Annotated in this window: 59 protein-coding genes (2 of these 59 cut by a window edge); 23 read left to right on the top strand and 36 right to left on the bottom strand. The window is 59.6% G+C overall.

What is annotated here, in order from left to right:
- The 3 genes in view from GS612_RS05360 to GS612_RS05350 are tightly spaced (at most 24 nt apart) and all read left to right on the top strand, a layout consistent with a single transcriptional unit that may run on beyond the window.
- Positions 1-900: the 3' portion of a M48 family metalloprotease gene (locus GS612_RS05360; RefSeq protein ID WP_171639307.1), read on the top strand. Its footprint begins 483 nt before the window's first position; the window shows 900 of its 1,383 coding nt (coding positions 484-1,383); its start codon lies off the left edge, out of view; it ends in the stop codon at positions 898-900.
- A complete protein-coding gene (locus GS612_RS05355; RefSeq protein ID WP_171639306.1) occupies positions 897-1,655 on the top strand; it encodes a DsbA family protein in 759 nt (252 codons plus the stop codon). The genes GS612_RS05360 and GS612_RS05355 overlap by 4 nt, the downstream gene beginning before the upstream one ends.
- Before the next feature lie 24 nt (positions 1,656-1,679).
- The gene (locus GS612_RS05350; protein ID WP_171639305.1) at positions 1,680-2,750 is read left to right on the top strand and encodes an agmatine deiminase family protein; all 1,071 of its coding nucleotides are present in this window, start codon (positions 1,680-1,682) and stop codon (positions 2,748-2,750) included.
- An 18-nt stretch (positions 2,751-2,768) separates the two neighbouring features.
- Here the strand turns inward: GS612_RS05350 and ispG are convergent, their stop codons facing one another.
- The 3 genes from ispG to hemA form a co-directional block, all read right to left on the bottom strand.
- Positions 2,769-3,899, bottom strand: coding sequence for a flavodoxin-dependent (E)-4-hydroxy-3-methylbut-2-enyl-diphosphate synthase (gene ispG, locus GS612_RS05345; RefSeq protein WP_171639304.1), 1,131 nt, complete (start codon positions 3,897-3,899; stop codon positions 2,769-2,771).
- A gap of 71 nt (positions 3,900-3,970) precedes the next feature.
- Positions 3,971-5,176 carry a helix-turn-helix domain-containing protein gene (locus tag GS612_RS05340; protein ID WP_152458283.1) on the bottom strand — a complete coding sequence of 402 codons (1,206 nt, stop codon included), beginning with the start codon at positions 5,174-5,176 and terminating at the stop codon, positions 3,971-3,973.
- Positions 5,177-5,305: 129 nt separating this feature from the next.
- Entirely contained in the window at positions 5,306-6,529 is a 1,224-nt protein-coding gene (gene hemA / locus GS612_RS05335; RefSeq protein WP_171328057.1) for a 5-aminolevulinate synthase, read from the bottom strand.
- A gap of 325 nt (positions 6,530-6,854) precedes the next feature.
- Between hemA and GS612_RS05330 the strand changes: the two genes are divergently transcribed.
- On the top strand, positions 6,855-8,240 hold the full coding sequence (locus GS612_RS05330; RefSeq protein ID WP_171639303.1) for a dipeptidase: 1,386 nt from the start codon (positions 6,855-6,857) through the stop codon (positions 8,238-8,240).
- Between the two features lie 153 nt (positions 8,241-8,393).
- On the opposite strand, the gene lpdA is transcribed toward GS612_RS05330, so the two are convergent.
- Positions 8,394-9,788 (bottom strand): dihydrolipoyl dehydrogenase, encoded by a 1,395-nt coding sequence (lpdA, locus tag GS612_RS05325; RefSeq protein WP_171639302.1) that lies wholly within the window; start codon positions 9,786-9,788, stop codon positions 8,394-8,396.
- Positions 9,789-10,001: 213 nt separating this feature from the next.
- On the opposite strand from lpdA, the gene GS612_RS05320 reads away from it, so the two are divergent.
- Positions 10,002-10,436, top strand: a complete 435-nt coding sequence (locus tag GS612_RS05320; protein WP_171228116.1) for a hypothetical protein — start codon at positions 10,002-10,004, stop codon at positions 10,434-10,436.
- 43 nt (positions 10,437-10,479) lie between these two features.
- Here GS612_RS05320 and GS612_RS05315 read toward each other — a convergent pair whose 3' ends face one another.
- The 4 genes from GS612_RS05315 to GS612_RS05300 form a co-directional block, all read right to left on the bottom strand.
- On the bottom strand, positions 10,480-11,055 hold the full coding sequence (locus GS612_RS05315; protein ID WP_152458288.1) for a DUF924 family protein: 576 nt from the start codon (positions 11,053-11,055) through the stop codon (positions 10,480-10,482).
- Positions 11,056-11,164: 109 nt separating this feature from the next.
- Positions 11,165-12,436, bottom strand: a complete 1,272-nt coding sequence (locus tag GS612_RS05310) for an MFS transporter (protein WP_171639301.1) — start codon at positions 12,434-12,436, stop codon at positions 11,165-11,167.
- Between the two features lie 111 nt (positions 12,437-12,547).
- Positions 12,548-13,594 (bottom strand): tRNA preQ1(34) S-adenosylmethionine ribosyltransferase-isomerase QueA, encoded by a 1,047-nt coding sequence (gene queA / locus GS612_RS05305; protein ID WP_171639300.1) that lies wholly within the window; start codon positions 13,592-13,594, stop codon positions 12,548-12,550.
- A 42-nt stretch (positions 13,595-13,636) separates the two neighbouring features.
- Positions 13,637-17,023, bottom strand: a complete 3,387-nt coding sequence (locus GS612_RS05300) for a DUF3971 domain-containing protein (protein ID WP_371809298.1) — start codon at positions 17,021-17,023, stop codon at positions 13,637-13,639.
- Between the two features lie 68 nt (positions 17,024-17,091).
- Between GS612_RS05300 and GS612_RS05295 the strand changes: the two genes are divergently transcribed.
- From GS612_RS05295 to aqpZ, 6 genes are all read left to right on the top strand, one after another.
- On the top strand, positions 17,092-17,553 hold the full coding sequence (locus tag GS612_RS05295; RefSeq protein ID WP_171639299.1) for a peroxiredoxin: 462 nt from the start codon (positions 17,092-17,094) through the stop codon (positions 17,551-17,553).
- 84 nt (positions 17,554-17,637) lie between these two features.
- On the top strand, positions 17,638-18,456 hold the full coding sequence (locus GS612_RS05290) for a ferritin-like domain-containing protein (RefSeq protein WP_371809326.1): 819 nt from the start codon (positions 17,638-17,640) through the stop codon (positions 18,454-18,456).
- Between the two features lie 174 nt (positions 18,457-18,630).
- On the top strand, positions 18,631-19,962 hold the full coding sequence (locus tag GS612_RS05285; protein WP_171639297.1) for a DUF5930 domain-containing protein: 1,332 nt from the start codon (positions 18,631-18,633) through the stop codon (positions 19,960-19,962).
- A complete protein-coding gene (locus tag GS612_RS05280) occupies positions 19,952-20,452 on the top strand; it encodes a polymer-forming cytoskeletal protein (RefSeq protein WP_171639296.1) in 501 nt (166 codons plus the stop codon). Before GS612_RS05285 ends, GS612_RS05280 begins: the two co-directional genes overlap by 11 nt.
- A 121-nt stretch (positions 20,453-20,573) precedes the next feature.
- Entirely contained in the window at positions 20,574-21,383 is an 810-nt protein-coding gene (locus GS612_RS05275) for a zinc-dependent peptidase (protein WP_171639295.1), read from the top strand.
- A 113-nt stretch (positions 21,384-21,496) separates the two neighbouring features.
- Positions 21,497-22,186, top strand: a complete 690-nt coding sequence (gene aqpZ, locus GS612_RS05270) for an aquaporin Z (RefSeq protein WP_171639294.1) — start codon at positions 21,497-21,499, stop codon at positions 22,184-22,186.
- A gap of 62 nt (positions 22,187-22,248) precedes the next feature.
- Here the strand turns inward: aqpZ and GS612_RS05265 are convergent, their stop codons facing one another.
- Both GS612_RS05265 and GS612_RS05260 read right to left on the bottom strand, forming a co-directional pair.
- A complete protein-coding gene (locus GS612_RS05265; RefSeq protein ID WP_171639293.1) occupies positions 22,249-22,806 on the bottom strand; it encodes a peptidylprolyl isomerase in 558 nt (185 codons plus the stop codon).
- Entirely contained in the window at positions 22,799-23,305 is a 507-nt protein-coding gene (locus tag GS612_RS05260; RefSeq protein ID WP_152458298.1) for a peptidylprolyl isomerase, read from the bottom strand. Before GS612_RS05260 ends, GS612_RS05265 begins: the two co-directional genes overlap by 8 nt.
- 133 nt (positions 23,306-23,438) lie before the next feature.
- On the opposite strand from GS612_RS05260, the gene pgk reads away from it, so the two are divergent.
- From pgk to GS612_RS05225, 7 genes are all read left to right on the top strand, one after another.
- Entirely contained in the window at positions 23,439-24,629 is a 1,191-nt protein-coding gene (gene pgk / locus GS612_RS05255) for a phosphoglycerate kinase (protein ID WP_171639292.1), read from the top strand.
- A 71-nt stretch (positions 24,630-24,700) separates the two neighbouring features.
- Positions 24,701-25,045, top strand: coding sequence for a lysozyme inhibitor LprI family protein (locus tag GS612_RS05250; RefSeq protein ID WP_171639291.1), 345 nt, complete (start codon positions 24,701-24,703; stop codon positions 25,043-25,045).
- A gap of 140 nt (positions 25,046-25,185) precedes the next feature.
- Positions 25,186-25,485, top strand: coding sequence for a septum formation initiator family protein (locus GS612_RS05245; protein ID WP_171115419.1), 300 nt, complete (start codon positions 25,186-25,188; stop codon positions 25,483-25,485).
- Positions 25,486-25,655: 170 nt separating this feature from the next.
- Positions 25,656-26,645: a pyruvate dehydrogenase (acetyl-transferring) E1 component subunit alpha gene (pdhA, locus tag GS612_RS05240; RefSeq protein WP_171115415.1), complete on the top strand. Its 990-nt coding sequence runs from the start codon at positions 25,656-25,658 to the stop codon at positions 26,643-26,645.
- Between the two features lie 15 nt (positions 26,646-26,660).
- Entirely contained in the window at positions 26,661-28,034 is a 1,374-nt protein-coding gene (locus GS612_RS05235; RefSeq protein ID WP_171639290.1) for a pyruvate dehydrogenase complex E1 component subunit beta, read from the top strand.
- Between the two features lie 14 nt (positions 28,035-28,048).
- Positions 28,049-29,362, top strand: a complete 1,314-nt coding sequence (locus tag GS612_RS05230; RefSeq protein WP_171639289.1) for a pyruvate dehydrogenase complex dihydrolipoamide acetyltransferase — start codon at positions 28,049-28,051, stop codon at positions 29,360-29,362.
- Between the two features lie 226 nt (positions 29,363-29,588).
- The gene (locus tag GS612_RS05225; RefSeq protein ID WP_171639288.1) at positions 29,589-29,759 is read left to right on the top strand and encodes a hypothetical protein; all 171 of its coding nucleotides are present in this window, start codon (positions 29,589-29,591) and stop codon (positions 29,757-29,759) included.
- Between the two features lie 4 nt (positions 29,760-29,763).
- On the opposite strand, the gene cysE is transcribed toward GS612_RS05225, so the two are convergent.
- Positions 29,764-30,573: a serine O-acetyltransferase gene (cysE, locus tag GS612_RS05220; RefSeq protein ID WP_171639287.1), complete on the bottom strand. Its 810-nt coding sequence runs from the start codon at positions 30,571-30,573 to the stop codon at positions 29,764-29,766.
- An 83-nt stretch (positions 30,574-30,656) separates the two neighbouring features.
- Between cysE and GS612_RS05215 the strand changes: the two genes are divergently transcribed.
- Positions 30,657-30,995: a TraR/DksA C4-type zinc finger protein gene (locus GS612_RS05215; RefSeq protein WP_171639959.1), complete on the top strand. Its 339-nt coding sequence runs from the start codon at positions 30,657-30,659 to the stop codon at positions 30,993-30,995.
- On the opposite strand, the gene GS612_RS05210 is transcribed toward GS612_RS05215, so the two are convergent.
- From GS612_RS05210 to GS612_RS05130, 16 genes are all read right to left on the bottom strand, one after another.
- On the bottom strand, positions 30,976-31,272 hold the full coding sequence (locus GS612_RS05210; RefSeq protein ID WP_171167653.1) for a hypothetical protein: 297 nt from the start codon (positions 31,270-31,272) through the stop codon (positions 30,976-30,978). The genes GS612_RS05215 and GS612_RS05210 overlap by 20 nt on opposite strands.
- Positions 31,272-35,387, bottom strand: coding sequence for a glycoside hydrolase/phage tail family protein (locus GS612_RS20500; protein WP_253286100.1), 4,116 nt, complete (start codon positions 35,385-35,387; stop codon positions 31,272-31,274). Before GS612_RS20500 ends, GS612_RS05210 begins: the two co-directional genes overlap by 1 nt.
- On the bottom strand, positions 35,387-35,833 hold the full coding sequence (locus GS612_RS05195; protein ID WP_171231437.1) for an NlpC/P60 family protein: 447 nt from the start codon (positions 35,831-35,833) through the stop codon (positions 35,387-35,389). The genes GS612_RS20500 and GS612_RS05195 overlap by 1 nt, the downstream gene beginning before the upstream one ends.
- On the bottom strand, positions 35,830-36,717 hold the full coding sequence (locus GS612_RS05190; RefSeq protein WP_171639286.1) for a DUF2163 domain-containing protein: 888 nt from the start codon (positions 36,715-36,717) through the stop codon (positions 35,830-35,832). Before GS612_RS05190 ends, GS612_RS05195 begins: the two co-directional genes overlap by 4 nt.
- Positions 36,717-37,349 carry a DUF2460 domain-containing protein gene (locus GS612_RS05185; protein WP_171639285.1) on the bottom strand — a complete coding sequence of 211 codons (633 nt, stop codon included), beginning with the start codon at positions 37,347-37,349 and terminating at the stop codon, positions 36,717-36,719. The genes GS612_RS05190 and GS612_RS05185 overlap by 1 nt, the downstream gene beginning before the upstream one ends.
- A gap of 15 nt (positions 37,350-37,364) precedes the next feature.
- The gene (locus tag GS612_RS05180; protein WP_171228103.1) at positions 37,365-38,027 is read right to left on the bottom strand and encodes a phage tail tape measure protein; all 663 of its coding nucleotides are present in this window, start codon (positions 38,025-38,027) and stop codon (positions 37,365-37,367) included.
- Complete coding sequence (locus GS612_RS05175) at positions 38,014-38,223, bottom strand: rcc01693 family protein (protein WP_152458311.1); 210 nt, start codon at positions 38,221-38,223, stop codon at positions 38,014-38,016. Before GS612_RS05175 ends, GS612_RS05180 begins: the two co-directional genes overlap by 14 nt.
- Positions 38,220-38,540, bottom strand: coding sequence for a gene transfer agent family protein (locus tag GS612_RS05170; protein ID WP_152458312.1), 321 nt, complete (start codon positions 38,538-38,540; stop codon positions 38,220-38,222). Before GS612_RS05170 ends, GS612_RS05175 begins: the two co-directional genes overlap by 4 nt.
- A gap of 4 nt (positions 38,541-38,544) precedes the next feature.
- On the bottom strand, positions 38,545-38,958 hold the full coding sequence (locus tag GS612_RS05165) for a phage major tail protein, TP901-1 family (RefSeq protein ID WP_170343937.1): 414 nt from the start codon (positions 38,956-38,958) through the stop codon (positions 38,545-38,547).
- Between the two features lie 20 nt (positions 38,959-38,978).
- The gene (locus tag GS612_RS05160) at positions 38,979-39,392 is read right to left on the bottom strand and encodes a DUF3168 domain-containing protein (protein WP_171639284.1); all 414 of its coding nucleotides are present in this window, start codon (positions 39,390-39,392) and stop codon (positions 38,979-38,981) included.
- Positions 39,389-39,727 (bottom strand): phage head closure protein, encoded by a 339-nt coding sequence (locus GS612_RS05155; protein ID WP_171639283.1) that lies wholly within the window; start codon positions 39,725-39,727, stop codon positions 39,389-39,391. The genes GS612_RS05160 and GS612_RS05155 overlap by 4 nt, the downstream gene beginning before the upstream one ends.
- Positions 39,724-40,323: a head-tail connector protein gene (locus GS612_RS05150; RefSeq protein ID WP_171639282.1), complete on the bottom strand. Its 600-nt coding sequence runs from the start codon at positions 40,321-40,323 to the stop codon at positions 39,724-39,726. Before GS612_RS05150 ends, GS612_RS05155 begins: the two co-directional genes overlap by 4 nt.
- Positions 40,324-40,494: 171 nt before the next feature.
- On the bottom strand, positions 40,495-41,673 hold the full coding sequence (locus tag GS612_RS05145) for a phage major capsid protein (RefSeq protein WP_171639281.1): 1,179 nt from the start codon (positions 41,671-41,673) through the stop codon (positions 40,495-40,497).
- A gap of 34 nt (positions 41,674-41,707) precedes the next feature.
- Positions 41,708-42,253, bottom strand: coding sequence for an HK97 family phage prohead protease (locus tag GS612_RS05140; protein ID WP_171639280.1), 546 nt, complete (start codon positions 42,251-42,253; stop codon positions 41,708-41,710).
- A gap of 26 nt (positions 42,254-42,279) precedes the next feature.
- A complete protein-coding gene (locus GS612_RS05135) occupies positions 42,280-42,498 on the bottom strand; it encodes a hypothetical protein (RefSeq protein ID WP_152458319.1) in 219 nt (72 codons plus the stop codon).
- Positions 42,491-43,651 (bottom strand): phage portal protein, encoded by a 1,161-nt coding sequence (locus GS612_RS05130; RefSeq protein WP_171639279.1) that lies wholly within the window; start codon positions 43,649-43,651, stop codon positions 42,491-42,493. Before GS612_RS05130 ends, GS612_RS05135 begins: the two co-directional genes overlap by 8 nt.
- Positions 43,652-43,830: 179 nt before the next feature.
- On the opposite strand from GS612_RS05130, the gene GS612_RS05125 reads away from it, so the two are divergent.
- On the top strand, positions 43,831-44,799 hold the full coding sequence (locus GS612_RS05125; protein ID WP_171639278.1) for a cation transporter: 969 nt from the start codon (positions 43,831-43,833) through the stop codon (positions 44,797-44,799).
- 19 nt (positions 44,800-44,818) lie between these two features.
- On the opposite strand, the gene GS612_RS05120 is transcribed toward GS612_RS05125, so the two are convergent.
- Together GS612_RS05120 and GS612_RS05115 are read right to left on the bottom strand one after the other, a co-directional pair.
- The gene (locus GS612_RS05120; RefSeq protein WP_253286137.1) at positions 44,819-45,997 is read right to left on the bottom strand and encodes a DNA-packaging protein; all 1,179 of its coding nucleotides are present in this window, start codon (positions 45,995-45,997) and stop codon (positions 44,819-44,821) included.
- A 644-nt stretch (positions 45,998-46,641) separates the two neighbouring features.
- Positions 46,642-47,019, bottom strand: coding sequence for a VOC family protein (locus tag GS612_RS05115; RefSeq protein WP_171204959.1), 378 nt, complete (start codon positions 47,017-47,019; stop codon positions 46,642-46,644).
- Positions 47,020-47,058: 39 nt separating this feature from the next.
- On the opposite strand from GS612_RS05115, the gene GS612_RS05110 reads away from it, so the two are divergent.
- Complete coding sequence (locus GS612_RS05110; RefSeq protein ID WP_171362669.1) at positions 47,059-47,595, top strand: winged helix-turn-helix transcriptional regulator; 537 nt, start codon at positions 47,059-47,061, stop codon at positions 47,593-47,595.
- Positions 47,596-47,921: 326 nt separating this feature from the next.
- Positions 47,922-49,187, top strand: coding sequence for a DEAD/DEAH box helicase (locus tag GS612_RS05105; RefSeq protein WP_171639277.1), 1,266 nt, complete (start codon positions 47,922-47,924; stop codon positions 49,185-49,187).
- Between the two features lie 81 nt (positions 49,188-49,268).
- Here GS612_RS05105 and mltG read toward each other — a convergent pair whose 3' ends face one another.
- The 7 genes from mltG to fabD form a co-directional block, all read right to left on the bottom strand.
- Positions 49,269-50,426 (bottom strand): endolytic transglycosylase MltG, encoded by a 1,158-nt coding sequence (gene mltG / locus GS612_RS05100; RefSeq protein ID WP_171639276.1) that lies wholly within the window; start codon positions 50,424-50,426, stop codon positions 49,269-49,271.
- Positions 50,427-51,692, bottom strand: a complete 1,266-nt coding sequence (fabF, locus tag GS612_RS05095) for a beta-ketoacyl-ACP synthase II (protein ID WP_171639275.1) — start codon at positions 51,690-51,692, stop codon at positions 50,427-50,429.
- 183 nt (positions 51,693-51,875) lie between these two features.
- The gene (locus tag GS612_RS05090; protein WP_152458328.1) at positions 51,876-52,619 is read right to left on the bottom strand and encodes a HisA/HisF-related TIM barrel protein; all 744 of its coding nucleotides are present in this window, start codon (positions 52,617-52,619) and stop codon (positions 51,876-51,878) included.
- Positions 52,620-52,742: 123 nt separating this feature from the next.
- A complete protein-coding gene (locus GS612_RS05085) occupies positions 52,743-53,282 on the bottom strand; it encodes a GNAT family N-acetyltransferase (RefSeq protein ID WP_171639274.1) in 540 nt (179 codons plus the stop codon).
- 138 nt (positions 53,283-53,420) lie between these two features.
- Positions 53,421-53,654, bottom strand: coding sequence for an acyl carrier protein (locus GS612_RS05080; protein WP_008756330.1), 234 nt, complete (start codon positions 53,652-53,654; stop codon positions 53,421-53,423).
- A 206-nt stretch (positions 53,655-53,860) separates the two neighbouring features.
- Entirely contained in the window at positions 53,861-54,598 is a 738-nt protein-coding gene (gene fabG / locus GS612_RS05075) for a 3-oxoacyl-[acyl-carrier-protein] reductase (RefSeq protein WP_152458330.1), read from the bottom strand.
- Positions 54,599-54,640: 42 nt separating this feature from the next.
- On the bottom strand, positions 54,641-55,579 hold the full coding sequence (gene fabD / locus GS612_RS05070) for an ACP S-malonyltransferase (protein WP_171204964.1): 939 nt from the start codon (positions 55,577-55,579) through the stop codon (positions 54,641-54,643).
- A gap of 174 nt (positions 55,580-55,753) precedes the next feature.
- On the opposite strand from fabD, the gene GS612_RS05065 reads away from it, so the two are divergent.
- Positions 55,754-55,773 carry the 5' end (the start) of a cytochrome b/b6 domain-containing protein gene (locus GS612_RS05065; protein ID WP_171231423.1) on the top strand. Its footprint extends 1,207 nt past the window's final position, so 20 of the gene's 1,227 nt are visible here — the first part of the coding sequence; the start codon lies at positions 55,754-55,756; its stop codon lies beyond the right edge, outside the window.

The following is a 55,773-nucleotide window of genomic DNA, read 5'->3' as shown; positions in this document are numbered from 1 at the left end:
ACCCAAGGCGCCGCAATCCGCAGCTTTCTGGGCCATACCCGCGCCGAAGAGGCCTCGGCCGACCGAAGCGCCGCAAGCTATCTGCGATGGGCTCAGATTTCCCCCAGCGGCATGGTGGAGCTGCACAGAAAATTCGCGGGTCAGGAATTGCTGAGCGTCGCCAATCAGGACCCGTACATGCGGTCGCATCCCACCAGTCGTGAACGATTGCGCGCCGCCGAAGCGTTTCTGGATGAGTTCGGCGACAAGGCCGTTCCGAATGCCAATGCCGATTACTGGTTTGCCCGCGTCAAAGGCAAACTGTCGGCCTTTTTACGCTCACCCAGTTGGACATTACGGCGCGCCAAAGAAGAAACCGCTCAGGACATCCGCCTGATGCGCGAGGCTTCGGCCCATCATCAGAACCGTGATTTGGATCGCGCGCGCCGTGCCATCGACGAGGCCTTGGCGCTGCGCCCGAACGACCCCTACTATTTTGACCTGAAAGGGCAAATTCTTCTGGAAAACAGACAAATAGGCGCGGCTGTTGAAGCATATGGGAACGCTGTTGAAATGGCTCCGAACGATGCGCTTATCCTGGCTGGATACGGGCGGGCGCTGTTGGCGCAGGGTCAAACCAAACAGGCCCTGAGCGTGCTGGAAAAAGCCCGCGCCCGGGACTACCGGAACGCCAGGCTGTTGCAGGATCTGGGTGTGGCCTATGCTCAGGTTGGCAATGATGGTATGGCATCCACCGTGACGGCAGAGCGGTATGCGCTGCAAGGGCGGTTGAAAGATGCCGGAATTCACGCGAAACGCGCCGTGGCACGACTGCCCGAAGGTTCACCGGGTTGGCAAAGGGCACAAGACGTGTTGATTGCGGCAGAACGACTCGACAAAGACAAAAGGAAACGGAAATGATCCTCAGACATGCTGCACCCGCCCTTCTGGGGCTTTCCATGGCGGCGACCTCGGCGCAGGCGCTGGACTTGAATGCGATGAACGATGCTGAGAAGGCGGAATTTGGTGCCCAGGTGCGCGAATACCTGCTGGAAAACCCCGAAGTGATCATCGAAGCCATCAACATTCTGGAAGAGCGCAATGCCGTCGCCGAAGCCGCGGCGGACAAAGAACTGGTCGCCGCCAATGCGGATGAACTGTTCGATGATGGGTACAGCTGGGTTGGCGGCAACCCGGATGGCGACATCACGCTGGTCGAGTTCATGGACTACCGGTGTGGCTATTGCCGCCGTGCCGTTCCCGAAGTTACCAGCCTGCTGGCAGAAGACGGCAACATCCGCCTTGTGATCAAGGAATTCCCCATTCTGGGTGATGCGTCTGTGCTGTCCTCACGTTTTGCAGTGGCCACCAAACACGTGGCGGGCGACGACGCATACAAGCAGGTCCATGATGCCCTGCTGGAATTCACCGGCGAGCCAAGCGAAGTTGCCCTGCGCCGCATCTCGGACGGTTTGGGGCTGAACAGCGACGAGATCATCGCGGCGATGGACAGCGATCGCGTTACGGATGAGATTGCGCGCACCCGTGCTCTGGCCCAGCGGATGCAGATCTCGGGCACGCCTTCGTTCGTGTTGGGCACAGAGATGCTGCGTGGCTATTTGCCAGCCGATCAGATGCAGCAGATCGTTAACGGTATACGTGCCGAACGCGGCTAAGGCCGGATCTGTCGGCGACGTGCCATGAAGCGGCGGGAATTTCTGCTGGCCGGAGGAGCATTGGGTATGACGTGTTTCTCTGGCCAGTCTATTGCGCAGTCCGCGACAGGCTTCCACGTGCCGGCCGAAGACGCCCGGCATGAACGCACTTTCATGCAATGGCCGGTCAGCCGCACCGTATATCGCGATCCCGTTTTTCTGGAAATGGTACAGGGGACCATTGCGGAAATCGCAAACACGATCTCTGCTTTTGAACCCGTCACAATGCTCGCCGGATCGGAACATCACGCAGACATCAGCAAACGGCTTTCTGCGGCGGTCGAGATCTGGGATGTCCCGACCGAAGATCTGTGGTGCCGGGACGCAGGCCCGGTCTTTGCGATCAATACCCGTGGCGCGCTTGCGGTCCAACAGATCCAGTTCAATGGGTGGGGAAGAAAACAGGTTCACGCACATGATGCGAAAATTGCCGGCAGAGTGGCCGAAAGGCTGGGTCTGCCCCTGTTGCCGACCGGGCTGATCGGCGAAGCCGGTGGCGTCGAGCAGGATGGGCATGGGACGCTAATGGCGCATGAAAGCTCTTGGGTGAATGACAACCGCAATCCCGGCCTCACTCGGGACGAGATCGAAGCCCGGTTGTTGGCGGCCTATGGGGCCAAACGCATGATCTGGTCCGAAGGAGTCTGGGGCGAAGATATCACCGACTATCACATTGACAGTCTGGCCCGCTTTACCGGCCCCGGTCGCGGCATCATCAACTTGCCGGATGAACCGGACAAAGATGATCCTTTCCACATGGCCGCGCTGGACACCCATGATCGTCTCATTGCCGCGGGCATCAACATGGACGTGATACCCGAGCCGCATTTCCGCCGTGTCGAAGACCCGGATTTCGTGGCCTCTTATGCCAATTACTACGTCTGCAATGGCGGTGTGATTGCGGCCCGGTTCGGAGACTCGGAAACAGACAGGATCGCGTCGGAAACGCTTGCAAGGCACCACCCTGGGCGTGAAGTCGTGACGCTTGACGTGGATGTGCTGGGAGAGCTTGGCGGCGGCATCCATTGCGCTACACAACAGATGCCCGGTTTTTAAATGTCGCGAAGAAACATGCTATTCAGCCGCTTCAGCCGCTTCAGCCGCCGCATCCAGTTCAGCCGCCTTTTTCTCGACCTCTTCCACGATGTGATCGATCATCTGGTCGTTCGACATCTTGTGGCTGGCTTTGCCGGCCAGATAGACCATGCCGGACCCTGCCCCGCCGCCGGTGAAACCAACATCGGTCATGAGCGCTTCACCCGGCCCGTTGACCACGCATCCGATGATCGACAGGCTCATCGGCGTCTTGATGTGTTCAAGGCGATGTTCCAGCGCCTCGACGGTTTTGATGACATCAAAACCCTGTCGCGCGCAGGATGGGCACGAGATGATATTGACGCCCCGATGACGCAGGCCAAGGGATTTGAGGATTTCAAACCCGACCTTGACCTCTTCCACCGGATCAGCAGACAGGCTGACGCGGATCGTGTCGCCGATCCCCATCCACAGCAGGTTGCCCAACCCGATGGCCGATTTGATCGTGCCGCTGACCAGCCCTCCGGCCTCGGTAATGCCCAGATGGATGGGGGCATCCGTCGCCTCGGCAATGCCCTGATAGGCCGCGGCCGACAGGAACACGTCGCTGGCCTTTACGCTGATCTTGAACTCGTGAAAATCATTGTCCTGAAGGATGCGGATATGTTCCAGCCCGCTTTCGACCATCGCCTCGGGGCACGGCTCGCCATATTTTTCAAGCAGGTGCTTTTCCAGGCTGCCCGCGTTCACGCCGATGCGGATCGAACAGTTGTGGTCGCGCGCCGCCTGGATGACTTCTTTTACGCGGGTTTCGTCGCCTATATTGCCGGGGTTGATGCGCAGACAGGCAGCGCCCGCTTCGGCGGCCTCGATCCCGCGCCGATAGTGGAAATGAATATCCGCCACGATGGGCACCGGGCTTTCCCGAACGATCTGTTTCAGCGCCCTGGACGACGCTTCGTCAGGAACCGATACGCGAACGATATCCGCACCCGCCTCGGCCGCCGCCTGCACCTGCGCCACGGTCGCCGCCACATCGGTGGTCAGCGTATTGGTCATGGTTTGAACGGCAATGGGTGCATCGCCACCAACGGGGACGTTGCCGACCATGATTTGACGGGATTTACGACGATAGATGTCGCGCCATGGGCGCACGTGATTGAGGGACATAAGGACGGATCCGCGTCTGCCTGAGTTGCGACTGTAGATAGTTCGGCAACGGGGTTATCGCAATGGCTAGATCACTCGGCGGGCGTTTCTGTCGCCTCGGTTTGCAGTTCCGCCACCAGTTGCTTGAGCGCACTGTTCTGTTCCGCCTCCAGATCGGCGACGGCATAGGCCTCGGACACGGCGTCTTTCGACAGAACGACACCCTTGGCGACAGTTCCCGGAGCACCCGCCGGGCCGTAATGTTCACCGTTCATCGCGAAATATACCGATCCCGACGCGCCCGCACGCAATGTCGGCGGTTCTTCTGTCAGGGGCACTTCGAATACACTGCCTTGCTCGACGGTTCCCAGCGTACCTTCGAAAATGACGCTGCCATCCGCAGCCGTCACACGCATCCAGGCGGGGTCAACTGCCACGATCTTGAGCGTGGTATCGATCTGTTCGACCACTTGCGGCAGGGCCGGTTTTTCGACCGTGTGCAGTTCAGCCACTTCGAACTGCGGCAATTCGGGCGGGCGGAAGGTTCCAACCTCGCGCGGATCAAGCGTTGAGATCGGAGCATCCCGCGAGACCAGCACCGGAACATCCAGCGCCTGCGGACGATAGAGACGGTCCAGTGCTTCTGCGCTTGCTACTTCCGTAACATCATCTGACACGTTGCTGCGCGCCGCATCCAGCGGATCCAGATCAGACAGAACCACCGGTGCCTGTTCAACCGGGCTGACCTGTACTTGCTGAATCTTGTTCAAAACAGCCCAACCGCCATAGCCAATGCCACCGATCACCGCGAGCAAAACCAGCGACGAGCCGATTGCACGAGGTTCAATCTGACTGACCAGAGACTCCTTGCCCGGGATATAGGGCGTATTGGGCGAAATGAACGGATCCCGCCCCATCGGGCCGCGCGCAGGCAAAGCCCCTGAAGGTTTCCGCACCACCGAGGCCTCTGCGGACATGCCATGCGCAACCTCAAATCCGCTTTCCTCGCAGAAAGTCGCGAAGGTCTCATCGGGGTTCATACCCAGATAGCGCGCATAGGAACGCACATACCCGGCGATAAAGCCGGGTGTATCAAACGCATCGGGGTCGGCGTTTTCAATTGCAGCTATATAGTTGGCTTTGATCCGCAGCTCGCGCTGAACATCCAGAAGAGATTTGCCCATCGTTGCGCGTTCACCGCGCATCTTGTCGCCTAGGCGAACTTCGTAGTCGTCAAACCCTTTTGGTCTGACATCTACGTCCTCTTCGGATTCGCGCTGAGATCTGCGCCCAATCATCCCTGCTGCCCCATTCTGCCTGTCGCGTATTTCGCGTAAGTGGCGAATCATCCCCAGAATGATTCGTCTACTCGTTTTGTTAGCGTAAGCTTAACACGCGGCAAACTCGTTGCACACTTTGGCGTTAGGTTATCCGGCAAGTTCGGCGCGATTTAGCGCACAATGTGACCAAAGTTCGTCCATCGCCTGCACCAGACGGTTCATTTCGTCGGGTCCGTGCACCGGAGACGGGGTAAAACGCAGACGTTCGGTTCCGCGCGGGACGGTCGGGAAATTGATCGGTTGCACGTAAATGCCATAATCGTCCAGCAGCATATCGCTGAGCTTCTTGGTGTGCACCGGATTGCCGACGATCACAGGCACGATATGGCTGCCGTGGTCGATCAGCGGAAGGCCCATTCCCTTCAGCCGCAGCTTGAGGATCTTCGCCTGAGTCTGGTGCTGCTCGCGCAGCTCAGACGCGGTTTTCAGGTGCGCAACGGATGCTGCAGCCCCTGCGGCAACTGCCGGCGGCAACGATGTCGTAAAGATAAAGCCCGGCGCATAAGACCGCACGGCATCGCACATCTTTGCGCTTGCGGCGATATAGCCCCCCATGACGCCATATGCCTTGGCCAGAGTGCCATTGATGATGTCGATACGATGTGCCAGCCGGTCACGCTCGGTCACGCCGCCACCGCGCGGGCCATACATGCCCACCGCGTGCACTTCGTCGATATAGGTCAGCGCGCCGAATTCATCTGCCAGATCGCAGATTTCTTCGATTGGACCAAAATCGCCATCCATCGAGTAGACGGACTCGAACGCGATCAGCTTGGGTGCGGCGGGATCGTCCGCCTCAAGCAATTCGCGCAGATGCGCCAAGTCGTTATGACGGAAGATGCGCTTGGCCCCGCCGTTTCGGCGCACCCCCTCTATCATCGAAGCATGGTTCAGCGCGTCAGAATAGATGATCAGCCCCGGAAACAGCTTGGGCAGCGTGCTGAGCGTGGCGTCGTTGGCGATATAAGCACTGGTGAACAAAAGCGCGGCTTCCTTGCCATGCAGATCTGCCAGTTCGGCCTCGAGCCGTTTGTGATAGACCGTTGTTCCCGAGATGTTGCGCGTACCGCCCGATCCCGCACCTGCGGCTTCGACCGCCTCGTGCATTGCGTTCAGAACAACAGGGTGCTGGCCCATGCCCAGATAGTCATTGCCACACCATACGGTGATGTTCTGCTGCGAGCCGTCCGGGCGCGTGCGTACCGCGTGCGGAAAGTGTCCGTTGCGACGTTCGATATCGATAAAGGTCCGGTAACGTCCTTCGTCATGCAGCCTGGCAATCGCTGAATCGAGCTGAGCAGTATAGTCCAACGGACCCTCCTTGAATGCCCGTTTCCGGTTTCCCTTGGGCAATTAGTCTGCCACATCCAACAGCTTAACCTGTATCAGCAGCTTTGTGTTACTTTATTCAGCTGGTTACAGCCGAACAGGTGAACCCAACTTTGATTTGCATCAAATATAAGTTTGCAATGCTCACGGCAAGTATAGTTCCGGCTATCGGACGCGTGGAAACGACGCAGCCCGCGCAACGTCATTCGCGGGCTTGTGATTGCATGAACAATTCAGATCAACCGCTCTGGACGGCGCCGTCAACGCTGCTAGGGTTCGCGCGAACACAGACAAGCAGGAGATCCCCATGTCGCTAGACACCGTGCTGAACCGGATTGACGAAGATCTGCAAACCTCGATCGACCGCCTGATGGAGCTGCTGCGCATCCCTTCGATCTCAACCGATCCCGCGTACAAGGCCGACGTCAGCCGTGCGGCCGACTGGCTGGTTGCCGACCTCAACAGTATCGGAATTGCAGCAGAAAAACGGGAAACCCCGGGACACCCGATGGTCGTAGGCCATGTGGGCGAGGACTCGGATGCACCCCATATCCTGTTTTATGGCCATTATGATGTGCAACCCGTCGATCCGTTGAACCTTTGGACGCGCGACCCGTTTGACCCCGCCATCGAAGATACCGAGCACGGCCACGTCATCCGCGGGCGCGGGGCATCGGACGACAAAGGTCAATTGATGACATTCGTCGAAGCCTGCCGCGCATGGAAAGCGGTGCACGGATCCCTGCCCTGCCGCATCACCTTCTTCTTTGAAGGCGAAGAGGAATCCGGCTCACCCTCGCTGGTCCCCTTCCTCGAAGAAAACGCGGCCGAACTCAAAGCGGATCTGGCGCTGGTTTGCGATACATCCATGGTGTCGCGAGGTGTTCCGTCGATTGCCGCGCAGCTTCGCGGCATGCTGAAGGACGAGTTCACGATCATCGGGCCCCGCATCGATCTGCATTCCGGCCATTACGGTGGCCCGGGGCTGAACCCGCTGCGCGAGCTGTCGAAGATCGTTGCCTCATTCTATGATGACGAAACCGGGCGTGTCGCGGTCGATGGTTTCTATAAAGGCGTTCATGAAGTGCCCCAGGACCAGCTGCGCCAGTGGCAGAATTGCGGTTTCGACGAAGCGGATTATCTGAATTCGGTCGGCTATACCCAGCCGCACGGCGAAAAAGCCTATTCGACGCTCGAACAGCAATGGGCACGCCCGACACTTGAGGTGAACGGGCTGTGGGGCGGATACAATGGCGCAGGCTCGAAAACCGTTATCCCTTCGGAAGCGCATTGTAAAATCACGTGCCGACTGGTCGGCGACATGGACCCCGACGCGCTGCGCGGCAAGATCCGCAAACATGTCGAGGATCGCCTGTCCCCGGATGCAAAAGTTGTCTGGGACAATGACCTGGAAGGTTCGCCCGCTTCGGTCATGAATATCGATCGCCCGGAATTCGAAGCCGCGCGCAAGGCACTTTCGGACGAATGGGACCGCGAAGCGGTGTTTACCGGCATGGGCGGCTCGATCCCCGTCGTCGGGTATTTCAATACCGTTCTGGGGCTGGATTCGATGCTGGTCGGCTATGCCAACGAGGATGACGCCATCCATTCGCCGAATGAGAAATACGACGTCAAAAGCTTCCACAAGGGCATCCGTTCTTGGGCCCGCATTCTGGATGCTTTGAACAGGTAACGGATTTCAGCGAGGCTCTGCCTCGCGCTCCGGGATATTTGCCGCCAGATGAATAAAGGATCCCTTGTTCATCTGGCCCAAAATATCCCGGGGGAGCCGCGCGCAGCAAGGCGGGGGCAGAGCCCCCTGCCCGACCGCAACACGCGCATGACGTTACATGTGGATCACGCGACCATACGCATCCAACACGCTTTCATGCATCATTTCTGACAGAGTCGGGTGCGGGAAGACCGTGTTCATCAGGTCTTCTTCGGTCGTCTCCAGCTGCCGCCCAACCACATAGCCCTGAATCAGTTCCGTAACTTCCGCGCCGATCATATGGGCCCCCAGCAATTCGCCTGTCTTGGCGTCGAACACGGTTTTGATCAGACCTTCCGGTTCGCCCAGAGCAATGGCCTTGCCGTTGCCGATGAAGGGGAAGCGACCGACTTTGATGTCGTAACCCAGCTCTTTGGCCTTGGCTTCGGTATATCCCACCGAGGCCACTTGCGGCTGACAATAGGTACATCCGGCGATGCTTTCGGGCTTGACCGGATGCGCGTGCTGGCCCGCGATCAGATCAGCAACCATGACACCTTCGTGGCTGGCTTTATGTGCAAGCCAGGGCGCGCCCGCGATGTCACCGATCGCATAAAGGCCATCGACGCCGGTGCGGCAATATTCATCCGTCACCACATGCGTGCGGTCGATCTTGACGCCCAGCGCCTCGAGCCCGAGGTTTTCGACATTCCCAACAATCCCGACAGCCGAGATAACGGTGTCGAACTCGTGCTTTTCAACCTTGCCCTTGACCTCGATATGAGCGGTGACCTTGCCCTTGCCGCGATCCAACTTCTTGACCATGGCTTTTTCCATGATGGTCATGCCTTGTTTGGTGAAGGCTTTCTTAGCCAAGGCACTGATTTCCGCATCTTCCACGGGCAACACGCGGTCCATCACCTCGACCACCGTCGTGTCGGCCCCCAGCGTGTTGTAGAAACTGGCAAATTCGATTCCGATCGCGCCCGAGCCGATGACCAGCAGCTTCTTTGGCATCCGGGGCGGTTGCAGCGCGTGCTTGTACGTCCAGACCAGATCGCCGTCAGCCTCGAGACCGGGCAGTTCGCGGGCCCGTGCGCCGGTTGCAAGAATGATGTTCTTGGCCGACAGTTCTTCGATGCCTTTGTCGGTCTTGACGCTGACCTTGCCTTTTGCGGGGATCGTCGCCTCACCCATCACCACGGCGACCTTGTTCTTTTTCAGCAGGTGGCCGATGCCGCCCGAAAGCTGCCCGGCAACACCACGGGACCTCTTGACGACCGCGTCAAGATCGTAACCGATCTTGTCGGCCTTCAATCCGAAATCCTTGGCGCGTTCCATCAAATGGAACACTTCGGAGGACCGCAGCAATGCCTTGGTCGGAATGCACCCCCAGTTCAGGCAGATGCCACCAAGGTGCTCGCGCTCGACCACGACGGTTTTCAGACCAAGCTGGGCCGCACGGATGGCGGCGACATAGCCACCGGGGCCAGCCCCGATTACGATCAGATCATAGGATTGTGCAGCCATGTGTTCCTCTCGGCGCAGGTGGTGAAAATTTAGTTTACCATTAAACTATTTCCAGAAACGCATCAACACGCCTTCCCGCGACAAATGAGACGCAGGGTAAACCATGCCTGAATATGCGGATTTCAGCCTATACGCAGGCCCATGCTATGGCTAGAACAGAAACGCCGACGCCGCTCGGACATTTGTGAACACATTGAATTCAAGGGGTTTACCATGGCCAAAACACTAAAAGATCTGGCGCTTGCTCTGCTAAACGCAACTTTGATACTTGTGGCGCTGTGCTTGTTTTTAGGCTGGAAGCTGGCATCGAAAGTCGAAAGCGTCTCGGCGGAATTCTCAGAGACAGTGCAAGTTCTTGCCCCTATTCGGGATGAAGCGAAGGGCATTCGGGGCGAGCTTTCCGCGTTGCGCGGTGATTTAACGACGCTGATGAGGGAAAACCAAGTTACGGACAGTCAAACCGCTCAAAATATCCAGGCAACATTGCGCCGCCTGAACGCGGTTGAACAAAAGCTACAAACTGCGCAGGAGCGATTCACAGAACTTGCAGAGACACCAGAGGTTTTGATCGCCCAAGCCATACAGACCGGAGCAGACATCGCGTCCGAACGGGTCTTGTCGTTCAAAGGGTGCGAGCCGGGAGCCTGAGACCCCCGCACTAACAACAGAGGCTCAAAACCTTTGTACGGTCTCAGGCCATTGCTTGCAGCTCTCGCACAGTGCTGCCATAGCCGCCCATGTCGACGTAAGCCTCTTCATGGGGGGTCGAGCTGCGCGACAGTGCTTTGTTCCGGTAAGGGAAACGACCGAACTTGCGGATCACTTCGCGATGCGCACGGGCGTGCAGCAGATTGCTTGTATCGCCGCTCAGGTTCTGACAGATCAGACGCACGCAGCGTTCCTGATCGCACAGATTTTCCGAATGCATCATCGGCAGGTAAAAGAACTGCCGGGCCGGTTCATCGATCTTCTTGTCCCAACCTCTGTCCACCGCGCATTTTGCAGCTGCCAGGGCCGCTCGGTCCGTCGCGAAAGCACGCGCTTGCCCGCGGAACATGTTGCGTGGAAACTGGTCCGTCAAAATTATGTAAGCCAGTGACCCGCTGGGATAGGTCAGCCAGAGCGAAAACTTGCCCTCGGCCGCAGCCTCCCACGTTGATTGAAAACGTGCGCGGATTTCTGAATCCAGCGCTTCATCCTCTATGTACCAGCCCTTTGGACCCACCTCATCTAACCAAAAACTCAATACTTCTTCAGGCGTTACCATTGCCTTAAACTCCGTCTTGTGCCCGTAGTTTGGACGTAACGTCATTTAAGGCCGTTTTACAGAACTGTTACAGTAACATATTGCAACACTTGCGACATAATCCTGTGTCCTAGGCATCTTCCTGCTCAGCCTGTTCGGCCTCGGCGGCTTCGATGGCGACTTCCTGTGCCACTTCAAACGCAACTGGCGAGGCTGTTGGATACAGCGTCGACATTGTGCCGGTTTCGTCCACAGGAATCGATGCCCGCTGCGTCGTCCGATACAGAGCGTAAAGTGCCATTGCGAGTAACAGTGCCGCAATAAAGAGAAAAAAGCCCGGTGGCCCGAATACGGCATCCCCCATCAGCCAGCCGGTGATCACCGGCCCGGCAATCGCGCCCAGACCGTTGATGAATACCAGCCCACCGGATGCGGCCGCCATGTCCTCGTGATCCAGAAAGTCATTCGCATGCGCGATCAGCAGTGAATATAGCGGGTTGGACGTACCGCCGATCAGGAAAGCCGAGGCAAGCAGAATTGGAAACGATCCACCCATCATCATCGCGATCGTTGCGCCACCGGCACCGGCGAGCGCCACAAGCAGGATCAGAAAGCGGCGATCCATACGGTCCGAGAACCAGCCCAAAGGGTATTGCAGAACCACTGCGCCGATATAAAACGCCGCAACGAAGGTCGAAATTTCAACAAGCGACAGCCCTGCCCGGGCGCCATACACCGCCGCCATGCCGAACTGCGCCGAAAACACGCCCCCCAGAAGAAACATGCCCACGCAGCCCAGCGGAGAGGTCTTCAGCAATTCCTTCAGGGTCATCGGTTTGGTGGTGTCAAAGGCTGGTGTCGGCGAGATCGACAGCAAAATGGGTGCGAAGGATACCGAAACCAGGATCGAGGCGATCACAAACGTCTCATAACCAGCCGGGTCGCCGACCAGAACAAGCGCCTGCGCACTGATGATCCCCGTCATCTGGACGATCATATAGAGCGACAGCGCCTGCCCGCGATTTTCATTGCTGGCCGCATTGTTGAGCCAGCTTTCGGCAGTGACATAGACGCCAGAAAAACAGAACCCGATCACCACCCGGCCCAAAGCCCACGCGATCGGGTTGGTCAGCATGGGATACATGATCATCACGGCCGAAATAAATGACGCAAGGGCCGCAAAGACCCGCACGTGGCCAACGCGCCGGATCATCTCGGGCGCAAGGCGTGAGCCGCCCAGAAAGCCCAGAAAATAGGCCGACATGACAAAAGACATCTCAAGGGTCGAAAAGCCTTCGATCTCACCCCGCACACCCAGAATCGTGCCCTGAAGGCCGTTTCCGACCATCAGCAACCCCATGCCGAGCAGCAGCGCCCATGCGCTGGAAAGGACCTGAATCATTGGGGCCTCCGACTAATGCCAACCTGATTTTAGTGTCGTTCTGCGATCAAAGACCGCCTACGTCGCGCTTGTCTACGACATTCCCGATCCGCGATGCTGTTTCCGCGCCTCTCAAGGGATCAAAAGCGACGCGTCGCCATAGGAAAAGAACCGGTATTTCCGGGCGATGGCATGCGCGTAGACATCGCGCATCCGATCCTGCCCCATCAGTGCCGAAACCAGCATGAGCAACGTGGATTTCGGCAGGTGAAAATTGGTCATCAACGCGTCAGTGACATGGAATTCAAAACCGGGATAGATGAAGATATCCGTTTCGCCTTCCCAGGGTTCGATCTTTCCTGACCTTGCCGCACTTTCGATCAGTCGCAAAGCCGTTGTCCCCACTGGGATCACCCGCCCGCCGGCGACCTTGGTTGCCTGTATCTCAGCGGCGGCGTCGGGGCTTACCTGCCCCCATTCAGCATGCATCTTGTGTGTTGTGACATCCTCAACCTTGACCGGAAGAAAAGTCCCTGCCCCCACGTGAAGCGTCACATGCGTGAAGCTTACCCCCCGTTTTGCCAGCGCCTTCATCAGCGCCTCATCGAAATGCAATGATGCCGTCGGGGCGGCCACGGCACCGGAATGATTTGCCCAGATGGTCTGATAATCCGTCTTGTCCCGTTCATCAGCCGGACGTTTGGCTGCGATGTAGGGCGGCAGAGGCATTGCTCCGGCCTGATCCAGCGCCGCGTCGAAATCCTCGCCGCTGAGATTGAAGCGCAGATAAGCCTGGCCATCCGCAACCCTGTCCAGCGCGGCGCTGAGATCATCCGAGAAGACAATCTCTTCCCCAAGCTTCACCTTCTTGAGCGGCTTGATCAACGCAGACCACGTGCCATCGGCCTGTGGATCAAGCAAAGTGGCTTCGATCCCTGCGGAAACCGGCCCCTGCGCGCTGTCCCGGTGGCGTCGGCCGTTCAGTCGCGCCGGAATGACCCGTGTGTCATTCAACACCAGCCGGTCACCTGGCCGCAGAAAATCGGGCAGGTCGAAAACATGGCTGTCCGTGATTGCATCCCCCTGCGCCACCAGCAGACGTGCAGAGGAACGCGGGCTGGCCGGCCGCGTGGCGATCAGGTCTTCGGGCAGATGGAAATCAAAATCGCTAAGTTTCATGCCCGCGCCTTACAACCCTGCATTAGATTCGGCCATATCCTGTCAGCGGTCACTTGGGGATGAGCCGAATGTGCGTTTGGGTTCATCCGGTTTCTGCGGCACTGCGTTCGGACCATCCTGAACTTTGGGTGCCGGCGCGCGCATCAGGTCGCGCAGGAACAGAGGTGCAAGACCGGACAACGGATTTACCGACACTTTGGGCGAGGCAAGCGGGCCGGTCAGGGTGTAGTTGAAGCCAAAGACGCCCTCGCCCTTGCGCGTGAACACGCTGCCGACCGCGTTGAGCAAGTATATGGGCGAGATCGCACCGCGCAGGTTCAGCAATCCGTTCACCGTATCGATGGTGCCATCAAAAGACAGGCCCATCGACGGGCCGACAGCACTGCCGCTGAGCACCTTGATGTCCGTGGGGGTGACACGCATCCGGCTGTCGATTGCTGCAAAAAAGATACCCTGCCCCGCCATTTCATCCAACAGGCCCACAAGGCTGATGGCATTCAGCAAGGCCGCCATGGCCGGGGCGTCGGTAATCCGTGTGTTGGTGATTTTCAGCATCACGTCATAGCTGCCCGGTGCCGTCACGGGTTCGAGCTTGAGATTCATTTCTCCGCCCCGCGCCTGTGTCAGTACTCCGGCTGATCGCAGCACGGACCCCGCATCTTGCGACGTCAGGTCAACAGCACTTCGGTTCCCTCTGGGGCTGACCTGCCCCCTGACCGGCGCGCCGCCATTGACCTGCGCGGTGAAGTTCCCTTGTATTCCGCCGGTCGTCTGAAATGCGCCCCGGAACCCGGTCAGCGCGACGGTTTCCGTAACCTGAAGGCGATCCAGAGCCACGTCCAGTTTCGGCCCGGCGCCGCCCCCGCCGCCCGATCCGCCGCTTTCGCCGAAATTCGCGCGGCCCATATCAAGGACGCCGCCAAGCACACGGATGTCCGGCATGGCGTTTCCGCGCCCGATCAGCTCTGCCGGGACCGCCAGCCAGTCGCCGAGGTCGAAAGAGGTGAAGCGAACCCGGTCATATTCGCCGTTTTCACGAAACGTAATGGAGGCAGATGTACGCAATCCGGCTGCATTTATGCGCAGGCTATCCACCTTCAACTGCGATCCCAAAGTCGCTTCGGCCGTCAGAGAGCCGGTCGAATTGGCCCCCTTTCTCCAACCAAGTTCGGGTATGGCCAGCGCGACGCCCTGCAAATCGGACGTGACGGACAATTTCGGGGCAACCCCGGCGCCGAGCCCCAACGTGATATCTGCAATCCCTTTGCCGGTCAGCATACCCGGAGGTAGACCGGCGCCGATCTCATCCATCAATCGCGGCGACAGCTCGATCTGACCGGTCAGGGTGCTTCGCTGTTCCGACTTGCCGTCTATCGGCTGCTGCCAGAGCGCCGTCAGCGGTACGTCCCCGAACTGCCCCTGCCCCTGAATCTGAACGCCGGACTGATCACCAGAAAGGTCCAGAAGATCAGCACTAACGTCAAATCCGGGCACCAAGCGGTCACTGAACAGGTTGGCCAACCTTCCGTCGAAATGGAACTCGGTCTCGTCAAACTTGAGACCCTTTTTCAAAGGCAAGGAAAGAGTTCCCGCCAGCGACACCGTTCCTTTCGCTACGTCAACGGGCAACCCCGCCTTGCTGAGCAATTCCAGCGGAGGCCTGTCCAACAACGACAACGCGGCCGTCACGCTGCCTTTGGCCTGAATGCGCGCAATCGCAGGCGCGGATTTCTTGATATCCGTGTCGGGTATGATGAAGGACGTCCCCGACGCATCAACAGCACCGCCGTCATCCGCAATCACAACACCCTGCTGTGCAGTGACCGTGAACCTGCTGTTGATCAGGCTGGCCTGACCCTGCGCCTTTTCGATCGGCGGCAGCGTTTTGACAAACCGAATCTTCGCCTTTTCAAATCCGAAATCCAGATATAGATCCGGTTTCGATCCGGGCAGCAGGCGCAGGGCAAAGTCCATATCCGACAGAACCCCTTCGTACAGGTTTTCGGTCACCCACTCTCGCGGTTTCGGTGCCAGACGTTCGGGCCAGTATCCCAGAACCTTGTCCGACGTCATTTGGTCCAGATGTGCGTCCAGCTTGACGGCCCAGCCATCCGGCCGCCCGGTCAGGACGCCAAAGGCACGCACCGTGTGACCCGGATCTTCAATGGTCATCTGACCCAGATGCAGCTGGAACGGGTTGAGGACCATCTTGAAATCCAGGCTGGCCCGCGAAAGCTGAATAGGTTGCGGGAACAGGTTTGCCGGGTTCACGTTGATACCGGACAGCCGCAACTGTGCAGACAGGCTGTCCAGCACGCCATCTTCTGCACCTTCCAGATACGCCTTTCCGTCAGCCTGAACCTCACCCCAGGCCGAGACCACCGAAACTTCGTTGAAATCCAGGATCTGGCCTTTGGGATCATAGGTGAAATAGGTGCGTGCGGATTCGAAGGGAACCGGGCGTGTTTCCGGGTTTGGCTGCACCGCCCCCGCCCCCAGATTCAGCGTGGCGTACAAAGTTCCGATCGCTCCGTTTTCATCGACACCACCGCGCAAGGCACCCGAGATCGGGGCCCGCAGAACCTGCAACCAGGCAAGGGCTGGCGTTTGGCCCGCGATGTCCTCGGCCGGAAGATCGGTGACCGAGATTCCGAATTGTGCGGCAGGTGTGCCCAGAACGCTTGTATAATTGGCCTCGATGGCACTGACATAGTCACGCCCCGCCAGAACCGAAAACCCGGTTGCCAAGCGCACTTCGTTGCCGGCTCGGTTGGCTTGAATATGCCCACCGTCCAGAATCCAGGACCGCCCCTGCCGAAGATCGCGATAATCCAGTGTGATCGCATCAAGCTGGACCGAGGTCAGCGCCGATAGCGCCGGAGACAGGAAAACCTGATCCGAAGCCTCGATAAGCTGTGCCAGGTTCGGGGCCTCCTGCACCGGTGCGCTGCCGGACCCGACCGTAAGGCTCAGCGCCCCGTCCTTGTCTCGGGTCACGGCGATCTGCGCCCCTCTCAGAATTATCCTTTTGGGGCGGACGTGCCCTCGCAACAAGGGGCGCATGGCCAGACTGGCGCGCATGTCGGACACTTGCGCAATTTGCCGACCCGCCGCGTCGCTGATGGCCACATCGGTCAGACGCAGACGGGGTCGCCATCCCTCGTGAATGATGAAACTGACATCGCCAAACCGGATTTGCAGCCCGCCCAAAGCCTGTTCAAGCCGCGCCTCGACCCTGTCCCGCAGCCAGACGGGGGCGTGCATTCTTTGCCCGACAACCATGAAACCGGTGAACAGCGCCAGCAACACCAGCACGAAAGTGCCGCGCATGGCCCACAGACCAGCGGCCCGACGGCGAGACCGACGGCGCACGGGCTTAACGGGCCGTGCTCCGTCACCGTCTTCGTGCTGCTTCAAATTGCTGTCCACGCCTTCCAACCCGCACGCGTTGCCCTATGATATCAGGCAGCCTTTAAAAACCTTTAGCGGAGTTTCCAATGCCCGACATTTCAGACATCGCCCCTGACTTCACTTTGCCGCGCGACGGCGGCGGCGAGGTGACGCTTTCGGCGTTGCGCGGTAGCACCGTGGTTCTGTTTTTCTACCCCCGCGATGATACGCCGGGCTGCACCAAGGAATCCATCGGTTTCTCGGAACAACTTCAGGCCTTTGCCGATGCGGGCGCACAAGTTTTCGGCATCTCGCGCGACAGCGTCGCCAAACATGACAAATTCGTCGCCAAACATGGGCTGACAACACCGCTGTTGTCGGATGAGAACGCGACCGTCTGTGAAGACTACGGCGTGTGGGTCGAAAAGAACATGTACGGGCGCAAGTCGATGGGGATTGAGCGTTCGACCTTCATCATCGACCCCGAAGGCAAAATTGCCCGCGTTTGGCGCAAGGTCAAAGTTCCCGGCCACGTGGACGAGGTGCTGGAAGCCGTGCGCGCGATGTAACGCCCTCGACCACGGTCGCCATCCGGTTTAAGAGCCACAGGATCAACCAGGCGGAGAATAATGGTGTCCAAATCGCTGACCCAGATGGCGACCGAAGTTCTTGCAACGGCAGAAGGTCGGGAAAAGACCGCCCTGTCCAAACAGCACGCCGCCGCGTGGTTTGCGTCGCGCAAGGGCGACGCGCCCCCGATCGAGATCGGGACGGCGTCACCCCCGCTGCGACCCGCGCGCCCGGAACGGCCAGAACTCCTGTCTCCGCGCGAGGTACCAAAGCGCAAACCGAGCACCGAGGCGGGCCGCATCGCCCTTTTGCACGCCGTGGCGCATATCGAACTGAACGCCGTCGATCTGCATTGGGATATCATTGCCCGCTTTGGCCATGTGCCGATGCCGATCGGGTTTTATGACGATTGGGTAAAATGCGCCGAAGAGGAATCGCGCCATTTCGAGATGGTCTGCGATTGTCTGGAACAGATGGGCAGCCACTATGGCGCCTTGCCCGCCCATTCGGGCATGTGGCGCGCGGCCGAAGACACCGCAGACGACCTGATGGGACGGCTTGCGGTCGTGCCGATGGTGCTCGAAGCGCGTGGTCTGGATGTGACCCCCGGCATGATCGAGATTTTTCGCAAGGCCAAGTCTGAGCAGGCCATCGCGGCACTTGAGGTGATCTATGCCGAAGAAGTCGGCCATGTCGCTTATGGGTCCAAGTGGTTTCACTTCCTGTGCGGCCGGGAAAACACGGACCCCAAGGATGTGTTTCACGCATTGGTACGCCGGTACTTCCACGGCGTCCTCAAACCACCCTTCAACGAGGAAAAACGGGCTGAGGCCGGGTTGCCGCCCGATTTCTACTGGCCGCTGACCGAAGACCTACCCGCGCCCGGCGATATCACCAACTGACGCCTCAACATGCTTTTCGGCAATTTCCCGCCGATCTTTGGGGGGATTTCTACGCAGTTGGCGCCAGACTGATCAACAAACTTGCCCGAACGCTGCCTGCCCTTTATGCAGTCGGCCCAAGGAGCGGCCGGCACTCACAACCGGTCCCGATCTTGGGGATGAGAGGTAGGACGCGTGCGAACACGTCTGGCAATAAAAATACACTCCGCATTTGAACGGTACTTTCCGGAACGCCGGGTTTTTCTGAAGTCTGACAAAGATACACGTTTTATCCGTCTCAGCTCGGAAACGCAGGTGGTCGCGGTGGCCGGTGTTGCCGTCATGGTCGGATGGACCGCGGTCGCAACTGCCATTCTGCTTATGGACAGCATCGGTTCGGGCAACTTCCGGGAACAGGCGAAACGCGACCAGGCAACCTATCAGGAACGATTGAATGTCCTGTCCGCAGAACGCGACGCCCGTGCGCAGGAAGCCCTCGCCGCTCAGGATCGATTCAACGCCGCACTGGAACAGATATCCGCCATGCAGTCCGAACTGCTGGCCTCGGAAAACCGCCGTCGCGAACTTGAGACGGGGATCGAAGTCATTCAGACCACGCTGCGCACAACCATGAAACAGCGGGAAGATGCGCGGAAGGAACTGGCGGCGCTGAAGCAGGAAAACAGCTACGCTGACATGTACGTAACGGCCTCCAGCGCGCCGGTACAGATGGCCTTCATGACGGACGCTCTGGCGCGTACGGCCGAGGAACGCGATCAGATCGCCGCCGACGCCCGCGAGGCACTGGACCAGCGCGATGATCTTGAGCTGGAAATTCGCCTTATGCAGGAACGCAGCGACGAGATTTTCCGGCAGCTGGAAGAGGCCATGGTGATCTCGGTCGAGCCGCTGGACAAGATGTTCCGTCAGGCGGGAATGCCAACAGACCGTATCATCGAAGAGGTCCGGCGCGGATACAGCGGTATGGGCGGTCCGCTGACCCCTTTATCCCTTAGCACGCGCGGTGAGGTGGACGAGTTGTCCGCCGAGGAAGCCCGCGCGAATACATTGCTGAAACAGATGGATCAGCTGAACCTTTACCGACTTGCGGCGGAAAAGGCCCCCTTTGCCAATCCTGTACATTCGGCCGTGCGTTTCACCAGCGGCTATGGCAGCCGGCGCGACCCCAAAACCGGTGGTCGCCGGATGCATAACGGGGTCGATTTCGCAGGGCCGCAAGGCACGGATATCTTTGCGACCGCAGACGGCGTCGTTACCCATGCAGGCTGGCAATCCGGTTTCGGACGGCTTGTGAAAATCAAGCACGCATTCGGAATTGAGACACTTTACGCTCATAACACCAAGATCAACGTGAAGGTTGGTCAAAGGGTCTCGCGCGGGGATCATATTGCTGATATGGGTAGCACCGGACGGTCGACCGGCACGCATCTGCACTATGAGGTGCGCGTGAACGGAAAACCCGTAAACCCAATGACTTACATCAAGGCTGCGAGAAATGTTTTCTAAAAGCAAAATCAACGAGCCCGCATCCAAGGCACCCGAGGCGGCCAAACCAGCCGCTCCGGCGACCCCAGCGGCCCCTGCACCGACCGAGTCGAAGCCTGCCACCGCACCCAAGCCCAAGCCGCCTGCGTCGGTTTTGTCTTCGGATCTGCACATCACTGGCAATATCAAAACCTCTGGTGACATACAGGTGGAAGGCACAGTCGAAGGCGACATCCGCGCTCACCTTCTGACAATTGGTGAATCGGCAACGATCAAAGGTGAAGTCACCGCAGATGACGTCGTGATCAACGGACGTATCGTGGGTCGCGTACGTGGTCTCAAGGTGCGTCTGACATCGACCGCTCGTGTCGAAGGCGACATCATCCACAAGACCATCGCCATCGAAAGCGGAGCGCATTTCGAAGGGTCTGTACAGCGCCAGGACGATCCGCTGAATCCGGGCCGCAGCGCCAAAGCCGGAACGAACCCGGCAGCAGACGTCAAACAGTAATTCGACCCTTCAGGTCAGATCGGAAACGCCGCAGGGAGACCAGCGGCGTTTCTTTTTTGCGCCACAGCCTGTACCCGGGAAACTTGTTTTGATCCCGCCGGGATCACGTTAGGGTCGGGTCATGTTGATTTTTCTGACACTTGTTGCGGTGATCGCCGCAGGTCTGGCCTTTTACTTCTGGTCCAAACGACAGGCGCGCCACGCCCTGTTGGCCGCGCCGTTGACTGACAGACAACGGCAGCTTGTCGACGCTCAGGTCCCGATCTTGCGAAAGCTGCCGAAGGGCCTGCGCGCAAAGCTGGAGGGCAAGATCAACTTGTTCCTTGATCAGGTCGAATTCATTGGGTGTGACGGTCTGGACGTTACCGAAGACATGCAACTGTCCATCGCCGCGCAAGCCTGTCTGCTGGTTGTGAATACCGATCTCTGGTATGACAATCTGACCACCATCCTGATCTATCCCAGCGCATTCAAATCCAGGCAGAGCCGGCACAGCGGCTATGTCGTCACCGAGAAGGAAATCGTGCGCACAGGGGAAAGCTGGAACCGCGGCCCGGTGATCCTGTCCTGGGCGCATAGCCAGCGCGGGGCCATGAACGATCATGACGGCCAAAATGTTGTGTTTCACGAATTTGCACACCAGATCGACGATCTGACAGGGTCGGCCAACGGAGTGCCCGTACTTAGCGACGACCAAAGCTTTTCAGAATGGGAATCCGCATTCCTGACAGCCTATGACGCGCATGTCCGCGCCGTTGAATCCGGGCAGCCAACCGTAATCGACCCCTATGGCGCGGAAGGGCACGAGGAGTTTTTTGCCGTTTCGGTTGAAGTGTTCTTTGAGCGACCAAAGGCCCTGCGCAGGTCGGACCCGGAGGTTTACAAGCAACTGTCCAAGCTGTTTCACCTGGACCCTTCTCAATGGCGCTAAGGGCTTTTCGACCCCTGGTGCGAGGGTGCCGGGAAAATTCCCCGTTCTGCACAATTTAACAAAAGTTAATTTATGAACTACACTTAAGCTCATTACATTGTGGAGGAAATTTCATGTCATCAAAACTACTGGCCGAGTTCTTCGGCACCTTCTGGCTGGTTCTCGGAGGTTGCGGCAGTGCCGTATTGGCAGCGGGCGTTGCAGATGTCGGCATTGGGTGGCTTGGCGTTTCCTTCGCCTTCGGCCTGACGGTTCTGACAATGGCTTACACGGTTGGCCATATCTCGGGCGGGCACTTCAATCCGGCGGTCAGCCTGGGCCTTATGATCGGCGGGCGGTTTCCGGCAAAGGATCTGCTGCCCTACTGGATCGCTCAGGTCATCGGCGCAATCGCCGCCGCAGTGGTTCTGTATCTGATCGTCAGCGGTGCGCCCGAGTTCGCCGGCGTCGGGGGATTTGCGTCCAACGGATATGGTGAGGCCTCACCCGGCGGGTATTCTTTGATGTCCGCTCTGGTGATCGAAATCGTGATGACCGCTTTCTTCATCCTGATCATCCTGGGTGCAACCTCGGACAAGGCGCCGGCCGGTTTCGCCCCCATCGCAATTGGTCTGGCCTTGACCCTGATCCACCTGGTATCAATTCCGGTCACCAACACTTCGGTCAACCCGGCCCGGTCCACAGGCGTCGCCCTGTTTGCCGACGGCCCTGCCCTGTCACAGCTGTGGCTGTTCTGGGTGGCCCCGCTGATCGGCGGCGCGATCGGTGCGGTCATCTGGAAAGCGATGTCACAAGACGATTGAGTTTCGTTCAATCGACCGTAAGAAACAGCCCGGCGCTCTTTGGAACGCCGGGCTGCTTCGGCTCATTCGGTGACGGTGACTTTTTTCATCACGTCGGGCTGGCCCGTGACCGCTCCGGTCTGGGAATGCCCCCGTTTGATCGCATCCACCACGTCCATACCGTCGGTCACCTGACCGACCACGGTGTACTGGCCATCCAGAAACGGGCCGGGTTCGAACATGATGAAGAACTGCGAATTGGCTGAATCCGGGTTCTGCGACCGGGCCATGCCGACCACGCCACGATCAAAGGTCAGGTCAGAAAACTCGGCCGGCAGATCCGGGCGGTCTGACCCACCACGCCCGGCATACCGCATGTCAAAGCCGTTCGCGGTGGAATTGCCGTATTGAACATCGCCGGTCTGGGCCATGAAACCTTCGATCACGCGGTGGAACACCACACCATCATACTTGCCGTCCGCAGCCAGTGCCGTGATCTGTTCCACGTGCTTCGGCGCGACATCTTCGAACAGATCGATAGAGATCGTGCCATTGGCCCCTTCTCCTTCGACCTCGATCTGCAAACCGCTGGCCAGCGCCGGGCTTGCCAGCAGGGCAAAGGCGGCGGCAAGCTTATACATCTGCGGCCACCTTGACGCTGATCATGCGGTCGGGGTTCGCAGGCGGCTCGCCACGAACGATTGCGTCCACATGCTCCATGCCTTCGATGACGCGGCCATAAACGGTGTACTGGCCGTTCAGGAAATGGTTGTCCTTGAAGTTGATGAAGAACTGAGAGTTGGCCGAATCCGGGTTCTGCGACCGGGCGGCGCCCAAAGTGCCGCGATCATGGGGCAGTTTGGAAAACTCTGCCGGTACGTTCGGCAGCGACGAACCGCCGGTCCCCGCCATCCGCAGGTTGAACCCATCTTCCATGTCGCCATGCTGCACGTCACCGGTTTGGGCCATGAAGCCGTCGATCACTCGGTGAAAGGCCACGTTGTCGTATTCTCCGCTGCGGGCCAGTTCTTTCATCCGCGCGCTGTGCAAAGGCGCCACATCCGGCAGCAGCTCGATGACGACATTGCCGTCTTTCAGCTCGATGATGATCGTGTTTTCGGGATCCTTGATCTCGGCCATGAGGCCCTCCTGTCGTTTATCTTGCGCAAATACCTATGACGCACGCGTACGAATGCCAAGTGACGCATTGACCTGAGGGCAAATTGCAGGAAAAGAACCGCCTAAATCATTTGCCAATGACAAGGATCGCACAATGGGCTGGAAAACACTGGACGATATGGACCTGAACGGCAAACGCGTACTTGTGCGTGTGGATATCAACGTGCCCGTGGTTGACGGTGTTGTGACCGACGCCACCCGTATCCAGAGAATCGTGCCAACGGTGCGCGACATTCTGGCCGCAGGCGGCAAACCGATCCTTCTGGCCCATTTCGGTCGCCCCGGAGGAGAGCGGCGCGAGAACCTGTCGCTCAAGCAACTGGTTCCGACCCTCGAAAGCGCTTTTGACGCCAAAGTCCTGTTTGCCGCCGACTGTGTCGGAACCGAGGCCGAACTGGCGGCACAGGCGTTGCAGCCCGGCCAGGTTCTGTTGCTCGAGAACACGCGTTTTCACGCGGCCGAAACCAAGAACGATGCTGATCTGGCCGCAGGTATGGCCAGGCTGGGTGACGTGTACTGCAACGACGCGTTTTCAGCGGCGCACCGGGCCCACAGCTCGACCGAGGCCATCGCGCGCCTGCTGCCCGCCTGTGCCGGTCGTTTGATGCAGGCCGAGTTGCAGGCACTGGAAAGCGCGTTAGGCGCGCCCGAACGCCCCGTAACAGCGGTTGTGGGCGGGGCCAAGGTTTCGACCAAGCTGGAATTGCTGGGCAATCTGATCGACAAGGTCGATTATCTGGTGATCGGTGGCGGCATGGCCAATACGTTCCTTGTCGCGCAAGGTGTCAGCGTCGGAAAATCGCTGGCCGAAACGGCGATGAAGGACACCGCAGCCGAAATTCTGGCCAAAGCCGAAAGCACCGGCTGCCAGATCGTTCTGCCGCGTGACGTCGTGGTGGCCGAAACGTTTGAAGCCAATGCCCCGCATCAGGTTTTGCCCGCGGATCAATGCCCCGACGATGGCATGATCCTGGACGCCGGCCCCGAAAGCGTGGCCGCGATCATCGAGATATTCGAAAAAAGCAAAACCCTGATCTGGAACGGACCGCTGGGCGCATTCGAACTGGAACCGTTCGACGCCGCCACCAATGCCGCCGCCTTGAAGGCGGCCGCGCTCAGCCGTTCAGGCCAGCTGATCTCGGTCGCCGGGGGTGGAGACACGGTTGCTGCCCTGAACGCCTCGGGAGCCGCCAAGGATTTTACCTATATCTCGACCGCGGGTGGCGCGTTTCTGGAATGGATGGAAGGCAAAACGCTGCCCGGTGTCGCAGCGCTGGATCAGTAAGCACCGCTTGCCGCCTTTGATCGCCTGATATGGTCCATGGTAGTATCCCCTTTTGAACGGGGGATATTACCGTGAAGCCAGTTTACCTTCTTGTCCTAATGAACCTGCCCTGCTCTGCCGCTGCTCAATCCAGTTGCAGCGGCCAAACCCAGCTTGACGCCAATTTCTGCGCCAAGGAACAATGGGAGGCCGCTGATCGTGAACTCAACCGGCTGTGGGCACAGATCAAGCCCGCAACCGATGCGCGCGGCGACGGTGATGCCCTTCTGACCGAACAACGCGCCTGGCTGAAGGCCCGAGACGTAACCTGTGACACGGAATTGTCGGGCGGCGGCAGCGCTGCGCCGATGTTCTACTGGACCTGCATGAAAGAACAGACCGTCGCGCGAAATCAGGCGCTGGAATCATGGCGCTGACGCGGATCAGGACGCGCTTAAATTACTGATGAAAAAATCGAAACAGGGGATTCACAACCCGAATCACCTGTGACATAGTGTTTTCAGATGCTCGCAAAGGGCACGTTTTTGAGGCTAGTTTTCATACGGCGGTAAACAGAGTGTCCCGTTCCCATCGGCCCGGTTTGGGCTCAATCATCTTCTTCTCGGTGGCTTTCATGCTTGGTGTGTATTTCACCTTTGCCGCCGTACAAGGTGACTATGGCCTGTTTCGGCGGGTCGAAATTGCTGCGGAACGGGACGCCCTGTCACAGGACCTGGAAAAGCTGAATGCCCAAATCGCCGAATTGGAAAACCTGACTCGGCGCCTGTCCGACACCTATCTGGATCTTGACCTGCTCGATCAGCAGGCGCGTTCGGTTCTTGGCATGATCCGGGCGGATGAGATCGTGATCCGCTGATCCTTTTTGGGCTGCCGGACGCCTTCGGACCATCGTCGCACCGCTTTGCCTGTCGGCTGCGCCACGCCCGCGCGGACGCTGCGTCACATTTCCCCTCGCCAGAAAGCCCCAAATGCTTTATGAGATAGTTTAACGCTAAACTATCTTGCCGAAAGGGGGAGATCGCCACTATGGCTGCGCGAAAAACCACAAAGAAACCAAATGTTTCTGCGGAAGAACTCAAGACATACTACCGCGAGATGCTTCTGATCCGTCGATTCGAAGAAAAGGCGGGTCAGCTTTATGGCATGGGCCTGATCGGCGGATTCTGCCACCTGTACATCGGTCAAGAGGCGGTTGTTGTCGGGCTCGAAGCGGCAGCACAGGACGGCGACAAGCGGATCACCTCGTATCGTGACCACGGCCATATGCTGGCCTGTGGCATGGACCCGGGCGGCGTGATGGCCGAACTGACCGGGCGCGAAGGCGGCCTGTCCAAGGGCAAGGGCGGCTCGATGCACATGTTCTCGAAGGAAAAGCACTTCTATGGGGGCCATGGCATCGTCGGCGCGCAGGTGCCTTTGGGTGCCGGTCTGGCTTTTGCCGACAAGTACAAGGAAAATGGCGGCGTGACCTTTACCTATTTCGGCGACGGTGCCGCAAACCAGGGTCAGGTCTATGAGACGTTCAACATGGCCGCCCTGTGGGATCTTCCCGTGGTTTTCGTGATCGAGAACAACCAATACGCCATGGGCACAGCGCAGGCGCGTTCGACCTCGTCACCCGATATCTATGTGCGCGGCGAAGCGTTCGGCATTCCCGGCGAGATCGTCAACGGTATGGATGTGCTGGCCGTCAAAGCTGCTGGTGAAAAGGCCGTTGCCCACTGCCGCGCCGGCAAGGGCCCTTACATTCTTGAGGTCAAGACCTACCGCTATCGCGGCCACTCGATGTCTGACCCGGCCAAGTACCGCACCCGCGAAGAGGTTCAGAAAGTCCGCGAACAAAGCGACCCGATCGAACATGTGCGCGAGCTGCTTCTGACCGGCAAACACGCGACCGAGGATGACCTGAAGGCGATCGACAAGGAAATCAAAGAGATCGTCAATCAGGCCGCCGAATTCTCGAAAGAAAGCCCCGAGCCCGCCGTTGAAGAGCTCTGGACCGACATTTACGCCTGAGAGGACGAATAAGACATGGCAACCGAAATTCTCATGCCCGCCCTTTCACCCACGATGGAAGAGGGCACGCTGGCCAAATGGCTGGTCAAGGAAGGCGACACCGTCTCCAGCGGTGACATCCTGGCCGAAATCGAGACCGACAAGGCGACAATGGAATTTGAAGCTGTCGACGAGGGTATCGTCGGCAAGATCCTGATCGCCGAAGGCACCGAAGGGGTCAAAGTGAACACCCCGATTGCGGTTCTGGTCGAAGAAGGCGAAGACGCCTCGGCCCTGCCCACGGCTGCACCGGCAGCCGCAGCGGTGGCCGAAGCCGCCCCTGCGGCGGTCGAGGCCCCCGCTCCTGCCGCTGCGGCCCCGGCCGCTCCGGTGGTGGATCTTTCGCCCGACTGGCCCGCAGATGCCGAGATGAAATCCGAAACCGTTCGCGAAGCGCTGCGTGACGCGATGGCCGAAGAAATGCGCAACGACGAAGACGTCTATCTGATGGGCGAGGAAGTCGCGGAATATCAGGGCGCATACAAGATTTCCCAGGGTCTGCTGGACGAATTCGGCCCCAAACGCGTGATCGACACACCGATCACCGAGCACGGCTTTGCCGGCATCGCCGTGGGTTCGGCTTTTGGCGGGCTGAAGCCGATCGTCGAGTTCATGACGTTCAACTTCGCGATGCAAGCGATCGACCAGATCATCAACTCGGCCGCCAAGACGCTATACATGTCCGGCGGTCAGATGGGGTGTCCGATCGTGTTCCGCGGCCCCAACGGCGCCGCCGCGCGCGTGGCTGCCCAGCACAGCCAGGACTATGCCGCGTGGTACATGCAGATCCCCGGCCTGAAGGTGGTGATGCCCTATTCGGCAGCCGACGCCAAAGGCCTGCTGAAATCAGCCATCCGCGACCCCAACCCGGTGATCTTTCTGGAAAACGAAATCCTCTACGGTCGCTCTTTCGACATGCCGCAGGTCGATGACCTAACCGTGCCGCTGGGCAAGGCCCGCATCTGGCGCGAAGGCTCGGACGCGACCATCGTCAGCTTCGGCATCGGCATGCAATACGCGCTGGAAGCCGCCGACAGGCTGGCCGAAGACGGCATCAGCGCCGAGGTCATCGATCTGCGCACCATCCGTCCGATGGATACCGGCGCGATCATCAACTCGGTTATGAAGACCAACCGTCTGGTGACTGTGGAAGAAGGCTGGCCGCAAGGTTCGGTCGGCAGCTACATCTCATCCGTCGTGATGCAGGAAGCATTCGACTATCTCGACGCGCCGGTCATCAACTGCACCGGTAAGGATGTTCCGATGCCCTACGCCGCGAACCTCGAAAAGCTGGCCCTGATCACTACGGACGAGGTGATCGAAGCCGTCAAACAAGTGACCTACCGGTAAGGAGCGACAGACAGATGCCCACCGAAATTCTGATGCCCGCCCTTTCGCCGACCATGGAGGAAGGCACGCTCGCCAAATGGCTGGTCAAGGAAGGCGACACCGTCTCCTCCGGCGATTTGCTGGCCGAGATCGAAACCGACAAGGCCACGATGGAGTTCGAAGCCGTCGATGAAGGCATCGTCGGCAAGATCCTGATCCCCGAAGGCACCGAAGGGGTCAAAGTCAATACCGCCATCGCGATTTTGCTGGAAGATGGCGAAAGCGCCGATGACATCGCCGCGGCCCCGGCCAAGACCCCGGAGGCTGCCCCCGCAGCCGACGCGGGCAACGAGGCCGCCGCCCCTGCGGCGTCCGAGGCGCCCGCCCCTGCCCCTGCGCCGGCCGCTCCGGTCAAGGCGGATGGCGGTCGTATCTTTGCTTCCCCTCTAGCCCGACGGATCGCTGCGCAGAAAGGCCTCGATCTGGCACAGATCACAGGCTCTGGCCCGCATGGCCGCATCGTCAAGGCGGATGTCGAAGGCGCGACGGCCACTGCGACGACCCCTGCCCCGGCAGCCACCGCAACCGCACCTGCGACTGCGCCGGCGGCGGCCTCAGGACCGTCCGCGGATATGGTCGCGCGGATGTATGAGGGTCGCGAATACGAAGAGATTCAGCTCGACGGCATGCGCAAAACCATCGCTGCGCGTCTGGGCGAGGCCAAACAGACCATCCCGCATTTCTACCTGCGCCGCGACATCAAGCTGGATGCACTGCTGAAGTTCCGCAGCCAGTTGAACAAGCAGTTGGAAGGCCGTGGCGTGAAACTGAGCGTCAACGACTTCATCATCAAGTCCGTCGCCAACGCGTTGCAGCAGGTTCCGGCCTGCAACGCCGTCTGGGCGGGCGACCGCGTACTGCAACTCAAGCCATCGGACGTGGCCGTCGCGGTCGCGATCGAGGGCGGGTTGTTCACCCCGGTTCTTCAGGACGCCGACATGAAATCTCTGTCTGCTCTGTCGACCGAGATGAAGGACCTCGCCGCCCGTGCCCGCGAGCGCAAGCTGGCACCGCATGAATACCAGGGGGGCACGTTTGCCATCTCGAACCTGGGTATGTTCGGCATCGACAATTTCGACGCCATCGTGAACCCGCCTCATGCCGGTATTCTGGCGGTGGGCACCGGCGTGAAAAAGCCCGTTGTCGGGGATGATGGAGAACTGACGGTGGCGACCGTAATGTCTGTTACCATGTCCGTCGATCACCGCGTCATCGACGGCGCGCTGGGGGCAGAACTGCTCAAGGCTATTGTCGACAACCTGGAAAACCCGATGGTCATGCTGGCCTGACGACCCGAATGATGCCCGTGCCCCGGACAGCCGGAGCGCGGGCAGCCTCAAGTGTTTGCACTGAATTGAACTTGCGTGATCGGGGCACCGATTGCCCGATGTATCCAAGCGCCCCACTTCCTTCCTTTAGAAGCAGACGGAAGGCAGGTGCGCGATGCTCTCAAGAAATCTCATTCTCAGCCTGACTGTTTTGGCGATACCCGCAGCCACGGCACCTGAATGTGCCATGGCAAAGCCCAACAGCTATACGGGTGAGCATTCAAAGTTCAAGCCAAACGATCCGGCCGCGATTGCCCGGCAGAAAGCCGCACAGGACAGACGGCTAGAGCTTCGCAAACAAAAACGGGAAGAACAGCGGCGCAAGCGGTTGGACAAACGCGCCAACCGCTCTCGCTGAGCTGTTACTGATCCTTGCCCAGCATATGATCCATCGAGATCGAAGGCTGGTCGCACCCGGCTTCCCCCACGATCTTGGCGGGGATACCGGCGACCGTCTTGCAGGGCGGCACCTCTTGCAGCACCACCGAACCTGCGGCGATGCGGCTGCAATGGCCAATGGAGATATTGCCCAGCACCTTGGCCCCGGCCCCGATCAGAACACCGTCTCCGATTTTTGGATGACGGTCTTCTTCTTCCTTGCCGGTTCCGCCCAGCGTCACCGAGTGCAGCATCGACACGTTGTCGCCCACCACTGCCGTCTCGCCAATCACGATGGAATGGGCATGGTCGATCATGATGCCCTTGCCGATTTTGGCTGCCGGGTGAATGTCGATCCCGAAAATCTCGGATGAGCGCATCTGGAAGAAATAGGCCAGATCATAGCGCCCCTTGCGCCACAACCAATGGGCCACGCGATAGGCCTGCATGGCCTGGTACCCTTTGAAATACAGGATCGGCTGCAATAGCCGATGACAGGCCGGGTCACGTTCGTAAACGGCCATAAGGTCCGCCCGAGCAGCTTCGAGCAAACCCGGATCGTCGGCATATGCCTCATCCACGATTTCACGCAGAACCATCATCGACATTTCGTTCGAGCACAGCTTGGCCGCCACCCGATATGAAAGCGCCCGTTCAAGGCTGCGGTGATGCAGGATACAGGCGTGCACGAGCCCCCCCATGAGGGGCTCTTTCTCGACGGCCGCATGGGCTTCGGATGTGATACGGGTCCAGACCGGATCAACCGGTGTCACATGGCTGCGCTTTTCGAACATGGCTTTGATCCTTTGCTGCGCCTAGAATGCCATTTAGTGGCAAAAAGACCAAACGCAAACCCATGATCGGTCATGTAACGAAAATGAATGAGTCAGAGCGCACCCATTTCGAAACACGAATTCGCGAGCGATTGTCGGAATTGCAGCAGATGTCAGCGTCGGGGCAGCAGTCTCAGGCTGTTGTCGAGCTGGATCAACAGGCCGTTGGACGGCTGAGCCGCATGGATGCGCTGCAAAATCAAGCCATGGCCAAGGCACAGCAGGCCAATCGCGATATGGAAACACGCCGGCTTCTGGCCGCGTTGGAACGGCTTGAAGCGGGCGAGTTCGGGTATTGCGAAGACTGCGGCGAGCGCATTCCGGATGGGCGGCTGAATCTGGATCTGGCTGCCAGCAAATGCGTTAGCTGCGCGTCCGGCTAGCCTGAAATCTGGCAAGCTGGTGCAGAACCATCTCAAAACACTTGCAATATTGCAGATCGTCAAACCCGGGTTCATCGGCCAGGGCCCTGTTTCGCGCAACGGCCATGAGAGAACCATTGCCGTAAACCGGGTGGAGCTTGCCCGTGCGCTCCAAATGCCTGTCGGCCAATTCCGCCTCGTGGATCATCCGCACACACAAAGCCCCCCTGTCCGGCTGCGGCACGGCCAGCAAGGCGCGCGCCGCAGCACTGACATCTCCATGCAGAACCGGCCGCATCAAGCAGCTTGCCCAACCGCAAGACGCGACCAGGCTCCCGGTCCGAATACAGCAGATACCTGGGCCACTTCGACCTCATAGCCCCCGGACAGACCATCCGCCGCTTTCATGGCAGTCGAATAAGTCCACCTTGGTTCGGATATCAGTTCTTCGCGCAGAACGGTTCCAACCGAAATGACACGGACCAGGTAGGATTCGCTTTCTTCGCCCAGGGGAATCTCCAGCCCCGACCAGTCATCCGCATCCGTTCGGGCACGTCGGATCCACGTAAGCTCATCCCCGGCGGTACCAGACCGAACCCGCATGTGCACAGGCGCATAGGGGCGCAATCCGTTGCCTGCAAACGAGGCAATCAGGTGTTGATAGGACGGGTCATCATAGCCGCGGGTCGCAGGCCCAATGCGATAATGTTTGGCAAGACGCCTTTCGTTTCGCAGCAGGCTGATCTGTTGCACCCTGTCATTCAGCAGCACGAATACCGATCCATCCGGCCAGACATCAGGCATCAAGGCGTCTGTTCCCAGTTGACCCCTGAGCCGCCCGGACAACGCGTATACATCCGGGGTCTCGAGCGCCGCGTCAGCGAACTGAAAAACCTCCCAGTTACCGGGTGTTCCGTCACCGATTGCAGCCAGATTGACGCCATTCATCACCGAGCTGCGCGGGCGGGATTCCAACTGACCTGCAAGCAGTTTGACCTTCAAGGCAGGGCCCTCATCCCAGACACCGACACTGGCGCGGCTCAGCGGTGTTTCGGTCACGCCGACCACTGCCCGCTGGGCAATGACGTCGCTCAGGCGATAGCCATCGTCACTGGACGAGGAATAGACCGTTGCCGCCCCGGGCCATGGATCTCCGGTAACGGCCAGATAAGGCGCATGAAGGGCCTCGGCCCCCGTGATCAAGGGCAGATCCAGAAAAACCGGCAGCACGGGGACCGGCGCCGCATATGGTTTGAGCGTTGCCGGGTCGTCATTCAATTCGGACGCTTTGTACACGCCCTGTTCAATCCGGACCGCTTCAACAAGTTGCAAGTCGGCGGATTCCAACCGGTCGATCCGGTACACCGGCCCGGTTTCAGCATCTGTCAAACGAACCAGATCCCCTGCCCCCAGGTGCATTTGAGACGGCGGAAGCGCAAACCGAACCGTATCGCGGGAAACTCTGGCTTCGCTCAACCAGCGTTCGGCCGTTTGCCGCCCTTCGGCGCGGGTCATGGACAGAGGCATCTCATTCACGGATACGGAATGGGTGCGATCATCGGGCAAAACCGCCTCTTCCGCGACGACATCATGATCCGCGTCCGACTGAACAAAGCGCAGACGAACGCGCCCGGTCATTTCGGCCTCGGCCTCGCGCCGGTGTTCAACCGTGCCCTCAAGATCACTGCTGATCGCCAGATGGTCGGGATTCAAGGCAACCGCGCCGTACCCGTCGCGCATCTGGAACTTCAACACTCCATCCCTTTCGATCGCATCAAACCCATAGCGCAGCATCAGCGGCTGCAAGGCGGAACGAGCGTTCGTCACGTCTTCGATGACATACCCGCGGACCACACCGTACAGACCAGAGACGTCTATATCCGTGACACCTGCACCGTGGCAGATTTCGGTCACCACGGAGGCCAACGTGCGAGACCCGGACCGACCGTTCAGCCAGTGCCCTCTGGGATAGTTCTCGCCATCGTCCCACTGGCTTTTCAGGTTCGGAAAGGTCGGAAACGGGCGGGTATCCCATGCCCAGACATACGCGTTTGCCATGTCCAGCATCGGCGCGCCGTAGATGCCCGAGATCGGATTGACCTTCGGATCGCTCCAATAGCCAAGCATCGCCGTCAGATACTGAACCTGAATGAAGTCGTCGCGCAGCCCGTTTGAATACGCGGGCAACAGCGATTCCGATGACTTCGGGTCCAGGAATTTGTTCGGCTGGTTCGTGCCCTTGTCGATTGCCGCACACCCCAACTCGGTGAACCAGATCGGTTTCGATCCGGGCACCCAATCGGTCGGGTTGGGTTGACGCACGCCTCCGATCCGTTCGTGATGCGGATTCGACCACCAGTTGCGCAGGTCCTTGTATCGCCAGATCCACGGCTCGTCATGCCCCTGATCTTCGATCGGAGTCCTGATCTGCGCCTCCGCCTCTTCCCGAGAAGCGTAGTACCAGTCATACCCTTCACCGCCTTCGATATTGCTGCGAAGATACCCCAGGTCGTAAATCGAAGGCGCGCCGTCCTCGGCGTCCAGATGGTGTTCACCGTCGCGCCAATCGGACAACGGCATGTAGTTGTCGATGCCGATGAAATCGATGTTGTCGTCCGCCCAGAGAGGGTCGAGGTGAAAATACCTGTCGCTGGTGCCCTTTGGCTGGTATCCGAAATACTCGCTCCAATCCGCTGCATAGCCGATTTTGGTGTTCGGCCCCAGAATCTGACGCACCTCGGCCGCCAAGGCGCGAAGCTGCGCAACGGCCGGAAAGCCCGAAGTCCCTCTGATCTGGGTCAGGCCACGCATCTCGGACGAGATGCAGAATGACGAAACGCCGCCGGCAGCCTTGCACAGCATGGCATAGTGCAGAATGAAACGCCGCAGGCCCCATTCCTGAGGGCCGGAATATGTGATGATTTCTTTGGCCGTGACACCGCTGTCCCCCAGCAGCCCGCCAAAGGTACCGCCCCCGGAGACCCAAGTTAAACCGGTATCCCCTCTGTCGTCAGGCCGACCACCCGGTCTGGGCCTGACCAGACCACCCGAGCCACCGCCGGTGCCGCCCGATCCGTTCGTATCCTGACTGATCGCAAAATCCTGTGCCCGTGCTGATCCAAAGAACGCAGCGACCTGTGCATCGGCCGATGCCGTCTGGTCCACGGAACCCGGACGCCCCGGCGCCACATCCAGGGTAATCCGCCCACGCCATGGCAGGTGAGGCTGACTTGACGCATCCGACCAGGGATCAGGCAGCCCGTTCCCCGGCAATTGCTCCATCAGGATGAAGGGGTAAAACATCACCCGTTTGCCGGATTGGTTCAGATGTCGGATCGCCTCGACCACGGCCGCATCGGCCGGAGTCCCCCCATAGAACGGGCGGCCGTTCTGTCGCACCACAAGCCCGGCGTCGCTTCGGGCCTGATCAGATACGATCCAGGGCATATCGCTGCTGTCGTTCTCACGCTGTTCGATCTTTGGCCGGATCTTGCAATGTCCGCATCTCAGGTCATCGCCGAACCACGACACCACCAATGATGCAGCATCGCAATTGGGCAACTCGCTTTCCAGCGCTCGGGTCGAGGAGACAAGATCCGAGGTGCCGGACGCGGAATGTGCGTTTGCAGGCCAGCTCTTGCCAGATTGTGAATAATTCACCTGAGAGCTGGCCAGAGCGTATTCTCCGGTCCCCGGTATCATGGCGACCCCGCGCACGATCTGAGGCAATGCACTGTCGTGATCGGGCATGTCCCGCTGCGTGGGGCGCACAACTTCAAATGAAAACTGCGGCGCCCGGTTGCCAAAAGCGCCGAGCGGGAAGTCCTCGATCACGACATAGGCGGTTCCGCGATATGCTGGAACCGTTCCAGCGCCTTCAATCGCCTCGATCAGAGGATCCGGCAACTGATCCCACGTGCCATGGTAAACCCGCATGTTGAGGCTGGATCGATCTTGCTCTTCTCCATCCGCCCAAATGCGCGCGACATCGGCAATCTCACCGGCGCCGACCGCAATCGCCAGCGAAATCGAGTAACTGTACGTGACCGTAGTCACCTCAGGGGTCTTGGGTTTCCCCTTGCCCCCGCCGCCGCCACCTTCTGTGGTGCTCGCCTGGGTCTCCAGAAAATCCGAAGCCCAAATGACCTGACCACCCACACGCATACGGCCAAACACGGTGGTCACCGGCGCACCTTCGCCAGTTTCCGTCAACCGAAACCGATCCATGCGGCCGGTTTCGACGACCTCACTGCCGCTGCCCATAACGGACTGGTTAAAGAACTTCTGATCAAGGACCCGCCCGACCGTCGCACCGACGGCCCGACCGATAATCGCGGTTGAAAGGCCCGCAACCGTGCCCCCGATCGAACCGCCCAGCGCGGCCCCGGCTGCAGAAAGAAGAATAGTGGCCATCAATGCATCTCCATCGGGAATTCGAAACAGGAAACGATACGGCGGTACCAGGGCCTGCTCAGTGCGTTCTCCACGACGCCGTGGCCGAAATACGCGTGAATAAAGCGGGGCTCGGGGTGCGTGGTACTGACGATGCCCAGATGCTTGGCGACGCTTGCGTCGCGCATCCGAAACAGCAGAACATCCCCCGATGCCATTTTGCCTATTGGTTTTTCGACCAGATGCCGCCTGGCAGCCACCCACATCCGTTCCTCACCCTGCGGTTCGGACCAGTCCATGCTGTAGGCCGGAACAGATTCAGGTTCCCGCCCGATCACGGCGCGCCAAACGCCGCGCAACAGGCCCAGACAATCCGCACCGGCACCTTTGACCGAGGCCTGATGCATATAAGGCGTTCCAAGCCAATTGCGCGCCTCTGTCACAATATCCTCTCTACGTATCGTCATCGTAAGCTGCCTCCGCTATTGGCTTTGCTTTTCTTGGGAACAGCCATGACCCAGTCTTCGCCCGGAAGATCTGGAAACCCTTGAAAATTCAGAAAGTTGTTGAACTTGAACTGGCAGGTTTCCATGCGTTTGTCGCATCCTGCCCGCAGTTTCACACTGTCGCCGACCGCCAGGCTTGCCCCGAAACCGGACCAAAGCGTGATCTCGCGCCCGGTTGCCGTCTGCCTGTCATTCTTGATCGAAGACCACAACCCCTTGGCAGAACCGGACAAAACATCCACGCGCCCCCGTTCGAACCAGCCTTCTTCAATGGTCTGGCCTCCTACAACATGCAAAAGGGTGCCGCCATCGAAACCCGAGATCACACCGTCGAACCAATACCCCGGCGTGTCGGTGTTGAACCGGCAGGCCCGATCCCCCAACACAGCCGTGCAAGGCTTTTGGTAAACGCGCCCCAAAGGGCGGTTCAGCAAGTCGGTCAGGCCACGCAATTCCGCATGGAACGCGCCGCCAGAGCGGCGCAATTCACCGATAGAACCACGGAACTGAAGGACGCGCTGATCCAGATCTGCCCAATTGACAAGCCAGGCGCGCACTTCGGCCCCGTCAAAACGCCCCGCTTCGATATCCTCGTCGCGAATGGCCGCGTCAGACAGGGCGCCCATCGCTTCCGTGTTGTCGATGGACAGGCCCGTGGCCTGCTCGATGGCGGCGGCCGTCAGGCCGGTACTGGCCTTGAAGGTCAACCCGTCAAAACTCAGCTCCATGTCGTGGTCGGTGAAACCGTATTCCTGCCCGTCCGTGCGTTTGATCGCCCAACAGCGGCAGACCGTTGTCAACCCGCTTTGCAGATGCGCGTGCAGGCCCTTGATATCTTCAGCCATCAGATGCGCACCTCGACCACTGGAACATTCGGTACGTCGCCGGCCTGAAAACTGGCAACACTGGTCTGGATTTTGTCGGTGTCAAAACGCACCGGCACATCAAATTCAAAACTCGCGGTGATATCGACCTCTTCCGGCGGCGGGTCCGCAAAGGTGACCCTGCCCGTCGTCAGATCAACGTCAAAATCCACGCCCTCGCGGACCTCATCCTGATCCAGCCCCAGACGCACCGTCCCCAATACCGGTTTCACGATGGGGCGCGCATAGCTTACTCCGCCCGATTGGTAGGTCTTGATCAACTGGAACTCGGTGCGTGTTCCGTCGCCTTTGGCGATCACCTGATCTCCGAAATTGATGTCCGCCGTGGCCTTGCCGGATTTGAAATCCGACCAGTCCTTCCAGCGAAAGCCGAACATCTGGCCCTGCCGCGCTTCGAAGAACGAAATCAGTGTCTCGATATCGTCCAGCGAACGCATCCCCAACCCCGCATCATATCGGCGACGCGAATGGGCCCAGGGGGTGTTGCGCTCTTCAAAACCATTGGCCAGCGTCACGATGTCCGTGCGCCGTTCCGGCCCCCCGACCGAGCCAAAGCTCAGGCTGGCGGGAAATCTCACCTCGTGGAAATTCATCAGCTGCTCCCTGATTTACCTGTTGCGATTGCCGCGCCCCAGCGCGCGGCTCATCTGGGCCGCAATCTGCCCCTGAGAGCGGCGGAACCCCTGCACGTCAGGTGTCGAAATGTTCATCACGACATTCACGGCACGCCCGGCGCCCTGCGTCCGCACGCCCAGCTTGCCATCGGCCCCGCGCGCAAGCGGCATGATCGCCTCTGGCCCGGCTTCTCCCATCAGCCCGGTGCCGCCGCGCATGGGAAACATGGTCGGGCCGCTGACCACACCGCCATTGGCGAAGGGCATCACCCGGCCCTGGCTGAAGCTGCCGCCATCGGCAAAGGGCAGAATTCCCTTCACCAACCCGCCGACCGTGTTGGCCAGCATGCCGCCAAAGTGGTCCGTCACCGGCTTGATCGCAGCCGCATAAGCCGTTTGGATCAACGAGTTCCTCAGGATATCCAACGCACCGGAAAGGCTCATCCCATCCAGAACGACACCATCGAAGGCCTTGCGCAATCCACTGGACATGCCGCGCTCCAGCGTGGCGACATCCTTGCCGGTCTCTTCAAATGCGGCGCTGATGCGCTTCATCTGGCTGTCAAACGCCGCCGCCATAGTCGCAGCATCGCCGAGGGAATCGCCCAGCGCTTCGCCTCGTTCTTGCAGGTCCTCAAACCCGTCACGATCTGTCATCACGCTCTCCTTGTGTCTTGTCCGGATAGGCGGCCAGCAAAGCGTCCAACCCCGCCCGGTTCATTGCGGGCGCTCCGGAACCCTGCCCCAGCATCAGCCGCAGCTCTGCCGGGGTCAGACGCCAGAATTGATCCGGCGTCAGTCGCAGCCCCAGAAATCCGGCCCGCATCAGGGCAGGCCAGTCGAACCCGCTCATGCGCCCTCCGGCACCATGAAGGCGCGCGCCAACAATTCGGCTGCTGTTCTGGCGGCCGCCATGGGGCCGCCTTCGATCTCGGCATGCATCAGGTCGGCCCGGGCAATGTTCCAGCCACCGCCCCGCAAACCGGCAACGATCAGCGCCAGAACATCCGCACTGGAATACGCACCGCCCTCAAATCGCTGCACCAGCTCAACCAGCGACCCAGCATTCAGCTCCTGCTCCAGCTCCGCCAAAGCACCAAGCGTCAGTTTGAGCACCCGCTGCTCGCCATCGATGGTCAGCGCCACCTCGCCTGTCCACGGATTGGCCATCGGATCAAAGCGCCGTAAAGGTCAGAGCACCGGCACTGGCCATGCTCATCTCATAGGTCGCCTCACCGTTGTGCGAGCCCGCATATTCGATACTGGTCACCTGGAACGGGCCTTCTACAATCCCGAAATCAGGGATGATGACCTGAAAGGCCGGAGTTTCGCCATCAAAGAACAACTGCCGCGCGCGTTCATCCGTGCCAGCATCCTTGAACACGCCCGAGCCAGAGATAGAAGCCGATTTGACCCCCGCCCCGGACAAAAGCTCGCGCCATCCACCCTGGCTTTCCAGACTGGTGACATCCACACTTTCAGCATTGAAACTTATGCGCGTGGCCCGCAGCCCCGCGATGGTCTGGAACAGGCCGGTACCGTTCATATCCATTTTGACCAACAGGTCTTTTCCGTTCTGGGCAGCCATGTGCTCTCTCCGTTGATTGCTTAGTCATCTTCCACGCGGGCGCGGAACTTCATGTCGATCTGGCGGATGGTGCCGCCGGTCCCGGTGCGCCGGGCCGAGGCCCGCTCGAACCACAGCCCCACCAAACGCCCGCGAACCAGGTTAAGTGGCGCGTTTTCCAGCGCGTCACACACCGCGCCCGCCAGTGTTTTGGCAGCACCGAACCCTGCCTCCTGGGACACCACCGAAACGGTGAAGCGGTGTATCGCGCCCGCGCCTGTTCGGTCCGACGCGTCGCGCACCTCTTCGGGGCCCAGCGTCACATAGGTCTGCGGCACGGTTCCCGCGGGCACGGCATCATAGATCGCGCCCCCCGATTGGCTGCTGACTGCTGCGTCCGCTGAAAGCTGTTGATACACGGCCTCCTGCAAAGCGGCGGAAACTCCATAGCTCATGCCGCCACCTCTTCATCTGCGAAACAGGTCAGGAACTTGCCGCGCGGATCATGCTCGGCCACGGCCCGGATTACGAAACAGCGATTTCCCTCGCGAAACCGCTGATCTGGCGCGGGGCGCATCGAAGACCCTATGGGCGCTCCGCGTACCACGATGCGGAACCCGACACGCGAAACGGACGCTCCGGCGATCTGCCGTTCGGCGCCACTGCGCGCCGTCACCTCGGCCCACAGTGTCCCCATCGCAGCCCATGTTTCGGTATAGCCCCCCGCCCCATCAGCACTTCGCATTGGCGCCTCCAGCACCAATTTACGGTTCAGATGCGGCGTATTCATTGCGATACCCCCGCCCCGAAACGCACCATGCGATAGCGCTGGATCAGGCTGGTGACACCAAAGGGCATACATCCAGCGCCCAATGAGGTTTCATCCCGGTATTCATAGTAATGCGCCGCCAGCAGCAGCACGGCTTGCCCAAGATCGGCAGGCAACCCGCCCCAATCCTGCGCCATCCCCGCGACAAACGAAATCTTTACGGAACCACCCGTTTCGATGGCAGGCAGGCTGGATCCCAATGGGCGGATCCGGGGCCGCTGACTATCATGCTCCAGGCGATAGGTCGCGGCGTCCGCAACTTTTTCGGCTCCTTGCTTGTCAGCCAGCGTCACGGCCTGCACTGAAACCACCGGGGCCACAGGCAGAACTTCACCCGACGGGTCGCGCCACCTGTTCAAACTCCACGAGAAATCCCGTGTGATCAGAACCGTGCCAGTGCGCGCCTCGATCGCCGCGATGGCGGCTCGCAGGAACCCCTTCAACACTTCATTCTGCACATCATCTTCGGCAAAGCCCGTGCCCAACCTCAGATGCGCCTTGAACTGATCCACCGGCAGCGCCGCATCCGCGATGGCGGTCTCTTCGATCAACATCATCCACTCACTCCGCAATCTCGGACCCCTCCAGGGCCCCATCCTTGGAAAATGGCGGGCACGCGCCACCCCACGTTGCTCGGACGGAGGGGAGCAGCTAGACAACGCAGAGGATCTCACTCCGGCCCGCGCCCGCCGTCCGAGGGGCCAGGGCCCCCCGGGATTCAGCCCGCGTTAGGCGGTGCCGAATTTCACCAGCTTGATCGCAGCAAAGTCGCTGACATCGCCGCCGACGCGCTTGGTCGCGTAGAACAGGACATGTGGCTTGGCGCTGAACGGGTCGCGCAGCACGCGCAGATCAGGACGCTCGGCAATGGTGTAACCAGCCTGGAAGTCACCAAAGGCAATCGAGAAACTGTCGGTTGCCACATCCGGCATGTCCTCGGCGATCAGAACCGGATACCCCATCAGACGCGCCGGCTCACCTGCGGCCAAACCATCGGACCACAGGAAGCGGCCATCGCTGTCCTTCAGCTTGCGGATCACACCTGCGGTCTTCGAATTCATCACGAAGGTCCCGTTGACCCGGTACTGCGCGCCCAGCGCATAAACCACATCGACAATCGCATCCGCATCAATACCCGCATCAATACCGGTCGCGACATAGCCAAGGCTGCCCCAGGACCAGCCATCATTCGGAACCGCTCGGTGGATCATCAACCCCTTGGGCTTGTCGACGCCATCGCCGTTGATGAATGCGGCCGCCTCGGCGCGTGCAAACTTGTCGGCAATGCGCCCGGCCAGCCAGCCCTCGACGTCGAAGGCGCTGTCATCCAACAGACGCTGCGACGCTTTGGGCAGCGCGCTCAGCTCGTGCAGCGGGATCGAGATGCGATCGATCGACGATGTTCCGGTTTCCGCTGTGGCCGAGTTTTCGTCAGCCCAGCCCGCACCTACATCGGTGTGATCGATCAGCACGTCGAACGAATTTGCCTCGACATTCACGACCGATGCAATCGAACGGATCGAGGCGGTCGAGTTCAAAACCGACTTGATCGTCTCGGCAGTCTGCGGATCAACCAGATAGCCACCATCGCTGTTGACCGCTGTTGACAGGGACTTGGCCTCCATCTCGAGGCCACGCAGCCCGTCATCTTCGCCGGACCGCACATAGGCGTCAAATGCCTTCTGATGCGGGGCTCCGTCTTCGATCGAGGCGGCAAGATGCGGGCGTGCCGCGATTGTTGATTTACGATCCAGCATGGTCAGTCGCTCTTCTGTCTGTTGCAGTTTAGTATTAACTTCGGCTTTCAGTCCCTTGAATTCATTCACGAAGCCAGCCATCGCCTGCTTCACCTCCTGAACCAGGGGCGCACCCTCTCCGGTCAAGGCCGGGGTTTCGGTCTTGCTCATCAGCATGTCCTGTTCTGAGTGGTTTTGAGGCGCGCTAGTTCCGCGCCAGCTCCTGCCGGGCATCGTTGAATACGTCGGCAATACAGCGCAGGGCTTCCTCGGCGTCAGGTGTCCTTCCCTTCGCCGCCACCCGCGCACTGGGCAGCATCGGAAAGGTCACCAATGACACCTCCCACAGCTCCAGTTCGGTCAGGACCCGCTGGCCCTTGTCATTCTTCACGGCCCGTTTGGTGCGGTAGCCGATCGACAGACCATCCATCGCACCTGCCCGGATCAATTCTGCCGCCTCGCGGCCCTTCTGCGTGCTCTCCAGCAGACGCCCCTTGACCCACAGGCCCTTGTCGTCCTCGCGTACGTCGTCCCACACGCCGATGGGCTGGGCCGGATCATGCTGCCACAGCATCTTGACGCGCTGACCCGCCCTGGCCAGCCTGTCAAGCGAGCCGCGATAGGCGCCACGCTGCACCACGTCACTGCCCTGATCGACCTGCCCAAACAGGCTTGCATAGCCCTCGATTATCGCATCATCCGTAACCGACAAACCGTCGCCGAACCGTGCGAACTTATGTTCCAAATCCATGAACTTCTCCATGTAACCCATTGAACTCATGGCGCTACCACCAAGAGAGATTGAAACGCCTGTGCCAGGATCACCGCCGCCACGCCATAGACCGTCAGCCACAGCCGACGCTCCAGCCGCTCCATCATCTCTTCGATCTGATCCAGACGCCGACACAGATGTGCATGCTGGATCTCGGCCACCCGTTCATGCGCGGCCAGACGCAGACCTGGCGCGCACTCGAACGAGGGATATCCCTCACCCATCCGCACGCTCCGGCAGGCCCAGCAAGGCACGCTTCTCGGCGTTGGTCAGGAAGTCGGCCCCATTGACCCGCGCCCATTGCGCATCCCGTTCTGCGGACAGCGCAGGCACCTGATCCAGGTCAGGCTTCAACACCAGCTCCTCGCCGGTAAAGCCCGACAGCCAGTCCGACACCGCCGCCGCCACCCGCGTCACCAGGGGCAGAACGGTCAGGCGATAGAACGCCCGGTTGGCCTCCTGATAGTTCGAATAGGTCGCGTCACCCTGAATCCCCAGCAGCATCGGCGGGACACCAAAGGCCAGCGCGATCTCGCGGGCGGCGGCTTCCTTGGTCTTTTGAAACTCCATGTCCGAAGGCGAAAAGCCCATCGGCTTCCAATCCAGCCCGCCTTCCAGAACCATCGGACGGCCTGCATTGCGCGCCCCGCGATAGTTCGCCTCGATCTCGTCTGACAGACGCCGGAACTGATCTTCCGCCATCACCCCGTGGCCATCGCCCTTCCAGACCAAAGCTCCCGAAGGCCGCGCCGCATTGTCCAGCAGCGACTTCGACCAGCGCGACGCGCTGTTGTGCACATCAATCGCCATCGCCGCCGCCTGCATCGGCGAGAACCCATAGTGGTCATCCTGAGGGTGGAACGATTTGATATGGCAGATGGCTTCCGCCGCAAACCGATGCTTCTTGCCGCCAACCGCATAGTCATAGGCCCTGGGCCAGCCATCCGCCCCCGGCACCACGCTCATCCGGTCCGAGCGCAACACATGCAGCTCGACCGGCAGGCCTTCCTCGGCCTGAACCGCCTCGACATAGGCATTGCCCGACAGCAGCAATTGCCCGAACAAGGCCTCCATCAACTCCGCTTGCCCCTGCGCCGCATTCGGACGGCGCATCAGGGACAAGATCGGATGGGTATCAAACCGCTGCGCCTGATCCTGCAACACCAACGGCAAAGCCGCCGCCGCCTCGGCTATCAGCTTGACCGAGCGAAACCCCACCGGGTTCCCTGAAAACCCCGTCCGCGTCAGCGACACCGCGTCCCTGGGGCTCCAGGCCACGCGCCCGCCCGTCTGCCACGCCACCACCGGCCCCGCCGCGCTTGCTTTTGCCTCGGGCGCCGCTTCAGCCGATCCACGACGCAAGAAATCGAATACCATCTGTGCTCCTTTCTGCCGCCGCTCTGCCCGGCTTGTTGAAAGGAGTTATGACGGAAAGAAGTTTAGGGCTTTGGAATAGGGCGTACGGGGGTTGGGCAACACGGACAACCAAAGTGGGTGGCCAATTCCGAATGGATGGCTATTGGTAAAAGTACTGAAAGCAAAGCGGGACCGATCGAATGACCCAGCCAGAATTGGCCATCAGAAAACGACTGGAAAGCCGCGCACTCATGGTAGCAATGGGGGGAAATCTCTTCATGGGTGCCGCGGGAATCCTGGCCAGCATTCTGTCGAATTCGAACGCGATCATGATGGACGGACTGTTCTCACTGATCGGTTTTACTTCAGCCGTTCTCGGCCGAAGGATCAGCCAACGAATTGATGCCGGACCCGACAAGCTACGACCGTTCGGCTATGCCGCAGACGAAGCCATCTTTTCAACACTCCGCTCTCTATCCCTGTTGGGTCTTGTATTGTTTGCGATCACCAGCGCCCTCAAAAGCATCTACAACTATCTGAACGGCCTGCCCCCCGAGCCTCTGAGCTTTGCGCCAATGATCCTCTATTTCTCAGGGATTGGGCTGACCTGCACCTTGCTTTGGGCCTTTCATCATTTCACCTGGCGTCGCATCGGACGAAACAGCGCAATCCTGCGACTGGAGGCCAAAGCGGCGCTTTTTGACGGGATGATCACTGCGGCGGCAGGCATCGGTCTGGCTGCCATCTACTATTTCAGGGAAGGACCACTTGCCTTGATCGCTCCGATCGGGGATTCCGTGATTGTCCTACTGCTTTGCCTGCTGGCCCTCGGGGCGTATATCCGTGAATTCAAAGGCGGATTGGGCGAGCTCGCAGGGTTAAGCGCCAGCCCCGCCACTATCGCGACCGCGCGCCGCGCCGTACGTGCAACTCTCATTGAAGATGGCGGGCGGATCCGGGATCTGTCTGTTACCAAACTGGGCCGATCCCATTTAGTGACCGTCTACTACGACCCATGTCGCTCCGTTTTCGCGCAGGAAATCGACCGCCTCAACCTGGATTTGATACGCGATGTTCGAACCGTATTGGCCGGGGCTGACGTTCTGCTGATTGTCTCTGAACACCCCAGACGATGGCCAGATGAACTCGCCCCTGTCCAAAGCGCTTGATGTGTTCGCCGCACTGGGCTTACAAAACCCGCACCCTCGGCCGCCGATACGTCCCCGCAGGCCCCACGACCAACTCATGCAGCGCCCAGACCAGCGCGTCGACCCGGTCGGGCGAGCCCTGCCCATCGAACCCCCGCGCGGTCATCTGGCACATCTGTTCCTCCAGCGCGTCCAGCCCGGCCACATGGAGCACCCGCCCCTGTTCGTAGAGCGCCGCCACCGGCTCTGCCCGCGCCACCTTCCCGCGCGAGGCCCGCACCGCCCGAAACGGGACCAGAGGGTCCACCTGCCGCACCACCTCTTCCACCAGCTGCCCGCCCTGATTGACCTCGGCCACCAGCCGCTCGGACCCAAACTCGTCCATCGCGTCGATTGCCGCCTGCGCCCAGCCCGCCGGGCCAACGCACTGCACCGTCCGATCAGCCAGCACATAGGCGCGCCAGTCCTCGGGCGGGCCTTGCAATTGCGCGCCCACCACCACGATCCCGCAGGCATCGGCGCTTGATCCCGCCGTCACCGCCGGGTCCAGCGCAACGACGATGCGATCCAGCTCGGGCACTGCCTCGACCCGCGCCGCATCCAGCATCGAGCCTGTCCACAACGCCCCTTCGGCATCGGCCAGCAGCACCCCGTCCAGCTCCTGCCGCCCCAGCCGCGTGCCCGCATAACGCGCGCGCACCTCGTCCAGAAATAAAGCCGCCAGGTTGGCCCGGTTCGCCTCGGTCGGAGCATGGGTCTGAACCGTGGACGGCGAGGCCAGCAGATCCTTCAGCACTTTCACGTTGCGCGGCGTCGTGGTCACGCAGACCCGAGGCTGATCCCCCAACCGCAGCGCAAATTGAAGCATGTCCCAGGTCTCGCCGGCCTTCTTCCACTTGGCCAACTCATCCACCCATGCCGCATCGAATTGCGGGCCGCGCAGCCCCTCGGGATCATGCGCCGAAAACGCTTGCGCCTCGGCCCCGTTGGGCCAGATCAGTTTGCGCTCGGATGCCTTCCACACCGGCCGACGATCCGGCGGCGAGCATTGCAAAATCCCGCTATCGCCAAAAATCATCACATCGCGTACCTGATCGAAGGTCTCACCAACCAAAGCCACCCGACAGGCCTGGCCCTTATCCAATGGCAAAGACCCCTCGACCATCGACCGTACCCACTCGGCCCCGGCGCGCGTCTTGCCCGCACCGCGCCCGCCCATGATCACCCAGGACCGCCAGTCGCCCTCGGGTGGCAGCTGATGCGGCAGCGCCCAGAATTCGAACAGGAAAGGGAGGGCACACAGCCCTCCCTCCCTGATCTCACTCAGAAATCTGTTCTGCGCCGCAACAGGCGCGGAGGCGAGCCAGCCTGCACCCGACTTCAAACCGAGCTCGGTCAAGATCGAGCGCGTACCCTCCTTGGGCAATTCCGGCTTGTCTGTGATGTTGTTCGACAAAGCTTGTCTCCACTTTCTGACAACTTCGGATCAGCCCCTCTAACTGCCCGAGTTGCTTGGCTGAACCAGCAAGATCTACATCCTCCCCGGCTCCGATCTGTTTGCGCAGGTCTTCCGCCGCTTGCCGCAGATCGCGAATGGACCTCTCAAGCGACTGCAACAATTCAGCCGTCTGGGAAATCCGCTCTTCCGGGGTAATCAAAGTCATGTTTGCCTGTGACCTCATGCGTGAGTTTTCTCCGCACGAGGGAAGCAAAAAACGGCCACCGGGTCGCCCCGGGGCCGTTGCCCACTTCCTCTAGCATGTCACAAGCCATACGGTATTAAGTGCGCAAAGTCAATGAGTTGCGCAACGTCGACGCAACACGCAGCGGTCGCTGTGTTGAGTTTTCCTTTACCTCTTACTCTCAGCTCTGGCCTGTCAAATCCTGCGCCAGCATCAGCGCATTCCTATCCGGATCGTAAAACGTTGCCGTGCTGACCATCCCCTCAATCGTGTCCGTTTCACCGTCAAATTCCACTCCTGCAAGTTCCAACTTTCCGCGCGCCTCCGCGATATCCGCGACTTCGAAAACAGGCACGCAATTCCCCGGAGAGGCTTCGGCCTGTTCGCCCAGCCCCAAAGTGACTCGGTCGACATTGGTTCGCAATTCGCTCCATCCCGCTTCATCAATGTGGTGGATAAGCTCAAATCCCAGCTTGGCGGCATACCATTCCGCACTGGCGTGTCGATCCCGAACGGACATCGCAAGTGTGATGGTGTTTTTCAATGAAACGAGAGACATAAGGCTTTTCCTTTTTAAAAAATATATTTACTATACTTTATGGACATAAATACACTTGTCAAGCTGACATCGCGGGCTTGGTCCCTGAAAATTCTTGCCCTGCTGCACGCCAAAGTTCCGGGCCGGCAAGCCCCGCTTTTGGCAGCGACCGACGCAAGCCGAACGGCCTTTGCAGCCAGCCTTTCTCATCTTATTGAACTTGGAATGATCGAAAGAAACCCCGGACATGGGCACCCTCTGCGTCCAGAATTTCGACTTACGCCATTCGGAACCGAGGCTGCCACGATCGCCAGCAAGATAATTACTACCGCCCGCTCTGAGGATGAAATCAGACTGCTAAGAAAATCCTGGACTGTGCCAGTTCTGGCGTTGACAGGTACCCCTCATCGTTTCTCGGCCATCAAATCTGGTCTTACGATCATTACAGATCGGGCGCTGTCCTCATCCCTTCACCAATTGGAAGCACAAAACTGGATCCGACGCGACATTCACACTGCCGAGAGGATGCCATTTCCAACCTATCAGGCCGTGAATACTGGAATGGCGATCAACAGGGCCGTTGGTTTTACGCTGTAATTCAATGGCAGTCTGGTGCCGCGAACAGTGCCTTATTCGACTCAGTAGACCACCAGAAGGCTTGCCAGCGCTTGACATTTCATGGCGGAACCCTCATGTGCCCCACATCACAGCGCTGATGCGTGAGTTCAAGCGGACCTCGTCCGCCCCACAGCGCCAACTCATCATTCCAGTTCCCCATCACGCAGGGTTCTTGACGCGGCGGCCGGATGGCGCAGGATACGCCTGCTCGTCCCGAGGTCTCGCACAACCCCTGTCGGTCGCCAACGCGCGACCCTTCATGACCTGTCCGTGGGCCAACGCTCCGGGCTGCAAAGGATAGTTATTTGTTCGACTTTGATATGCTGGGCCTTGCCCCAGCACTGAACGAGGCACTCAAACGCGCCAATTTCACTCAACCCACCCCGATCCAGAACCAGGCGATTCCGCTTGCTCTGAATGGTCACGACATTCTGGGACTGGCGCAAACCGGCACCGGAAAGACCTTGGCTTTTGGCCTGCCTCTGATCGATCACCTTCTGGCCCAACCCGGCAAGCCCGACCCGAAAACCGCCAAAGCACTGATCCTGGCGCCCACCCGCGAACTTGTGAATCAAATCGCCGACAGCCTCCGCACCTTGACGAAAGGCACCAAGCTGCGTGTGGCCACCGTTGTCGGTGGCCAATCGATCAACAAGCAGATAATGTTCCTTTCCCGTGGCACCGATATTCTGGTCGCCACACCGGGCCGCCTGATAGATCTGATGGAGCGGGGCGCGGCAAACCTCGGAGCGGTGCGCCATCTGGTGCTGGACGAAGCAGACCAGATGCTTGACCTAGGCTTTATCCATGCACTGCGAAAAATCGCTCCGGCCCTGGGCACCCCACGACAAACCATGTTGTTTTCGGCCACCATGCCGAAGCAGATGGAAGAGCTCAGCCGCGCTTACCTGACCAACCCGCAGCGGGTGCAGGTCTCGCCTCCGGGCAAAGCCGCAGACAAGATTACACAATCTCTGCACTTCGTCTCCAAACCCGGGAAACCAGCCAAGCTGCGTGAAATCCTGTCGAAGGACATGGACGCCCTGACACTGGTCTTTACCCGCACCAAACATGGTGCGGAACGGCTGATGAAAGGGCTTGTGGCCGATGGCTACAACGCCGCATCCATCCACGGCAACAAAAGCCAGGGTCAGCGTGATCGCGCGATCAAGGCGTTCCGCGCGGGTGACATCAACATTCTGGTGGCCACCGACGTTGCCGCCCGGGGCATCGACATCCCGGGCGTCGCCTATGTGATCAACTTCGACCTGCCCGAGGTGCCTGACAACTACGTCCACCGTATCGGGCGCACCGCCCGCGCAGGGCGCGAGGGCGAAGCCATCGCCTTCTGTTCCGCGGAAGAAGTTGATCTGCTGCGCCAGATTCAAAAGCTGATGAAGATCGAGATTCCAGTTGCCAGTGGGGCGATGCCCGAAGCCGTGCAACCTGAAAAACCGGCGCGCCGCCCGAACAACCGTCGCCGGGGGTTCAAACCCAAACCCGCCGACGCGGGGTCAAAACCCGCAGCAAACAAACGGCGTCGCCCACGCGGCAAACGTCCGGCGGCCTGAGATCGGAACACAAAAAAGCCAACGCCGGTTCAATGACCGGCGTTGGCGCAACACGATGAACGAAACCATTTTTCGTTCAGATCAATTCCCCGAATTCTGCTCTGCCTCAATCTCGCGCCATTTGGCGACATTGCGATTATGCTCCTGCAAGGTTTCGGCAAATGCATGGCCGCCCGTGCCATCGGCAACGAAGAACACGAAATCCGTGTCATCCGGCGCAACAGCAGCTTCAAGGCTGGCCAAGCCCGGATTGGCAATCGGCGTCGGCGGCAAACCGTCTATCTGATAGGTGTTCCACGGGGTTGGTCGGTTCAGCTCGCTGCGGCGCAGCCCGCGTCCCAACGTGCCTTGCCCTTTGGTGACGCCATAGATGACGGTCGGGTCCGTCTGCAACCGCATCCCCTGTTTCAGCCGGTTCACAAAAACACTGGCCACTTGCCCGCGCTCTTCCGGAACTCCGGTTTCCTTTTCGATGATCGACGCAAGGATCAGCATTTCTTCGGGACTTTGCAGCGGCAACCCGTCCTGACGGCTTTCCCAAACGGCATTGATCCGCAATTGTTGCTTGTCCTGCATCGCCTGCAAAATGTCGTTACGGTCCTGGCCCGCCACAACATCGTAACTGTCAGGCGCCAGCATCCCTTCGGCCGGGATCTCGGTCACCTCACCTGTCAAAGCGTCGAACGCCTTCAACGCCTGGACCACCTGCCACGAGGTCACACCTTCGGCAAGTGATACGCGGTAACGGGTGTCCGCCTCGTTGCGTTTCTCGTTATAGGCCTCGGGCACCTCGTCTCCCGACGGATCAAACGACGTGATTTCGACGAAATCCAGGGTCGCCGGGTTCAACTCGCGCACACGGGTCTGAGCACGCGTCACACCGATACGATACTCAATCTCGGATCCGCAGGTGCTGGCACCGCTGCTGGTAATTTCGTCGATGATTTGCTCCATCGACGCGCCTTCCCGCACCAGGAAGCTGCCGGCTTTCAACTGCTGTGCCCGATCCGTGTAATCGGCGGCCATCCGAAAGATCGTGGCACTGCGGATCGCGCCCTGATCTTCCAGTTCCTGACTGACACGTGTCATGTTCGATCCGCTTCTGACCTGAAGGCAGATCGCGGTTTCAAGCGGGCCTTCGGCCTTGTACTGGGTCTGTCCCCAAAGGATCAGTCCACCCATCAGGAACAGGCCGACCACCAGAATGGTCAGCGCGTTCGAAGCAATGGCCCGCCACATTTAGTTGGCCTTTCCAAAGATCACGCTGGCATTGGTGCCGCCAAACCCGAACGAGTTCGACAGGGCCACGTTGATCTTGCGCTCACGCTTGGCGTTCGGAGCCAGATCAATTGGTGTCTCCACCGCGGGGTTGTCCAGGTTGATCGTCGGAGGTGCGACCTGATCGCGGATCGCCAGAATCGAGAAGATTGCCTCGATCGCCCCCGCTGCACCCAAAAGGTGCCCGGTTGCCGATTTGGTCGACGTCATGGTGGCGTTCGCGGCGTGGTCCCCCAGCAGACGTTCGACCGCACCCAGTTCGATCGTATCCGCCATGGTCGAGGTGCCATGAGCGTTGATGTAATCCAAGTCCTTCGGCTCCAGCCCGGCGCTGCGCAACGCGGCTTTCATCGAACGTTCTGCCCCGTCACCATCCTCGGACGGTGCCGTGATGTGATATGCGTCGCCCGACATGCCATAGCCCAGCACCTCGGCGTAGATCTTTGCACCGCGGGCCTTTGCGTGTTCATACTCTTCCAGGATGACGATGCCCGCACCTTCGCCCATCACGAATCCGTCGCGGTCAACGTCATAGGGTCGGCTGGCCGCCTTCGGGTTGCCTGCATATTTGGTCGACAACGCCTTGCATGCGTTGAACCCGGCGATACCGATTTCGCAGATGCAGCCTTCGCCGCCACCTGCAACCATGACGTCTGCGTCACCTGCCCGAATGATACGGCTGGCGTCACCGATTGCATGGGCACCGGTGGAACACGCCGTCACGACCGAATGGTTCGGCCCCTTGAAGCCGTGCCGGATCGACACCTGACCTGATGCCAGGTTGATCAGAGCACCCGGAATAAAGAACGGTGAAACCCGGCGCGGGCCCTTGTCGCGGATCAGATTGGCGGTATTCGCGATCGAACCCAACCCCCCGATGCCAGAACCGATCAGAACACCTGTTCGCAGGCGGTCCTCTTCATCTTCCGGCAACCAGTTCGCATCCTTGCAGGCCATTTCCGCGGCTGCGATGGAATACAGGATAAAGTCCTCGATCTTGCGCTGCTCTTTCGGCGGCATCCAGTCATCGGGATTGAAGGTCCCGTTGGTTCCATCCCCGCGGGGCACCTCACAGGCATAGGTCGTGGCGACACCACTGCCTTCCGCATCAAAATGCGTGATGGGGCCTGCGCCGGACTCTCCGTCCAGCAGCCGCGACCAGGTTTCTTCGACCCCACTGGCCAATGGAGTGACCAATCCAAGACCGGTTACAACGACTCTGCGCATGAAGTGCCTCTTGCCTGCTTCCTGTTATGAGAACCGCTCTTACCCCGGCCCGGGGTGCGGGGGCAAGAGCAACGGCGATTTCAGGCGGGCTTCCCGCCGCCGGGCAACCGAAGCAGTACCGCTTTGGATTACGGAAATCGGTGCCCGCACTTTCAAGGATCCGGTTGAAAGGGCGAAGCGTATTTATTGAAACTGTGCCACCGGCTCATGCGCCGATTTTGCCATTTCCAGAGCATCCGTAAGGTCAAGTGTCTTGCGAAACAGTGCACGTCCCACGATTGCACCCGAGATATTGGGAATATAGGCCAGCCGCGAGATGTCATCCGCGGTACGTACAACCCCGCTCGCTATCACAGGGGTGCGCGAATGGCTGGCAAGCCCCGAGATCAGGCCAAGCTGAGCCTCGACGTCCTCCATATCGCTGTCGATATCCGTCACCACGATAGCAGCAAATGGCGCTCCTTCGAATGCATCGATAAACGCTTCGGGCGTGAATACGCTTTGGCTGCGCCAGCCATCCGTCATCACATAACCTTGCCAGACATCGACCGACAGCACGATTTGATCCGGGTAGAGTGTGGCCAATTCCTTGACCAGTTTCGGCTCGCGCGCCGCCAGCGTCCCGATCACGACGCGACCGACGCCCTTGTCGATCCAGCGTTCGACCTGTTCGCGGGTCCGCATACCCCCCGCCAACTGAACCGGGATTTCGGCAGCGCGGATAATCTCTTCAATCAATTCGACGTTGGTATCCTTGCCTTCGATCGCGTCGAAATCGGTCAGATGCATCCATTCGGCACCCGCTTCCGCCCAGCTTCGCGCTGTTTCGACTGGGTTTACATGCCAAATCATAGCGTTGTCCAAACGACCTTTGTCCAACGTGACACACCGGCCGTTCTGCAATTCCATAGTGGGGTATATCCTCATGAGCTCGGTCCTCCGCTCAATCGCTCTGAAAATCCCCGGAAGCATACACCTTGAACGCCCTCCCAATATCACCGGGATCGGCACAGTTTGGCCATTTTGCGGCATAGTGTCGAAGTGGCGGATTTACGCGAGCGCCGGTGGCCCGTTGCGCCGAAGCAAATGCACCGGGGTTTCATTATACACCCCTTCCCGCATCAATACATAGCCCAGCTTTTTGGCAAGTTTCTGCGACGAGGCGTTGGACGCATTCACCATCGCAACCAAAGGCCCGGGAATCACCCGGTCAAACCAGTCATGCGCCGCCTTGGCCGCCTCATACCCCAGGCCCTGCCCCTGCGCCTCGGGCGCCAGAACCCAGCCCGCCTCGGGAAAGCCGTCGAAATCATCGCCCATCTCACGGTTTCCGTAAAAGAAACCGGCCTGTCCGATCAGCTTTCGATTCGATTGTTGCAGCACACCCCATTGTCCAAACCCGGCCATGTGCCAATGCCCGGCATTGCGCAAAAAGGAATCCCATGCTTCGCCGCGCGATCGCGGTGAGCCGCCAATATGCTGAACGACGCACGGATCTCTCCAGATCTCGGCGAACCGGTCAAAGTCCTCCGGGCGCATGGCACACAGCGTCAAACGCGCGGTATTTATCATGGGAGTGGATCTTATCATGCCCTGTCCACTTTGAATTTTGCCTCAATGGAAACAGTGCGTATCCGAATATAAACGCGCAAGCATGAATTTTGAGCGGGCACAAAAAAACGGCGCCTCCGTTGCCCGGAAGCGCCGCTTTTGATCAGAAGGAAACGCTCAGGACGCTTCGCTGATGAATTTGACCGCGTCGCCGAAGGTCTGGATGGTCTCGGCTGCGTCATCGGGGATTTCGATGCCGAACTCTTCTTCGAAGGCCATGACCAGTTCAACGGTGTCCAGGCTGTCTGCGCCCAGATCATCGATGAAGGACGCGTTTTCCGCGACTTTATCTTCTTCAACACCCAGGTGCTCAACAACGATCTTCTTAACGCGATCTGCGACGTCGCTCATGTCTATTCCTCATTCCTTTACAGGGCGGTCTGCCCGATTCTGCCCTTGCCCGCACGGGTTGGCTTTGATTTGCCCGTTTCGGGCGGTTTGGGTCCCGGCGAACCGGGAAGTCGAAGGCCGACCTGAACAACCGGCCCCGCATAGATGCGCCGCCTATAGCATAGTCGACGCAAGAGGCAAACGCTTTCGCGCTGCCCCTGTGGCGATCACAACATGGCCATACCACCGTTCACATGCAAGGTGCTTCCGGTAACATAACCCGCTTCGGGGCTGGCAAGATACAGAACAGCCGCTGCAATTTCTTCGGGTTCACCCATGCGGCCCGCCGGAACCTTGAGCAACAGACCCTTTTTCTGCTCCTCGGTCAGCTTCTCGGTCATTGCTGTCGTGATGAAACCCGGTGCCACGGCATTCACGGTAATTCCGCGCGTTGCCACCTCGTGAGCCAAAGCCTTGGAAAACCCTATCATCCCGGCTTTTGACGCAGCATAGTTGGCCTGCCCCGGGTTGCCAATTGCGGCCACCACGGACGAGACATTCACGATCCGGCCCCAGCGCGATTTCATCATGCCGCGGATCACACCTTTGCACAGTTTCATCGTCGAGGTCATGTTCACGTCAATAACGCTCTGCCATTCCTCGTCGGACATGCGCATGAAAAGGTTGTCGCGCGTGATACCCGCGTTGTTCACCAGGATATCCACCGATCCCATCGCCTCGGCCGCTTGCTTTGGCAACGCTTCAACGGCTTCCGGATCGCTCAGATTGCAAGGCAACACATGCGCGCGCTCGCCCAGTTCGTCTGCCAGAGCCTGCAATGGCTCGACTCGTGTACCGGACAATCCGACCGCTGCGCCAGCACCGTGCAACGCACGTGCAATGTCGCCTCCGATACCGCCCGAAGCACCAGTGATCAGCGCATTCTTACCTGTCAAATCAAACATTCGGTTTTCCTCTTGGTGCGTCGGCCACGACGCTTTTTGAGCTTACGATTCGGCCTGAATGGCCTTTTGAACATCTTCCGGTGTGCCCACAGCCTTGCCTGCAATGGCACGATCGATCTTGCGGATCATGCCGGACAAGGCTTTGCCGGCACCGATTTCCCACGTTTCAGTCACGCCCTGCGCGGCCATGAACTGAACGCTTTCACGCCAGCGAACCGACCCCGTCACCTGTTCCACCAGCAACTGACGTATCAGATCCGGATCACTGACGGCTTCGGCACGCACATTGGCCACCAAAGGCACGGAAGGCGCCTTTATCTCGACGGCAGCAAGCGCTTCCGCCATCACATCTGCCGCAGGCTGCATCAGCGCACAGTGAAATGGAGCACTTACAGGCAACATAACAGCACGTTTTGCGCCTTTTTCCTTGGCAATCTCGGCGGCACGCTCCACGGCAGCCTTGGAACCCGACACAACGACCTGGGTTGGATCGTTGTCATTGGCAGCCTGACAGACCTGCCCCTGCGCGGCTTCTTCTGCAACGGCGCGCACCGCCTCAAGATCCAATCCAAGAATGGCCGCCATTGCGCCCTCGCCCACCGGTACGGCACTTTGCATCGCCAGACCGCGGGTGCGCAGCAAGCGCGCGGTGTCCGCAACCGACAAAGCCCCCGCAGCCGCAAGGGCCGAGTATTCTCCCAAGGAATGCCCCGCCACGAAAGCCGCCTGACCAACCGAAACGCCTTCGGCTTCCAGCGCACGCATTGCCGCCATGGATGTCGCCATAAGAGCAGGCTGGGCATTCTGGGTCAGCGTCAAGTCGGCGATGTCGCCTTCCCAGATCACGCTGCTCAGCTTCTCTCCCAGTGCCTCGTCCACCTCATCGAAGACGGCCTGCGCCGCCGGATAGGCATCGGCCAGTGCTTTGCCCATACCGATGGTCTGGGCACCCTGCCCCGGAAAAACGAACGCGAGTGTCATTGCAACCTCATGGATGATGTCAGGTTGCGGCGGGGTGTAAACTGACTGATCGTCTGGCACAAGCACTGCCTGTGTTCTGCATTCTGGCACTTCGGCTGTGCGCAAGCGCTTACTTGTGCCGACTTCCGATAACCTTAACTTGGGCGCAGCACAGAATCTCGGAGCGTTGCACCCATGGCCTCGACCAATTCCTT

This window comes from Ruegeria sp. HKCCD6157, assembly GCF_013110685.1.
Lineage (GTDB): Bacteria > Pseudomonadota > Alphaproteobacteria > Rhodobacterales > Rhodobacteraceae > Ruegeria.
This window is presented reverse-complemented; position numbering and strand designations above follow the sequence as displayed.

Excerpts from the sequence above, each read along its gene's own strand:
- GS612_RS05355 (WP_171639306.1), top strand. The coding sequence starts at position 897 with ATGATCCTCAGACATGCTGCACCCGCCCTTCTGGGGCTTTCCATGGCG.
- GS612_RS05350 (WP_171639305.1), top strand. The coding sequence starts at position 1,680 with ATGAAGCGGCGGGAATTTCTGCTGGCCGGAGGAGCATTGGGTATGACG.
- ispG (WP_171639304.1), bottom strand. The coding sequence starts at position 3,899 with ATGTCCCTCAATCACGTGCGCCCATGGCGCGACATCTATCGTCGTAAA.
- GS612_RS05340 (WP_152458283.1), bottom strand. The coding sequence starts at position 5,176 with ATGATTGGGCGCAGATCTCAGCGCGAATCCGAAGAGGACGTAGATGTC.
- GS612_RS05330 (WP_171639303.1), top strand. The coding sequence starts at position 6,855 with ATGTCGCTAGACACCGTGCTGAACCGGATTGACGAAGATCTGCAAACC.
- lpdA (WP_171639302.1), bottom strand. The coding sequence starts at position 9,788 with ATGGCTGCACAATCCTATGATCTGATCGTAATCGGGGCTGGCCCCGGT.
- GS612_RS05320 (WP_171228116.1), top strand. The coding sequence starts at position 10,002 with ATGGCCAAAACACTAAAAGATCTGGCGCTTGCTCTGCTAAACGCAACT.
- GS612_RS05315 (WP_152458288.1), bottom strand. The coding sequence starts at position 11,055 with ATGGTAACGCCTGAAGAAGTATTGAGTTTTTGGTTAGATGAGGTGGGT.
- GS612_RS05310 (WP_171639301.1), bottom strand. The coding sequence starts at position 12,436 with ATGATTCAGGTCCTTTCCAGCGCATGGGCGCTGCTGCTCGGCATGGGG.
- queA (WP_171639300.1), bottom strand. The coding sequence starts at position 13,594 with ATGAAACTTAGCGATTTTGATTTCCATCTGCCCGAAGACCTGATCGCC.
- GS612_RS05295 (WP_171639299.1), top strand. The coding sequence starts at position 17,092 with ATGCCCGACATTTCAGACATCGCCCCTGACTTCACTTTGCCGCGCGAC.
- GS612_RS05290 (WP_371809326.1), top strand. The coding sequence starts at position 17,638 with ATGGCGACCGAAGTTCTTGCAACGGCAGAAGGTCGGGAAAAGACCGCC.
- GS612_RS05280 (WP_171639296.1), top strand. The coding sequence starts at position 19,952 with ATGTTTTCTAAAAGCAAAATCAACGAGCCCGCATCCAAGGCACCCGAG.
- GS612_RS05275 (WP_171639295.1), top strand. The coding sequence starts at position 20,574 with ATGTTGATTTTTCTGACACTTGTTGCGGTGATCGCCGCAGGTCTGGCC.
- aqpZ (WP_171639294.1), top strand. The coding sequence starts at position 21,497 with ATGTCATCAAAACTACTGGCCGAGTTCTTCGGCACCTTCTGGCTGGTT.
- GS612_RS05265 (WP_171639293.1), bottom strand. The coding sequence starts at position 22,806 with ATGTATAAGCTTGCCGCCGCCTTTGCCCTGCTGGCAAGCCCGGCGCTG.
- GS612_RS05260 (WP_152458298.1), bottom strand. The coding sequence starts at position 23,305 with ATGGCCGAGATCAAGGATCCCGAAAACACGATCATCATCGAGCTGAAA.
- pgk (WP_171639292.1), top strand. The coding sequence starts at position 23,439 with ATGGGCTGGAAAACACTGGACGATATGGACCTGAACGGCAAACGCGTA.
- pdhA (WP_171115415.1), top strand. The coding sequence starts at position 25,656 with ATGGCTGCGCGAAAAACCACAAAGAAACCAAATGTTTCTGCGGAAGAA.
- GS612_RS05235 (WP_171639290.1), top strand. The coding sequence starts at position 26,661 with ATGGCAACCGAAATTCTCATGCCCGCCCTTTCACCCACGATGGAAGAG.
- GS612_RS05230 (WP_171639289.1), top strand. The coding sequence starts at position 28,049 with ATGCCCACCGAAATTCTGATGCCCGCCCTTTCGCCGACCATGGAGGAA.
- GS612_RS05225 (WP_171639288.1), top strand. The coding sequence starts at position 29,589 with ATGGCAAAGCCCAACAGCTATACGGGTGAGCATTCAAAGTTCAAGCCA.
- cysE (WP_171639287.1), bottom strand. The coding sequence starts at position 30,573 with ATGTTCGAAAAGCGCAGCCATGTGACACCGGTTGATCCGGTCTGGACC.
- GS612_RS05215 (WP_171639959.1), top strand. The coding sequence starts at position 30,657 with ATGAATGAGTCAGAGCGCACCCATTTCGAAACACGAATTCGCGAGCGA.
- GS612_RS05210 (WP_171167653.1), bottom strand. The coding sequence starts at position 31,272 with ATGCGGCCGGTTCTGCATGGAGATGTCAGTGCTGCGGCGCGCGCCTTG.
- GS612_RS20500 (WP_253286100.1), bottom strand. The coding sequence starts at position 35,387 with ATGGCCACTATTCTTCTTTCTGCAGCCGGGGCCGCGCTGGGCGGTTCG.
- GS612_RS05195 (WP_171231437.1), bottom strand. The coding sequence starts at position 35,833 with ATGACGATACGTAGAGAGGATATTGTGACAGAGGCGCGCAATTGGCTT.
- GS612_RS05190 (WP_171639286.1), bottom strand. The coding sequence starts at position 36,717 with ATGGCTGAAGATATCAAGGGCCTGCACGCGCATCTGCAAAGCGGGTTG.
- GS612_RS05185 (WP_171639285.1), bottom strand. The coding sequence starts at position 37,349 with ATGAATTTCCACGAGGTGAGATTTCCCGCCAGCCTGAGCTTTGGCTCG.
- GS612_RS05180 (WP_171228103.1), bottom strand. The coding sequence starts at position 38,027 with ATGACAGATCGTGACGGGTTTGAGGACCTGCAAGAACGAGGCGAAGCG.
- GS612_RS05175 (WP_152458311.1), bottom strand. The coding sequence starts at position 38,223 with ATGAGCGGGTTCGACTGGCCTGCCCTGATGCGGGCCGGATTTCTGGGG.
- GS612_RS05170 (WP_152458312.1), bottom strand. The coding sequence starts at position 38,540 with ATGGCCAATCCGTGGACAGGCGAGGTGGCGCTGACCATCGATGGCGAG.
- GS612_RS05165 (WP_170343937.1), bottom strand. The coding sequence starts at position 38,958 with ATGGCTGCCCAGAACGGAAAAGACCTGTTGGTCAAAATGGATATGAAC.
- GS612_RS05160 (WP_171639284.1), bottom strand. The coding sequence starts at position 39,392 with ATGAGCTATGGAGTTTCCGCCGCTTTGCAGGAGGCCGTGTATCAACAG.
- GS612_RS05155 (WP_171639283.1), bottom strand. The coding sequence starts at position 39,727 with ATGAATACGCCGCATCTGAACCGTAAATTGGTGCTGGAGGCGCCAATG.
- GS612_RS05150 (WP_171639282.1), bottom strand. The coding sequence starts at position 40,323 with ATGATGTTGATCGAAGAGACCGCCATCGCGGATGCGGCGCTGCCGGTG.
- GS612_RS05145 (WP_171639281.1), bottom strand. The coding sequence starts at position 41,673 with ATGAGCAAGACCGAAACCCCGGCCTTGACCGGAGAGGGTGCGCCCCTG.
- GS612_RS05140 (WP_171639280.1), bottom strand. The coding sequence starts at position 42,253 with ATGGATTTGGAACATAAGTTCGCACGGTTCGGCGACGGTTTGTCGGTT.
- GS612_RS05135 (WP_152458319.1), bottom strand. The coding sequence starts at position 42,498 with ATGGGTGAGGGATATCCCTCGTTCGAGTGCGCGCCAGGTCTGCGTCTG.
- GS612_RS05130 (WP_171639279.1), bottom strand. The coding sequence starts at position 43,651 with ATGGTATTCGATTTCTTGCGTCGTGGATCGGCTGAAGCGGCGCCCGAG.
- GS612_RS05125 (WP_171639278.1), top strand. The coding sequence starts at position 43,831 with ATGACCCAGCCAGAATTGGCCATCAGAAAACGACTGGAAAGCCGCGCA.
- GS612_RS05120 (WP_253286137.1), bottom strand. The coding sequence starts at position 45,997 with ATGGGCGGGCGCGGTGCGGGCAAGACGCGCGCCGGGGCCGAGTGGGTA.
- GS612_RS05115 (WP_171204959.1), bottom strand. The coding sequence starts at position 47,019 with ATGTCTCTCGTTTCATTGAAAAACACCATCACACTTGCGATGTCCGTT.
- GS612_RS05110 (WP_171362669.1), top strand. The coding sequence starts at position 47,059 with ATGGACATAAATACACTTGTCAAGCTGACATCGCGGGCTTGGTCCCTG.
- mltG (WP_171639276.1), bottom strand. The coding sequence starts at position 50,426 with ATGTGGCGGGCCATTGCTTCGAACGCGCTGACCATTCTGGTGGTCGGC.
- fabF (WP_171639275.1), bottom strand. The coding sequence starts at position 51,692 with ATGCGCAGAGTCGTTGTAACCGGTCTTGGATTGGTCACTCCATTGGCC.
- GS612_RS05090 (WP_152458328.1), bottom strand. The coding sequence starts at position 52,619 with ATGAGGATATACCCCACTATGGAATTGCAGAACGGCCGGTGTGTCACG.
- GS612_RS05085 (WP_171639274.1), bottom strand. The coding sequence starts at position 53,282 with ATGATAAGATCCACTCCCATGATAAATACCGCGCGTTTGACGCTGTGT.
- GS612_RS05080 (WP_008756330.1), bottom strand. The coding sequence starts at position 53,654 with ATGAGCGACGTCGCAGATCGCGTTAAGAAGATCGTTGTTGAGCACCTG.
- fabG (WP_152458330.1), bottom strand. The coding sequence starts at position 54,598 with ATGTTTGATTTGACAGGTAAGAATGCGCTGATCACTGGTGCTTCGGGC.
- fabD (WP_171204964.1), bottom strand. The coding sequence starts at position 55,579 with ATGACACTCGCGTTCGTTTTTCCGGGGCAGGGTGCCCAGACCATCGGT.